This is a genomic window from Mycetocola sp. 2940 (assembly GCF_040548835.1).
Taxonomy (GTDB): Bacteria; Actinomycetota; Actinomycetes; order Actinomycetales; family Microbacteriaceae; genus Mycetocola_A.
This window is the reverse complement of sequence record NZ_JBEPSK010000001.1, coordinates 401123-456841: the sequence shown is the minus strand read 5'-3', so window position 1 is coordinate 456841 and position 55719 is coordinate 401123. Positions and strand designations below refer to the sequence as shown.

Here is a 55719-nt window from a genome sequence, read left to right as displayed (position 1 = left end):
GCTGAAGAGTTCGGCTATTTCCGCGGTCGAATGGGTGGGGGCGTTATGCACTTCCATGAGGTGCTTCTGTTGCGGACTGGAGAGCTTGGGTTGCTTTCCTCGGAGCCGCCCCTTCGCCCTCGCAACCTACATTCCTTCGGGGTGCGCGCTCGAATGAGGTCCGATTCGAACTCGGCGACCATCGCGAGAACGTCGAACAGCAACCGTCCGACAGGGTCGTTCGGGTCGTGGACCGATCCACCGATGCTGAGTTTGACACCTTTGCAGTGAGCTCATCGATGATGTCTTTCGCGTCCCGGAGGGAACGAACCAGCTGATCGAGCTTGGCGACGACCAGCGTGTCGCCGCTGCGGCAAGCAACCAAAACTTGCTGTAAGCCGGGTCGCGCCCGATTGGTGCGGGTCGGGCCGTGGTCGGTGTAAATCAACGCCGGCCTCACGCCCAGGTGCTCCAGAGCGTTCGTTGGGCGGTCAGATCCTGTTCACAAGTGGATACTCGTGCGTAACAGTAATTCGCCCATGAGGCGCAGACTGATTTGCGGTTCCTCGTGGTCAAGACCCTTGAGTAGTACGCTATTCAGTACCACTTACGAGGGGAGATGCATGACTGCCGTGACCGCGACCGACGCGCGCAAAGGCCTGTTCGGCATCATCCAGCAGGTAAATGAGGACCACACCGCAATCGAGGTGGTCTCCAAGCACGGTAACGCGGTCATCATCTCGAAGGATGACTATGACGCGATGATCGAGACCGCTCACCTGCTGCGCAACCCAGCCAACGCAGAACGGTTGCTCGAAGCGATCGAGCGAGCTCGGCGTGGCGAGTTCGAGCAGCACAACCTCCTCGACGCGTGAGGCGGTCACTAGCGTTTGACGCGCACGGGTGGGAAGACTACACGTACTGGCAAACCCTGGATCGCAAGACGCTGAAGCGAATCAACCAGCTCATTGCGGACGTGCTGCGCGACCCCTTCGACGGAATCGGCAAACCCGAACCGCTCAAGCACATCCTTGCTGGCGCCTGGTCACGCCGCATCGACGACGTGAACCGACTCGTGTACTACGTCACCGACGAGCACAACGTGATCCTTCAGGCGCGCGAACACTATTAGTTCGCCCGGGATGTTGGCGAGGCGGGAATGCGTTACCGGACTTGGGCCGTGCGGGGCTCGTCGTCCACTGACGACACAACGATGGCGAACGGATGCTCCTCCACCGTGGCCGTACCACTGAAGCTTGTCCAGCTGCGAGGGCGATTTGACCGTTGAAGTTGAGGTGAAGAGCAGGGGCGGCCGACGCCGACCGGGAGGATAGCTCGCGAAGATACTGCCGTGCCTCATCGTCACCGCAAGACGTCTGTGAACCGGTCCGAGCAGAAGGGAACCGATTCAGGAGGTCACAATGACGTGGCGGCGAGCGTTTGGTGAGGGGCGATCAATGACGCGAATTGCGGGGAGCACGCGCAGAGCTTAAGGTGCCAGCGGGTCGCTGCAGGTCGAGAACGCCTTCTGCTCCAGTGCTCGGCGTGTTGCTCCGTATGCGATGGTTCGAGCAATGATCTCTTTGTGGTGGAAGTGCCGGGCGAAGATGGCGTACACAGTGAGCGCGGCGATCAGGGCCACGGGAAGCGTCATGCGGGAGATCACGGGCGCCTACTCAACTTCGCTGAGTACGCGCAGCACGGCGTCCGCCGCTATCGGTGGTTGGTCCAGATGGACATAGTGGCCGGCATCCCGAACCTCGGAGACCCTTCCCGCGGGTGCCAGCCGGGCGAAGTGATCCTGGCCCGCGATCCAGGCGGCCTCAACTTCGGCGTCCCACATCTGCTGCTCACGGTAGACGTCACTGTCGTGTCGGAGGATTTCGAACGGAATGTCGGGCCAGACCGTGATCCTGTTGACCTCGCGTGAGCTGACGGCTCCGTCCCAGCTGGGCTGGAACTGGGTGACGTCGTATCGATGGGCGAAGGACGAGACGGTCGGATCGAAAAGAACCACTCCGGCGACGTCGTTCGGGTGCTGGCCGACGAAGAGGCGCACGGTGAGTCCGGCGATGCTGTGCCCGACAAGGACGACCGGCTCGTCCACTCCGGCCGCGTCGAGGGTTGCGTTGAGGGATGCTGCGGCCACGCCCGCTGTCATGGGTGCGGTCCCAGTCGATTCACCGACACCCGGGTAGTCCCATGCGCAGGTTCTGACGTCCGGCCCGAGGGTGTCCCTGAACGGAGCCCAGACAGTGGAGTCGTCGCCCATGCCTGCCATGAGGACCACCGTCGTGGTGCCGTCACCTTGACAGTCCAGATGTGCCTGGCCTCCCATGACGGGGTACATGGTGGTGTTGGTCGCGCACCCGGCGAGGGTCAGCACGAGAACTGCGGAGGTGAGAAGTGCGCCCTTCATGAGCTTGCCCGTCGTGTACCAGCGCGGACCACGACGGCCGCAACAGCAACGACCAGCGCGACCAGCACCATGGTTGCTTCCGTCGGTAGGAGGGCCACGTACTCCAGCCGTTCAGGCCAGGCGAGGAAGGCGACGAGACCCAAGATCGCCAGCGAGGTGACAAGACCACGGATCAGAAGACCTCGTGATGCCGTCGACCCGTCCAGCCGCAGCCATCGTCTCCTCCCGCGGGATGCCTGAACAGCGGTAATCACGAACACGACGATTCCGCCGAGAAAGATCACGGCGGCGATCACGATCAGTTGAGTGCTCGCCTCGTCCAAAGCGGCATGCGAAACTTCGGTTGTCAACGTGTCCGAGACTTCCAGCCACTCGGTCCAGGATCGGAGCGTCAGCCCGGTGGTCTCGGTATCGCTGTTGGTGAGGATGACGATGCCCTCGCCCAATTCGGGAATGATCACCATGTTAGTGATCCACCCGATGTTGTGACCGTTGTTTCCCGTCGTGGTCAGACCGGAATCTAGGTGCCCGTGCAGGTGGCCGAAGCTCACCATCGATCCGTCCGGCACCTCCTCGGGGGCCATCATCGTGTGGACCGACTTGCTTGTGAGAACCCCGCGTCCTACTGGCTGCCCGTCGGGGCCGGGCATGCTGGCGGCCGCGAACAGAGCCAGGTCGTTGGCTGTCGAGTAGAGACCGCCTGCTGCCTGCTCGGTCAATCGGTAATGGGGGAGAGGGTCACCACTGGAGTAATAGCCGGTCGCCTGATCGGCGACAATCTCGGGGTCGAACGTGCTGTTCGTCATCCCGAGCGGGTCGAGAATGACCTCCTGCATGAAGTCGGAGAAGCGCTGCCCGGTGACCTCCTCGATCATCAGTTGCAGCAGCGTGTAACCGGCGTTGGAATAGTTGAATTGCTGGCCGGGCTCCAGGGCAATGCGAAGGCTCTGGCCCCCGCCGTTGTTTCCGTCGAGGGATTCCTCAATGGTGGGCAGCGGCTGATCAAGGGGCAGGAAGTAGCCGTCGACCCGGTTAAGTCCGGCGGTGTGGTTGAGCACTCGGGCGACCGTCACACCGCCCGCATCGTATTCAGACGGCGGAAACGCCCACCTCGTGAGATACGACTCGATCGGCTCGTCCAATGACACTTGTCCGGTTTCCACCAGGTGCATCACCCCCCACGCCGTCAGCGACTTTGAAATGGATGCCACCTGAAAGACCGTGTCTGCGGTCATTTCGGTGCGGTCCGCGACCGACGCCACACCATAGCCGCTGGACCACACCCGCTCACCGCCCCGGACGACAGCTACCGCGACGCCGGGTATCTCATAGGCGGCCATGAACAAGGGCTGGTCGCGATCGAGTCGTTCCGTCAACGATGCAAGCGCGGGCCGCGACCCTGGCAGGGCTTGAAGCGGCATAAAGCCGGCGAAGACGCTCGTCGACAGAAGCGCGACAGCAACAACCCCGACGAGTCGTCCTGCGGTGGAACTGGTGAATAACACGAGGGCCTCATTCCGTCAAAGGGTATATATTCACCGTAGGGTTCGACATTCGGACTCCCTAGGACACGTCGTTGACGATCTCGGCCACCCGCGCCCCAGAAGCCCTGCCAAGGGGGCACCGTGATCGAGCCACACATCGTGATCGTCGCCTTTCCATCCGGCCAGATCCTCGACGTCAGCGGCCCGATGGAGGTCTTCTCTACCGCCTCTCGGTTTCTCCCTATTCCCCTTTACCGCACACAGGTGGTGAGTGCGAGAGGCGGAGCAGTGCTCTCCACCAGCGGCATGGAGTTCATGACCACGGCCATTGCCGATATCGTCGGTCCAATTGACACGCTCGTGGTCGCTGGCGGACGGGACATCCACGAGGCAAGCCAGGATGAACACCTCGTCAACCACATCGGTCGGCTCGCAGCCAACTCGCGCAGGGTGACCTCGGTATGTTCAGGTGCGTTCCTCCTCGCCGCGGCCGGGCTGCTTGACGGCAGGCGTGCCACAACGCACTGGGCCGACTGCGAGTTGCTTGCCAGTGACTATCCGCTCGTGGCCGTCGAACCCGACGCAATATACGTTCACGACGCTCACGTGTGGACCTCGGCCGGCGTCACGGCCGGAATCGACCTCGCACTCGCCCTGGTCGCCGACGACCATGGTCGACGGGCTGCCGTGGACGTGGCGCGCCAATTGGTTGTCTACCTCCGGCGATCGGGAGGGCAGGCCCAATTCTCCGCGGTGCTCGCCGCCCAATCCAGCGACCACGAACCCGTGCGGGACGTGCTCACCTGGCTCACCGACAACCTGACCGCAGACCTCTCGATCCCGGCACTCGCAATGCGGGCCAATCTGTCCGACCGCCAGTTCAGCCGCGTGTTCAAAGCCGAGGTCGGTATCACACCGGCGGAACACGTCGAAGCAGTGCGGTTGGAGGCCGCTTGCCGGCTCCTGGAAACGACGTCGAAGTCGATGGAGCAAATCGCCACAGTGTGCGGATTCGGTGTCCCGGAGACGATGAACCGGGCCTTCAGGAGACGACTGAACACCACCCCGAGTGAGCATCGTCAGCACTTCGGCGAGGCGTAGAGAGGCATCGGACGACCAGCGTTCCCGTTCTGAGTACGGACGAACGTCCCGCCCGGCTGCAGTAGCAGCCGTCAGGGCCGGCCGCGTGGCCATTCCCGAGGCGGGAACGATGGCAGCGACCGCCTCATCCTCGGACAGCGAAGGATGGGCGGCTTCAGGGCTGGTTTAGAACCTCGCGGAGTTTGGCGGCGAAGGCCTCTGGCTGGCCGGCGTAGCCGAACTCGCCACCCATGAAGCCGCCGTGGTGGCTGGGGAAGACAGTCGCCTGTTGGCCGAACAGCTCGGCCAACGCGATCGCGCACCGACCGGTATATACATGCATGGACTCCTCCCCGACCGCGATCACGATCCGGGTCGGCGCCGCCTTCAGGGCCTCAAAATCTGGCTGGTAGAGGGGCACCGCCCAGGAGCGGTCTGACAGCAGCGGGTCCTCGCGTGTGCCGTCGTCCTCGGTTGGCATCCCGAACGCGTCCGGTTCGGGCGCGGGCTGGGCGAGGTGCTTATCCGTGACCTCGCCCTCCCACGATGTCATCGCGATGAATGCGGCCATTCCGGCTCCCCAACCCTTGTCTTGGTAAACCTGGGTGTATGCCGCCCGGGCCCGCTGGACAGCTTCCGCATCTGGCAACACGCAGTCGATTGGGGGCTCGTGTGCGACCAGGGTCGACACATCGTCCGGGTACGCCGTGACCAACGCGAGCGCGCTCACCGCACCGCCGCTGCTGGCGAGCATGTCCACCGGACCGGCGCCCAGCGCCTGGATAATCGCGTGGATGTCCTCGGCCTGGGTCTGCGGCTCGTTCGTGACCCCGCCGTCCTTCCGCTTGCTCCGGCCCAAGCCGCGCGGGTCGTACGTCACGACCGTGCGGTCCTCGAACAGCTTCACTTGGGCCTGGAACCCGCTCGCGTCCATCGGCTGGCCGATCATCACCAGCGGAGGGCGGCCATCCGTGGTCGGCAGTGGCCCGTGGACGTCGTAGACCAGGTCGACCTCTGGTAGTCCGAGGGTGTGTTGCGGCACGGGCGGCCTCCTCCATCGTAAGAATCTCACCGCATATTACGTCGCGGAATCACAGGGCGCTACCGAAACCACTCCTGAACGCATATTTTATGCCGCTTAAGGTTGCGACGGACTCAAGCGGTCGCGGCAGGTTGTGAGCGGCGCATCGGTCCTCTCGGAAGCGGTTTCAGATAGCACCGCAACGCAGCACCGGGAGCCAGACGCGGCCTAGACCTCCCCAGCGCCCCAGCGTCCGAGCGCGATGATCGCCTCGCGCAAGGCGAGCCCGCGATCGGTCAGCGCGTAAGCCCGGGTGTTGTGCCGGAGGGGCAGTCGTGACAGCACGCCGGCCGCTTCTAGCTCGCGTAGGCGGGTCGCGAGTATGTTCGTCGGCACTCCGAGGTCGCGCTGCAGGTCGCCGTAGCGCTGCGGCCCTTCAAGGAGCCGCTCCACGATGAGCAGGCCCCACCGGGCTCCGATGATGTCGAGAGCTGCGGCCAGGTCGCTCACGCGACCGGATCGGCTGCCGGCTTCATCCAGAACGGTGAGTAGTGGTAGCCGTCGGGGTCGTCGAACTGGCGTTGGTACATGAAGGGGTAGTCGTCGGTGTCGCCGATCCGACCGCCGGCCGCGCCGGCACGCTCGACGAGCTCGTCGACCGCCTCGCGGGTACCGAGGTCGAACGATACCGTGACCTTTGACGGGGTGTTGGGTTCGCCGATGAGCTCCTCGACGCCGCCGACGCTTGCGTACATCTCGCGGCTGCCGAGCATCACGAACTGCTCGGGCGCGATCGCAAAGCACGACACGTTGTGATCGGACATTTCGGCATTAAGGGTCCACCCGAGGGCGGTGTAGAAGGCTGTCGCTCGGTCGACGCTTTCGACCGGGCAGGTGATGAAAAGGCTCATGCGGACAATGCTTGCAAAATGCAAGTGCGCCGTCAAGCCCCGTCGCTTGAGAAAATGCGTCCGCCGGGGTTCCCTATCGGAAACCTAGGTCGTGTCACCGAGCTGATTCGCCAGCCGGTCGAGATCCGCTGCGACCATCTCGAGATCTCGTGCGAACTCCTCGTCAGTGACATCGATTTGCCGCACAGTGAAGACAACCTCGGCGCCGTTCGGATGCGACAGCACACGAACCGGATTCGTGACCACCTTCCCGGACGGCAGCGTCACGTCGTGGTCGAGCACGCCGAAGGCGTTCTGCTCAACGAAACGGACCCGCACCCATCCCATCGGCGATTCGACGATCAGTTCATCGCCATCGCGAACGACCTCTGCCACTGCGAGGCCGGCGGCCCATCGTGGCAGGTTGTCGACGTTCGACGCGAACTCGTAGACGGCCTCGGGCGTAGCCGCGATCACACGACTGACGTGATGACTTCTCATTGCGCCAGTCTGCCACCACGGGCGCGCTGCTCTTCGCCGTACTGGGTCCGGGCGTTCGGACCCTGAGCGAACGTCGACGGTTGGGGCGTCGCGTCATCGACCACGATGACTGGTACTTCGGAGCAGTTGCGTTGTGCCCCTGCCGCTCTTGGGAACATTGCCCTCAGTCGTGCATCAACTCGAGGGTCGCACATACCAACCGCATTTCGGCATCCGCTGTTCCACCAGTGCAAGGAGCGCCGCAGTGCCTGAACAATCGGTCCCTGTGGGGGAGTGGACCAACCCTGCGCGTCCGCTACTCGAGACGAAACTCTACCTGCGGCGGCGACAGCGTCGAATGGTGCCGCGTCCGCGGCTGATGGGCGGGAGCACAACATTGCTGAGCGCTGTCGCGTTCGGCGCCGCGGTCGTCTGCGGATCACGAGCTCGGCCACCGCAAGATTAATCACCCAGCCGGCGCCATTCAGCAGGGCCACACTGAGCTCGGTCTTGCCGACGATAGCCTCTCCGAACCCCAGCGTGAATACCTGGGTGCCCGCGCCCAAGCCAAGTGCGACAGCACGGATCATCCATGCCCGGTGCCGCTTGATGTCCCGGCTGCCGATGGCGGCGAAACCGAGGACGATGCTGAGTGCCATTCCGAGTCCGGCGAGCAGCCGGAAGAGGAAGAGCAACTCACTCGAATCCCCCGAAAATGAGCGGAGAACGGTTAGCCAGAGCCCGGACAGGGAAGTAAGCAGTCCCACCGCAAGGAGGAACCGACCGGCTCTGCGGTGCCAGGCGCGTTTGCGTAGACGGGCCGAGAACTGGAACGCGCCGAAGATCACGAAGACCGTGGCGCCCACGATGTGGAGGAGCACCGGCAGGGCCAGAGGGGGAGCAGCCTCCACGGCTACGCCCGCGGATCCCGTGGCCAATGCCACGCGTCGAACTGCATTCGCGAGAATCGGAATAAGACCGAGCGCGATGATCGCGGTGGGAACAAGCCACGCGCGTTCGCGCGGTCCCGACTTCGCCGCTGGTACTCCGCTCGCCCCGGCGAGCTTTGACGTTGTGCTGCCCATAGCCTCGCTCCATTTCCCTGACCCCCAGCAGTTACTGGGAATGGCCCGAGGTTATGAAGCGTTGTGGTGACCCGGCATCACCACATGTGGTGAACGAGGTGGGGATCGTGTCTCGTTGTGGGCGGTAAGCAGCGACAACTCGGTGGCCGTGGGGCGACGGCTCTGTCTCCGCGCGACGCGGCGGCTACCTGTTGACGAAGTCCGTGCCGCAGGCGGCGAGTGCGGCGGGGGAGCCGAGCACATAAAGGGCCTGCTGCTCTCCTGCGTTACCCAGGTGCACGAGCACATGCAGGGGGTGCATGCGCCCAGCAGTCTGGGGGGCGTCGACGTTTGGATTCTGCTCGAACACGGCCGCGGGCAGAACGACCGACTCTTCGCCTGCGCCTTCGGCGATCACGACACAGCGCCCGTTCCCGGTCTCCTTGACATGGGTGTGATCAGCCGCTGCCGGACCCGCCGTAGCGAGGACGACGACCGCGGATGCGACAGCGACGAGTCCCGCCGCGCCGACGAATTTCTTTGTGCTCATTTTGGAACGACCCTTCCATTGCAGGGAACGACAGAGGTGACGCCGACGGCGGCCCGAACGGCCGCCGACACCGCAAGCTAGCATCGCGTTTGAAACACCGTCAATCCCCGCTTGGACTCGGGGGACGCCGGCGAAGGCCGGACACGTTCCAACAGCGCCCTTTCGGTCGACCGAGGGCCCTACAGAATAAACCCGGTACGTGGCATTCTGGTCGCGTGCGAGGTCCAACTCGGCTTCCGTTTGTCGGGAGGTCTGCAGAGTTCAATGCCCTTCGCGGGGCGATCGACTCATGCGCCGGCGCCGGCGGTGGCGGTGGCGGTGGGCTGGCCCTTGTCGAGGGCGAAGCGGGCATCGGTAAGTCACGACTATGTGCGGAGGTCCTGGCTGACGCACAAAGTCAGGGCGTGGTCGTGGTCCGGGCACAGTGCCGACCGGCGACCCGGGAGGTCAGGCACGCTGCCGTGTCAGCGCTGCTGCGATCGGCACTCGACCAGATCAGTTCTTCGGATCGGGCCGCGATTCCCTCCGGGCTCGAGGCTCTTGACGCAGTGTTGCCGCTGAGAAGTGGATTCTCCGTTCTGCCGGAGCCGGCAGAGGTCTTGCTCGCGGATGCCGTGAGTGAGTTTTTCCGGCGCCTGTCCGCCCACCATCGTGTGGTGTTGTTCGTCGACTCGATCGAATCCGTGGATGCTCCCAGCGCCCGCATCCTCGCCGTGCTCGCCGACCGGATGGCCGGCAGACAAACCCTGATCCTGCTGAGCGGGCGGGACGTCGCGGCGACGGCCGATGTGAGGCGTTTACGAGCACAATTCGCTCGATCGGGCGCGGTGATTGTGCGTCTCGCCCGGCTTGATACTGCTGCCGCGGCGAAACTTGTCGCTCGTGCGGCTCCCCTGGGAGAAAGGCGTAACGCGGCCCAACTCCTGAAGGAAGCACACGGCCTGCCCGTCTACCTGGCTGGCGCGCTCTCCAGCCCTGGCACGCCAGGCCCCCCTGAGGTGCCGCGTGAAATGCGGTCGCTCGTGGATGAGTTGGCGACGGAACTCGACGAGTCATCACAGGAACTCGTCGAACTACTCGCTCTCTCTCCAGACAGGGGCGTCGTCCCGGAATCGTTGATGGAGGCGGTCAGGGACGGAGGACGGCGCGGTCACCGGGACGGGGATCAGGATCTCCGACGGCTGGTAGATGTCGGACTGGCTGAACTGCGTCCCGGACCTCCTGAGCGGCTGGCGCTTCGACACCCCGCCTTTGCACAGGTTCTTCTGGAACCTGTTTCCGCGCAGGAGCAGCGTGCGATGAGGCGCAGGCTCATGGCCGTGATCCGAGCGCAGAAGCGGGACCCGGTGGTCCTGGCCGCGCAGTGCCTGGCCATGAGAGACGAGATGGAACCCTTTGAGGTCGCGGAGATTCTCGGGGCGGCTGCTGACTGCCACACCGCAGGGAGCGATGACGTGGCCCTCTTCCTCACCGAACTTCTGGCCATTCCCGCTCTCACAGCAGAACCGTCAGAGCTGCAGCTGCGGTACGAGCAGTTGGCGGCGGCCCAGCAAGAGTTAGGTGACCTCGAGGGCGCGGATGCCAGTCTGAGCCGGGCGCTCGAGCTGGAAGCCGCGGAGCGAACTCCACGAGGCGCCCTCGCCTCCGCACGGACCCAGATCGGCCTTACGTCGTGGGAGACAGGAAAGTACGCTCCAGCGACATCCGAACCTATCCCGGGATCACCCCCGGTGGACATCCCTCCGTTTCATCATCCTTCGTACAGGGTCCTGAACAAACTGATCTGGTGCACGAGGCACGGCACCAACCGGGAAGCCCGCGCCGCCGCACGGGAGGCCATGGGCTGCGCGCGGCTCGGCAAGGAGGGGGAGGCTGTCGCTGCGCTCGGCCGTTGCGCCGATGCCGCTCTGGACGGGGAACACCGGCGGGCCGCTGCCCATGCTGGTGCGGCGCGGGATGCTGCCTGGGATGTGGGACTGGTGGATGTCCGCACGCTCGCCTCCGTCATGCTCCTGCGATTCGCCCCGCTGTGCGGAGACATGGACCGAGCCGCAGAGGCAGGCGGGGAGATGCTCAGGGATGCGCATGCGATGGATCTGCCAGCACCCGAGTTCGCCACCCAGACCTGGCTCACCCTGCTCAGCCACGCGCAAGGGGACCTCATCGCAGCGGAACATCACCGGCAGGTGGCCGCCCTGTCGTCCGTGTCGGCGGCATCCTCACGTACGCAGGCCAAGACCGCCCTGGTCACCGCACTGCTGCGAGCCGAGCGAGGTGACGCGTCAGGTACGCGCGCCTCCCTCGCCGACGCACAGCGATCGTATGCCGCGGGCATCGAGGAGGACGCGGGACTCAACTCACTTGCCCGTTACGCGCGGGCCGTCATCTCGGTCCAACTCGGCACCGCGACCTCCTCGGCCCTGTCAGGAGCCATCCAGCTCTGGGGAACCTATCCTCAGACAATCGCCATGCTCCCCTTCTTCTCCGGCCTCGCTGCGTTGAAGCACGGAGACGCAAAGCTCACTGCCCGGCGGCAGGACGAGTTAGCCGCTCAACCTGTGGAATCTCCGGCATTGGCAGCCCTCGGTGTCCGCCTGCGTGGGTTGACGCTGCTGCAGCAAGGCGGCATACAGGAAGCTGGGGAACTGCTGCTGCGGGCGGCGGACACCCTCGACACGCTCGGGCTGCGCCTGTACGCCGCGCAGACACGGCTGGAGTGGGCGGAAACCCTGCTGGACGCACGGTCCGCCGCCGATCCCGTTCGCCAGCTTCTGGTGTACTTCCGTTCACAACAGGTCCAATGGTGGCTGCAGCGAACGCGCAGTCTTGCACGACACCACCGGATCCCGGAGGACAGGCCCAGTCGGGGCGATTCGGTTCTCACCCCGCGCCAGGTGGACGTCGTGAGGTTGGCCGCTGAGGGGCTGTCCAACGCGCAGATCGCATCCCAGCTGTTCCTGAGCGAACGAACTGTCGAGACCCACCTCCACGTGGCGTACCAGCGGCTCGGCGTCAGCGCGCGTTCCGGGCTTTCGACCTGGGCTTCCGAGAACATCCCTGAATTCAGTACTGGTACTGATACCCGGCTTCGGCCCGGACCCTGACGATAGTGGACATGAAAACCATCGCAGCACTCCAGGACCTTCAGCCCGCCGACCCCGCTCTCTGGGGGAGGAAGGCAGCCACCCTCGCCCGCCTTGCGAAAAAGGGCAAATTCACGATCCCAGCCGGGGTTGTCCTCTCCGCCGACGGGGCGGACTTCACGGAGGAAGAACTCGATCTTGCTGATCGTTCTGTCCGCGAGGTCCTCGGGGATGTCGACCTCGCCGTCCGCTCCTCCTCCAGCGACGAAGACACCGACGAGGAATCGTTTGCCGGGAAGTTCACGACAGTTCTCGGTGTGCGTGGCAGGATGGCGCTGGCCGCAGCCATCCGGGATGTTCTGGACTCCGCTGACGGCTCGGCGATGGGAGTCCTCATCCAGGAACTCGTCCACGCTGACGCCGCAGGAGTGGCATTCAGCGCGAACCCCGTCAGCGGAGCTCGGGACGAGGCGATCGTGAATGCGCTCCCCGGACTCGGTGACCGGCTCGTTTCCGGCGAACTCACCCCAGAATCGTGGACCGTTCACGCCGACGGCTCCGCATTCACCGACGAAGCCGCCGACGCGATCAGCCAGGACGATGCCCGGCGCATCGCTCAGCTTGCGCGGGACGTCGAAGCCGCCGAAGGCGCTCCCCAGGACATCGAATGGGCCCTCGCCGGGGACCGGCTATATCTCCTCCAGGCGCGACCCATCACCACCCTGGTGGAACCGGTGCCCGTGCCGGTCATCGTGCCGCACGGGTACTGGGAACGCGAATCCACCCACGCGCCGGCTCCGCTGACGCCGATGACCGCCTCCGTCCTGGACGTCCAACCCGGCATGACCCACATGGCCAAGAGGTTCGGCCTCATCGCGCAGTTCTCGGTCCGCGAAATCGGCGGCTGGACGTACATCGGAATGCTTCCGCTCGGAATGGAGCCCAAGAGCGACAAAGCCCCGCCGCTGCCGGGCTGGGCGCTGGGCCTGATGCTGCGCCTGATCCCTGAGGGACGCCGCCGTATCCGGTCCGCCCGGCAGCAGCGCGAGGACGACCTCACCGCTCGCGTCGTGGACGAGTGGAACAACCGCCACGTGCACAGGCTCCGCGCCAGGATTGAGAGCCTCAGGGACACGGATCTCGGCGCACTAACCGACGGAGAGCTGGCCTCCCACCTGGCCGCGACACGCGAATTCCTGGTCGAGACGATACCCCTGCACTTCCTTACGTCAATGCCTCAGTTCCTCGAGACCACTCGGTTGGAGCTTTTCTGCGAAGAGCATCTCGGGTGGAACTACCCGCAGGTGCTGAACCTCCTGGCTGGGACCTCCGAGATGTCGTCCGAGCCGGCACGGGAACTTCGCCGCATTGCCGATCGGGGACTGGATCCTGCCGCGAAGCTGGGTGCACTGGAAGAGTACCGGCGCGTCTACGGCGCGCGAGCCCTCTCCACCGAACTTGCCGAACCCACGTTCGGGGAAAGCCCGGGGCTCATCGCCGCGCAACTGGACGCAATGGCAGACTCCGGCAGGGGTGACCCGTCGAAGGAGCATCAACGCCTCCGTGAGGAAACAGCAGCCCGGGCGCGGGACCAACTGAAAGGTGCGGACCTGGAAACGTTCGACACGCTGCTCGAACGTGCCCTTCGTGCCTACCCGCTCAGGGAACACAACGTCTTCTACACCGTGGACTCCCAGCTGGCGCTCGTCCGGTACGCGGTCCTCGAGGCCGGCCGCAGGATGAAACGAGCCGGCGCCATTACTGCAGTCGATGACGCCTTCTACTGCACTCTCGATGAAGTCACGGAATGGCTGAACGGTACCTGCGGAGACATGCACAAGACCGTCCTCCGCAGGCGCGGCGAACGAGCCTGGATTCTGACGCATCCCGGGCCGCCAAGCTACGGGCCGCCCCCGCCACCCCCACCGTCCACCAGATGGTTGCCGCCAGAAGTACGGGACCTCACCAGGATCATGATGCGCGCCGGCCAGCGACTCGTCGCGCCGGAGGGGAGCTCCCAGAATCAGACTGCGGACAACGGGCACTTGACGGGTACGCCGGCATCTGCGGGGACGTACACCGGGCCGGCGCGCATTGTTGCCAATGAGCGGGAATTCTCCCGGATCCAGCCAGGCGACGTGCTCGTCTGCCCGACGACCCGCTCCTCCTGGTCGACGGTCTTCGCCCTTGTCGGCGCGGTTATCACCGACGCGGGCGGAGCCCTGTCTCACCCGGCCATCATCGCCCGGGAACAGCGGATCCCCGCAGTGGTCGCCACCGGAAACGCGACCAGGATCATCGACGATGGAACAATCGTCACGGTCAACGGATTGACGGGGGACATCACTCTCCACGACTGACTACCGATCTGCTGCCTGTAACCCATTCCCATATACTGCGAGTATGCCAATCTCGCGAGGCCGCCACGCCCAGCCGTCCGCCCTCGAGCAGCACGGGAGTGATCTGTGAGCGGCGGTCTCGTCGCTCTGCTGGACGATGTCGCCGCCCTGGCCCGCATCGCAGCCGCGTCGGTAGACGACGTCGCTGCCGGTGCCGCCAAGGCGGGGGTGAAGGCCGCCGGAGTGGTGATCGACGATGCCGCGGTCACGCCGCAATATGTGTCCGGCGCGGACCCGTCCCGCGAACTGCCGATGATCAAGCGGATCTTCTGGGGCTCGCTCCGGAACAAACTGTTGATCATCCTGCCCGCACTGCTGCTCATCAGCGCTTTCATACCGTGGGTCATCCCATTCATCCTCATGCTGGGCGGCACGTATCTCTGCTACGAGGGTGCCGAAAAGGTCTGGCACAAACTCCGCGGCCACGCCGCCGAGGAAAAGACGCCGGCGTTCGAACGGGGACCCGAAGCGGAGGCCAAGGTAACCAAGGGCGCCATCACCACTGACTTCATCTTGTCCTGCGAGATCATGGTGATCTCGATGAACGAGGTGGCCGATGAGTCGTTATGGGCCCGGGCAATCATCCTGGTCGTGGTCGCACTCGCCATCACGGTCATCGTGTACGGCGCCGTCGCACTCATCGTCAAGATGGACGACATCGGCCTGCATCTGACCACCAGGGACTCTGCTGGCTCCCAGCGTCTGGGCGAGCTGCTGGTCAAGGGAATGCCGGCCGTGCTGGCCGCGATCACTTTCATCGGGACGATCGCCATGCTCTGGGTGGGTGGTCACATCATGCTGCAGGGAGCATATGACCTCGGCTGGCACCTGCCGTATGACCTGGTCCATCTCCTCGAGAGCCCCTTCGCCCATGTCCCGGTGGTGGGCGGGTTCCTGGCGTGGCTCGTGAACACTCTGTGCTCGGCCGTCCTCGGACTCGTCTGGGGCATCGTCGTCATGTCCGTCCTGCACCCGCTGCTCAAGGTGCTGCCCTTCGGCAGAGACAAGGGCAAGCACGAGGAAGGCGACGTGCGGGCCGCAATGGCCGGCTACCGACCGACCCAGCACTAATCCGGCCCGGCTCGTCTCCACCGAAATGGACGGAAAAGGTCGACTAATCGGCCAAACGGGAGGACGATTAACGGACTTCCAATCCTAAGGAGGCTGGTGATGTGCTACTCGTGGCATGAAGATGTCGAGAAGTCTGTACAGAACGATATCGCCCGGGAAGAGCCCCGAAAGACTGTGCCTGAAGGGTTCTCGGCGACCCAGGTCCGGCCAGAAAGGTCCAGATTCTGGACTTTCTCGATCGGTCGACGTGGACGCACGACCGAGGAGGCGAAGGCTGACCGTACTCTGGAAAAGGTATAGCGTCAGCAGGCAGGGAAGGCCTCGCTCATGGCGGGACCTTCCCGCTTTAATATCGCCCCGATTCACCGTCCTGGGAGGCGCACGCCCGAGTTCTTCAGCTCGAGATGAGCGAGCGCACGCATGACGGCCTCGTCACCTCGCCGCCAGGCGCCGACCGCGTCCGGATCAATCTTCGAAAGCGTCGAAACCTCCTGGGTGGCGAGGGCGCGCAGGGCGAAAAGGTCAATTCCTGCGCCGGACTTCACCGCCGCCCTGACCTGACCGGCCTTTCGAGCGAACCGGATACGCGGCACGAGCCACAGCACGAGGATCATCACTATCGGCAGGGCGGCGATTCCGACGCCCAGGCCCGTGGCGAGCTGGTTGATGGCGATCTGCTGGCTTTGCCCTGCGGCCTCGAGCGCCCCACCAGCACCGCTCGCATCGTCGAATGGCGCTCTGATCCCGCCTCCGATGAGCGGGATGCCGCCGAGAGCGCTGCCGACCTCCGTCATGGTTTGCTCGAAGCCCGCGCCCGCCTCTTCCATCTGCTCCCCGAACCCGGCGAGATTCTCGACGAGTTCGTACACGGTGAGGCCCAGCCACACCCACGCGCCAATCAGGGAGAGGGCGAGCACATCACCGGAGATCTGACGGGCCCTGCGCGGGCCGAAGTCGGAGTACAAAGTCATAGCCTCATGATGTCAGCCATTATCGTGGTGGCCGGTTATCGTAAAGCTTCACTGGGCGCGGGATTCGCCGATCCGGTCGTCAGCTCTTCTTCAACTCCTCCGCGAGCATCACGATGATGCCGCTGGGGCCGCGGACGTACGTGAGCTTGTAGACATCCTGGTACGTCGCCACTCCGCGAAGCGGATGACAGCCGTGCTTCGCGGCGATCTCCAGTGCTGTGTCGATGTCGTCGACGGAGAAGGCGACGCGGTGCATGCCGATCTCGTTCGGGCGAGTGGGGTCAGTTTCGATCGCATCGGGGTGGATGTATTCGAAGAGTTCGAGGCGACCGTGGCCGTCCGGCGTTTGGAGCATCGCGATCCTGGCGTGGTTGCCGTCAAGGCCGACGGCAGTGTCGGTCCACTCGCCACTGACGGTGTCACGGCCGATGAGCGTGAGTCCGAGGTCGGTGAAGAAGGCGATTGCTTCTTCGAGGTTGCGAACGGCGATGCCCACATTCTCCAGTTTGATGGCCATGCGTTGCACGCTACCAAGCCCGCGCCGATTGGTTCCAGTGGGTCGGGAGCATCAGCCATCCGGACGAGCGGCGCGAACGATCGCCGGCGCCGGCTCAACTGGCCGGGAGAAAGCCAGGAGACACCAGAAAGCGGTCGATCTCGATCCGGAGAGCGACCCGCGAGGGGTTCGGTCGAGGTTCGCGATATCGCGCGGAGTAGCAGGACACGGCGCGCGCGATCGAGACGTCGTCGGTCACGATGCGTGCTGTGCCCTCGATCGTCGACCAGTGCCGCCCATTCACCTGGCATGCGGCCACCTTGTCGTCGGCAGCCAGATGCCTGACCTTTCGTGAGCTTTCGTTGGTGATAACCCAGGCACATTGCTCGTCGAGGTCCAAAGCGACACCGACCGGAACAAGGTGGGGCCTGCCGTCAGGCCGAACGGACGCAAGAGTGCACAGGTGCCGTTCCGTCCAGAAGTTCAGGAGGAGCGAGGGGAAGAGTGTCCAATCGGGTGTCCACGAAGTCATCCGTTCATTCTCGCAGGCGCCCCGTCACTCAGGTCCCATGCCGGGAAGGACGGCGGTCAATGTGACGAGAGCGAAGGAGACCACGGCCAGCGGCGTGCGGATGGTCTGGCCGAGGTGCCACTGGTCGCGGAGCGCCTCCCAGTTCGCCGGTGGCGACTCCTGGCTCCACTCAGTCGCGAGGGCATTGACCGGCGCATTCAAGACCAGGGTCGCCACCACCGCACCGATCCAGCACAGGGCGGCCAGACTCGCCAGCGTCAACCGTACTGGACCCGTGGACCACACCGTCATGACGAGCAGGAGCAGCGACGCACCAGCCGCGATCGTGAGAGCGGGCATCATACGGCCGAGCGCTTCCTCGAAGCTGCGCTTGACCAGGACGAAGTCACGGGCATCCAGGCGGCTTTGCACGCGCACCTGTCCGAGCTGGGTGGCCAGGAAGCTTCCGGCTGTCAGCCCGACCAGCAGCAGGCTCACGAAGAGCACGCCAGGGGTGGCACGCTCCAGAACCGCTGGGAGTCCGTTGTTCACGATTGCAACTACTGGGGTCTCACTTGTGGTGTTCGCTATGGTCTTCGACGTCTGGCTCCGCACGCAGGACGTCAGCGATATCTTCCTCCGGACGCGGCGCGACGGTCTCGTCGATCTCGAGTTCCGGGATGGTCGGCTCGTCGGGGCCGGAGGTGTGCTCTGGAGAGGAGCGGTGTTTGTGGTGAGACACGGCGAGTCCTTCGGTAGATAACATCCACAGCGTATACCTGCCGGCGGTTGCGCAACCAGCTACCCGCACAGCCTTGGTCGCCTCTCTGGCCAAGACCCTCCCCACCGATCCGGAGAACGCGTTCGAGGACACCGATCGTGGAATCAATCTGATTCGCTCGCAGTCAGTGGGTGGACGTGATCACATAAGCGCTGGGCGGGTACGGTTAGTCATTCCCCTCGCATGCGGTCTGTCGACAAGTTGGTTTTCAACTCGATGCGCCGGTCACCGGAAGGTTCAAGTGGGATACGCACGGCCCCACCCTGTGCGCTATCGGCCTAATCACAGGGATGGGAGTAGCGGTCGCGGTGTTCGAGGTTCTGGGATTCGAAACGGCTGTGGCCTCCATCCTGATCACCTCGAGCATGGACACCGACGCTGCCGTCACACTGGCTGGGGAACTGTACGGCTCGCCGGCATTCCTCATCCCGCTGCTCGTCGGCCTCGGAGGCATCATCCTTAGGCTGTCGATGCTCGCCTCACCCTCTGGCGAAGTCGACTGGTAGCGATCGTTGTTCCGTCGTTGTTCGTTCTGTCTCAACTGGTGATCTTCGTTCCCCTTCCTGCAGGAGCGTCCCCCCATCCCGAGCTTTCTCCTTCTCGTCGTGCCTCTGGATGGCTGTTCAGTTGATTCGCCGCGTGCCCGGGGAACAGGTCTCTATCCCGACTGAGTCACCGTTGACGCAGAGAGATACGGTCGATTCGTAAGGTGTCTCATCCTTGGCTGTCGTGTACGCACCTAAGGCACGGCTGGCCACTGACGCCACGCGGGGAACATGTCATTCGCCTTGCTGTCGGTCAAATTGGTTGTCGCGAGGGTAGACAGATCGATTACAAGGATCTCGCCAACGTTCTCGCTGCCGTCCGCAGTGATCGCCAGCTTCGCGCTGTCGGGCGACCACGCAGGGGGCCAATGATCGTTCCCCGGAAGCCTTGTGATCCGTCGACCGGGGCCTCCATCAGCCGCCATCACGAAGATGTCGTCGTTCCATTCCACTGGATCGGAGGCGTTGGGGTCACCGGTTGTGGCGACATACGCGATGGATTTTCCGTCCGGAGACCAGGCAGGTTCGGCCAACCCGCTCTCGCCGTCTGCCAGGAGAGCTTCGCCGCTGCCATCCCGGTTCACAGTCCAGAGGCTTTCTTGAGACCCGCCGCGACTCGTGCTGAAAACAATGCGCTGGCCGTCGGGCGACCAGCTCGGCCAGGTGCCGTCAGAAGTGAGCAGGTGACGCTCGCCGCCATCACTATTCATCACATGGATCTGGGCGGCATCACCCTGCAACGTCCCATACACGATCTGCGCACCGTCCGGTGACCACGACGGCGTGATTTCGTTTACGTCTGCCGTGTCGGTCAGGTTGCGTAGCCCCGTCCCGTCGGCGTTGATAACGCAAATGTCGGCCCTGCTGATTTCAAGGTCGACCGCGGACATGAAGATTAGGCGCTCCCCGTCCGGAGACCATGAAGGTGTGGCCTCCGCCTCATCACTATTGGTCAGCTGGATAACATCCGAGCCGTCGGTCCCCATGAGCCAGAGATCGAAGCTGCCCGAGCGATCGGACGTGAACGCGATGGGACGTGCCGCGGGGTCGACCGTCGGAGATGTCACCGCTTTGCTGCACAGGTCTGTATCGGTCGAGTCGGCATCGGTCTCAACAGAGCCGGGCGAATCTGCTTCGGTCTGGAGCGTGCAGCCGCTGGCACAGAGAAGGGTCGCCATAGCTACTACCACCAGGCGTCTACATCTTGCACGATGCATATCCGCCTCCGACGCCATGTTGCGATCGTCGACCGAAGCGTCGACCGGCCGCGTGTGAGCCTGAACGTCTCATGAATACCCTGTGAAATCGAGGCACGCAAGGGGTGAGCTCGGTCACGCACGTGTCTCAACATAGGGGCGGCAGGGTGGACACCTTCTTCCCCTTGACGATCGCAAATCAACGTGCCTAGTTTCCCCTATCAGGCCTTAATGCCTGCATGTCGTCGGCTTACCCGTTAGGACAACAATCATGAGCGCGACATCGGCCCACGCTGGTCCTCGAACATCGAACTCTGAAGACAAGCCGTCGCAGAAATCACGACCGTCCCGTCGACGACGCGTGGTCGGTGCCATTGGCATCGCCGTCCTTGTCGTACTGGCTCTACTCCTCGTCTCGACCATCACCAACGCCGCACTCGATCAGGTCGAGCGCTCGAACGTCGTCGCCTACGGCGAACGCGTCGACGTGGCGGGCGGCGCCCTGAACGTCTACCGACACGGCGACAGCGGACCAACCATCGTCATGCTCGGTGGTTACAGCACTGCTTCCCCCGCGCTCGATTACGCTCCACTGATCCGCGAGCTCGACGGTTACCGAACCGTCGTCGTCGAAGGTTTCGGTTACGGTTACAGCGACCACACCGCACCGCCCCGCACCGTCGAAAACATCACCGCCGAACTGCATCAGGCCCTGGAGCAGGTCGGGGTCGACGAGCCCTACATCCTGCTGGGCCATTCCATCGCCGGGATTTACAACCTCTACTACGCCAACCGGTATCGCGACGAAGTCTCCGCTGTCATCGGCATCGACTCCTCCGTCCCCGGCCAGATCAACGGCCTTGCCGGGCAAGGCAGCCCCCTGAACCGGCTGTTGGCGGCCACCGGGCTGCTTCGGGTGGCCTCGGCCGTGGCGCCGTCCTTGATTGATCCCGATGGGGACGCATACACCGCACGGGAGCGGGAGCAAATGCGGTCGATGAAGAACTGGAACTTCGGGAACGCCGCCGTGCTGGACGAGGCGAACCATGGCGCGCAGAACTTCGAAGCGGTCCGCGACATGACTTACCCGGCCGACCTGCCGGTGCTTTTCTTCATCAAGAAGGAGGGCAATCAGCCGCGATGGAGGGAACTCCACGAGGCTCAGTTGGCGAACCTTGAGCGCGGAGAATTGATCGAACTTGACGGTGGTCACTATCTCCATTGGACTCAGTCCGAAGTTCTTGCCGAGCACATCGACGAGTTCCTCAGTTTCGCTGCGGCAGGCCGGTGAAAGCTCGAACAGTGCGTTCGTCCGGGGCGGGACGGGCCGTATTTTTCGGGTGCTCCTCGACAAATGCAAGGGGCTACCCGGTCTTCGTGCGGCCTGCTTACAGTTCTGGATGGGCGCGCGCTCGCGCACCACCACCACCTATAGAAGGAGACGCAATGAGCACGAAGGTTGAAAAAAGCATCCTCGTTAATGTCCCGCTCAGCATCGCGTACAACCAGTGGACTCAGTTTGAAGAGTTCCCTCACTTCATGAGCGGCATCAAGTCCGTCACGCAGCTCGATGACGAGCACCTGACCTGGGTCGCGGAAATCGCCGGTGTGCGTCGGCAGTGGGACGCAAAGATACTGGAGCAGGTGCCCGACAAGAAGGTGTCGTGGGCTGCCACGGAGGGAGCGACCAACGCGGGGTCGGTGACGTTTGAGGATGTCGGGGGAGGACAGACCCAGGTGCATCTCGTCCTCGAGTACGAGCCCGAGGGGCTGGTCGAGAAGATCGGCGACAAGTTGAACGTCGTCGAGAACCAGGCGGAAGGCGACCTGGACCGGTTCAAAACGTTCATCGAATCCGAAGGCTATGCCACAGGAGCGTGGCGCGGGTCTGTGGGAACCGGAACCGCTAGCGATGAGCCAGGGATTGAGACAGCTTCCAGTTCACGCGGTGACAGTGGCAAGGCGGGAATTTCGGGCAAGGTCGCGGCGGGCGTCGGTCTCGCCGCCGCTGCAGCTGCTGCAGCTGGTGTCGCAGCCAGCAAGAAGAATCGCGACGACACAGCAGACGTGGAAACCGACGTCACGCTGACCCCCGCCGACGAGGCGCTGCCAGACCCAACGCTCCCCGGGGTAGACAGCGCCGAGGCGGGCGTCACCCTGGAGGAAGATCCGGTGCTCAGGAAGAACCGCGCCGAAGGCGGCTCTCTAGCCCCATGACCCCGCCGTAGCAACGTCGAGCCCCAGCCGCCAGCCACCTGGTCCCGCCACGGGACGGGTGGCTGGCGACGTGTGAACGACGAACGGATGTCACCGCGTCGGCAACCGCGTCGGCAACCACGTCGACGGGCGCAACCCCCTCGCGCAGGGATGATCGCGGGAATATGGTGCATCCGTGACTGCAGCGCATGAAAAGGCTCCGGTTCGGGAGCCAGACTCGACCGATCGTCCCTTCCCGATCGAGGATTATGCGCTGATTGGAGATTTGCACACCGCGGCGCTCATCTCGCGAAAGGGGACGCTGGACTGGCTGTGCATGCCACGCTTCGACTCGCCCTCCATGTTCGCGGCTCTCGTAGGTCCGGAAGACGCCGGTCACTGGACGCTCGCCCCTCGTGGTCGCGTGACACACACGGAACGTGCATATCTTCCTGGCACCTTCGTGCTGCGCACCCTGTGGCGCACCGAAGAGGGCGAGGCCGAGGTGATCGAATTCATGCCGCTTCACGACGAGCGCGCCAACCTCGTCCGGCGGGTGAGAGGGCTGCGCGGCCGGGTTTCCTTCCGCCAGATCCTGCGTGTTCGATTCGACTACAGCGCCGCGGTGCCCTGGATCCGGCAGCTCCCGTATGACGGCGGAACAGCGCTGCTGGCGACGGCGGGTCCGGATGCCGTGCTGATCACCGGCCCACGGTTGAGCGCTGACGGTCTCCGCCACATCGCCGATTTCGACGTAGCGGAAGACGAGATCGTCGACCTCGTGTTGACCTGGTACGCGTCGTATCTGGAGCCTCCGGAGCCGACCGACGTCGATGGGGCGCTCCGTCGAACCTTAGCCTGGTGGCAGGACTGGGCTCGTCGGAGCAATCCGCCAGCGCCGTTCGACGAACAGGTGCAGCGGTCCCTTCTCGTTCTGCGCGCCCTCACCCACGAAAAGACCGGTGGCATCGTTGCGGCCGCAACCATGAGCCTCCCTGAGGAGCACCGCGGTGTGCGCAACTGGGATTACCGCTACGTCTGGCTGCGCGATGCAGCCCTGACGATCGAGGTGCTCATGACGCACGGATACCGGGCGGAAGCTGAGGAGTGGCGGCAGTGGCTATTGCGCGCGATCGCCGGCGACCCCGCGGATGTGCAGATCATGTACTCACTCGACGGGCAGCGCAGGCTACCTGAGTTCGAGGTCCCGGAGCTGTCCGGGTACGGAGGCGCGGTTCCTGTGCGAGTCGGGAATGCGGCGTATCTGCAGCGTCAGTGGGACATTTTCGGTGAAGTGATGGTGGCGCTGCACGGCGCACGCACCGCAGGCCTCGAGGAGACGGAAGCGTCATGGCCGCTGCAGTTGGCCTTGCTGGGGTTCCTGGAGAAGAACTGGCAGAAGCCCGACCGGGGAATCTGGGAGATCCGCGGCGATGAGCGGCATTTCACCCATTCCCGCGCGATGGTGTGGGCGGCCTTCGACCGTGGGGCCCGCGGCATCACCGAGTTCGGCCTGCCCGGCAACGCGGAGCGGTGGGGGTCACTGCGGGATCAGGTGCGCGATGAGATCATGGCACGCGGATACGACGAGCAGCGCAACACGTTCGTCCAGCACTACGGCGCGGATGCGGTCGATGCTTCGTTGTTGCAACTCCCGCAGATCGGATTCCTCCCCGCAAACGACCCCCGGATGCTCGGGACGGTCGCCGCCATCGAGGACGAACTGATGGTGGACGGCCTTCTCCTGCGCTATCGCCCGGAGACGGGAGTAGACGGGCTGGCCGGGACGGAGCATCCGTTTCTGGCCTGCTCGTTCTGGCTGGTCGAACAGTACGCCGCATCGGGGCGCGTGTCGGACGCGAGGGAGTTGATGGGTCGACTCACGTCGCTGGTCAACGACCTGGGACTGCTCAGCGAAGAATATGACCCTGGTCGGCGCCGACAGGTGGGAAATCTGCCGCAGGCGCTTTCGCATCTCAGTCTGGTGAGAGCCGCCGATGCCATCGCCGCTGCAGAGAAGGGCGAGGAGGAGCAGTTGCCCCTCGTGCGCGGCGAATCCGAGGGCGAGCAGGCGGCTGAGGCGAACCGGTCCGGCGACGATGAGCTTGCGTCCGCAACGGGTGAAACCGGGAAGGGAAGGTGACGGCGGTTTCAGTCGTGCTTGCCCAGGCGGCGCACGAGCGGTGCCTTCCCGAGCGCGGTGCGCTCGACGGCTGCGACCACTTCTACGTCAACACCGGTTCCGACCACTCGGGCTGATGCCAGTGCCGCCAGGACGTCGGCACGTACCTGTTCCGCCGATGCGCCCGGCGCCAGGCCGGCCAGGAGGATTCGGAGGGATGCCGGCTCCTGAATGACCTGCCATCCCGCGACGGTTGCCTGGTCCAGCACGTCGTGGAAAACGTTCGGGTGGACGCTCACCGCGCCTGGCACTCCGGGCAGGAAAAGCACGTCCTCCGCTCGTCCTTCGATGCCGGTGAGAAGCGCAAAGGAACGACCGCACGGGCAATTCCGGCCGCCGATTCGGACGCTGTCGGACATCTCATAGCGGATCAACGGCAGGGTGCGTGAGAACAAGACAGTGACCAGAATCTTCGAACCGATTGTGCCGATCGGGACCGGCAATCCGGCCTGGTCGACGGGTTCGAGGATTACCTGGTCTTCATAGATGTGTCTGTTGTGGAACACGCACGGCGAGGCGATGCCTGCCGTTTCGGTTGCGGCGTAGATGTCGAACGGTTCCGATCCCCAGGCCGTCCGCATCTCTTCGGCAGCAGTGTCGCTCAGCACCTCCGAAACGGACATCACCGACTGCGGAGAGATCCGCAACCGCCCCGCGCTCTGCTCGGCGGCCAACGGTCTGAGGCCAGAGGCATAGCCGACAAGGAGACGGGGCTGGAAAGCATTGAGCTCGGCGACCGTCTCGGCCACGGGGCTCGTCACGTCCAGCCGGAGTGCCGGCAGCACCCGGGACTGGAGTGCGGCTCCGACCCCGGCCGACTGGTGCGTCGGTGTGCGCGAGCCCACGAGCGCGACGCGAAGTGGATGAGTCAATCCGGCCGGCACTCCGGCCCAGTCATTGGCCCTGGCGTAAGAGGCGAGCGCTGTCGCCCATTCGTGCCGATTCCAGAGGAAGATGCCCCGCCGCCCTGTCGTTCCTGCCGTCGCCGATACCCACCACCGACCTCTCCACGGGCGGCCGGGGTCCGCGCCGGATGTCACCAGGGTTCGCAGGTATCGCTCCACGTCTGCTAGCCGGAGACCGGAAGCGGTCACGGTCTGATCGAAGTGAGCCATCAGGTCCGCCTTCGTAACGGGAGGCAGTTGAGCCAGCGGCGCATCGAGCAGGCCAGCGTGGTGCTGCCGGTAGAACTCCGAACCCGCGTAGGCAGCGCGCCGCAGATCTCGCAGGGCTCTCGCCTGATGCGCTTCGATCTGGTCGGGGCTCCACCGGTCCCGGCTCTTCCAGCGCGAGCGGAGAAAGAGAAGCTCTGACAGAACGCGAGTGTCCATGCGACGTCTGTGCTGCGAGGTCAGCTCAGCCAGCGCCACCAGCGTGACGGTTCGGGCGGCTCCGGTGCCGGTCCCTCGCCCAGGGCCCGAGCGGCCTCGACGATGTCGTCGGTGGTGAGTGTCATGACATCGTCTCGATCGAGTGCGTCGAGACTCCGGCCCTCGTCACGTGACAGCCTCAATGCCTGTCGATTGAGCGCCTGCTCAAAGAGCGTGCGGGCGAAGCGCGCGTTTCCGGAGTCTTCGCCCGCGTGAAGGCCGGAGAGGATGCGGCGCAACATCTGGTCGGCGCCCGGCTCCAGCGTATATTCGTGCTGGATCAACATCCGATTGAAGATCGCCTCGAGGGCCTCGATCGAGTAGTCCGGGAAGGTGATTTCTCGCGCGAAGCGGGAACGCAGACCGGGGTTCGACAGAAGGAACGACTCCATCAGCCGCGGATAGCCGGCCACAATGACTACGAGGCGGTGGCGGTGATCCTCCATCCGCTTGAGCAGGACCTCGATCGCCTCCGGGCCGAAATCCATCCGGCCGTCCTCAGGGGCGAGGGCGTAGGCCTCGTCGATGAACAGTACGCCGTCCAGCGCCCGCCTGATCACCCGGTCCGTCTTGATGGCCGTCGCGCCGACATACTGCCCGACCAGACCCGATCGGTCGACCTCGACCAGGTGCCCTTTCTGCAGCAAGCCGACCGCGCGGTACATCTCCGCCAGCAGCCGGGCGACAGTTGTCTTGCCTGTCCCCGGATTTCCAAGGAACACCAGATGCTGCGAAGTAGCGACTTCCGGCAGGCCATGCGCCTTACGGCGTGCTTGCACCTGAAGCAGCGCGACGAGGGCACGCACCTGTTCCTTTACGGTTTCCAGCCCGATGAGTGCGTCAAGTTCGGCCTGCACCTCTGAGAGAGGTCGCGCCGGCCCGGGGCGCCCGCCGAAGAGGTCACCGACCAGGTCATCAACCCGTTCTGAACCCGGCAGCTTGAGCTGCTCCGCCAGATGGCCGAGCGTTTCGCGCAGGTCATCGATCGGATTGCGTTTGGCAGCCATACGTTTCTCCCGTGGCGGTTGGGTAGACCGCGAGAAAAGATTCGCGGTGGATCAGTCTAGTTCTGCTCCTTCAGTGTGAGAGCCTGCCGTTGCCATCGGTGCACGTCCGGCAGCCAGTCCAACGTGGCTGATGGGCCGACCCTCTGGTCGTCGATGACACCGCCGTCCCGCAGGTCCTCCACGTACGCCCGATCCTGTTCGATGCGTGCTCGCACGTGCTCGCCTGTACCGATGGAGCCATGGCCGGGGATTACAACATCGACGTCGTTGGCCGCGCGCTCGAACAGGCGCAGCGCCGAGAGGTAGTCGTCAATCGGATCGGCGGCCTCCAGGTCGAGGAACGGCATCAGGATGTCAGAAAGCATGTCGCCGGCGACAAGGACGCGACGATCCTCGATCAGCAGTGCTGCATGACCCGGGGCATGCGCGCGGTGCTCGATGATGCGGACCGTGGGGCCATCCCAGGGAATTTGCCGAGTTTCCGCGGGCAGACCGGTGATAAGACCGAGCTGGTCCATCGGAATGTCCTCGGCGTACTCCGGCGGGAGCCCCTCGGCGATGCGGTCCTCCCAGTCCGGTCCCGACAACAGATCTCGAATGGAAGCCGCGCAGCGGGCTGTGCCGTAACGGGGCGCGTCGCCGAAGTCCGGATGCCAGAGCAGGTGATCCCAATCAGGATGCGTGGAGAAGCCTGCGACGACGGGCAGACCCAACGCGCCGATGTCGCGCGCGATATCCGCCATCTCGGCACTCGTTATTCCTGGGTCTATGAGCAACACACCGTCCCGGCCCTTCACCACGATGGAATTACTCTGGATGAACTCGCTCTCGTGGATGAGAACGCCCTCGGTGACTTGCTTCAGCATGAGACATCTTCCACTTGTGGTTTGCGCCTGCCTTCGCCATCACGTCGGCAGCACCTCGGCGAGGTAATCGCAGATGTCGGGAAAGGTCGCGTGCGGGCCTGAGACGCGAACCAAATCTTCGGAGAGGGTGATCCCACCAGGGGTCGAGTCATTCTCACTGTCGAAGACGTACCTGGTGGCGATCGATCCGCTCTCCCGAAGAATTGCATTCCCTTCGGAATCGCGGAAGATGAAGTGCCCCGCGTCATTCGCGACGTATTCGAAGACGCCGTCGCCCAGTGCGCGTGGCTGGATCTCAACGAGGACGCCTTTGCCCTCGACCGTGATCAGGTCTCCAGTCGCCGGGTTGCTATACGTTTCGGTGAAGTTGTAGCGGACAGAGAACTTGAAGAACTGGCCATCCGTGGAAGGTGTGGCGTCGCGAACCGTGACTCGGTCGCGGAACTCGGTGGTCACGACGTATGCGCCGCCGCATTGCTCCGAACTGAACGTGCCTTCGTAGGTCTCCTGCTCGACCGGCGCCGCCGCATGTGCCGGCGTAGCAGCGGCCACTCCGGCGGCGACGAGCGCGAGACCAATGACGGTCGCTTGACACTTCATGGACGTCTCCTTCGATCGATTCTGAGGGTCGCCCGGGGACTGCGACCCGAGAGATTAGGGCGAAACGGGTCCAGCTTTGACCCGCCCAGGGGCGCTGTCAAGGGACCCAATCGAATGGGTACGCGGTCACGGTCGGAAAGGAGCACCGAACATTGCTTCGCCGAAGACCAAAGGATGAACGAAGGGCGGCATGCCTCGCCAGGTGGCGCTCTCGGCCGCGGTGATTGTGAACTGTGACGCGATCGTCGTGAGCGTGTCGCGGTTGCATCGGCAACCATCCGCGATCACGGCCCATGCATCCGCGCAGCGGTCCTGCCAGCCCGCCAGCCGCAGTGAGCCGGAACGAACGTGTTCGCAAAACAAGAGCCGGCCGTCCGGGCGAAGCACTCTCCGCACCTCAGCCAGCGCGCGCTCAGGGTCGGTCACGGTGCACAACACCAGGGTCGAAACCACCGTGTCGAAGGATCCGTCCTCGAACGGGAGCGCTTCTGCAGGTGCCGCAACGATGTGAGCCGAACGGCCCAGCTGCGACCTCCGCCTCCTCAGCCGGTCTGCCATCGGCTCGGCTGGTTCCGCCAGGATCAGATCATCGATGGCATCCGGATAGAGGTCAAGGTTGAGCCCGGTTCCGGCCCCGATCTCGAGAACCCGCCCGCGGGCGGCGCGAAGGAGACGGCGACGTCTGGACTGCATGCCGAGTCGCTCCCCGAACCACAGGAACGGGTCGTAGATGCTGGCAGTGAAACGGCTTCCGACTTTCTCGGTCATGGGGTCTCCGATCCTGGCTCGTGGGGGTGGTCAAGCGAGTCGGCCGACGAGTCGCACCAGCCACTGGTGGCGAAGTTCGACCCACACTGCGCGAGCAGACGCGACCACGTCACCCCGCCCGTCCAGCAGCGCGCTGGCTGTCTGGGTCGATCGACCGTGGCGTTGCACTGTCCACCCGACCGCAACCAGTCGTTCACCGAGGAGAACGTCCCGGTTCCGATGTGCTGTCAGGGTGCCGAGAAGGCCGAGCCGGCGGTCGAGCAAGGCCTGGGCCGGGTAGCTGGGGCAGTCGAGGGCACCCCAGACGGCTCCGGGGTGGACGACGCCGTCGGTGGTGTCCCGGTCGACCGGAACAAACGGCGCCGCGAGCACGTCGCTCCGATTCTCCAACGGGCCGGGGGTGACCGCCAGTCCGTCCCGGCGCTCGCTCCCGCACACCACGCACTTCGACAACAGGTGACGTGCCCCCTGGAGCGGACTTGAGGCGCGCGCCACCTCCGCGTCGGCAAAACTCGGCTGAACGGGAGGGATCATCGTGAACGGATCGACTCGCTGCACCTTGGCGACGAGTTGGTGGTTGAAATCGGTCACCGTGGCGAATCCCGCGTCGGCATCCATCCCCACCTCCAGCGGCCTCTCGAGGGGTATTCGCCGGATGAGCCGGACACTCGCCGTTCCACCGAGGGTTTCGGCGATCATGCCTGACGCGAATCCGCCGTTGGCACTGCCCAGCGGGCCGTTGAGCCGAGCGTCGAGCTGAATCGTTCTGGTTGCTGTTTTCATACCGCCAAGCAAACCGCGGCGGGTCCGTCTGCCTCATCGCCAGAACCGGCCAGACTCACCTGGCCGGATCCGGCCAGATGAAAGGCCCGCGCGGCGCAGGTGAGGGAAGGGGTGGGCGATCCGGCGGCGCTTGACATCGAGCATCCGCTCTCTAGAATCCGGATATGACGGCGGAATCCCAGGTCGTACGGCACACCCAGGTCGGTGCGCGTACCCTGGCATGGTCTTCCGTCGGTTCCGGAACGCCACTGGTGATTGGCGGGTGGTGGGCAAGCCACCTTGCGCTGAACTGGGAGGATGTCGCGTTCCGGGGCTTCGTTCATGCCCTTGCTCGCCGGCACACCGTCATCCGCTACGACCGCCCCGGGACCGGCCTGTCCGATCGCGCCGGGCCACCTCCCGCCAGCGTCGACGAAGAGCTGACCGCCCTGACCGGCCTGCTCGAGAACATCGGCCCTCCCAGCCTGGCGCTGCTGGGCGCGTCGTCCGGATCCGCAGTCGCCGCCGCCTACGCCGCCGAGTGGCCGGATCGGGTGGAGCGACTGGTGCTCTACGGCAGCTTTCCTCGCGGTGCTGACATCGCCTCTCCGTCCGCGCGCGAATTGCTGGTGTCGATCGTCGAAGGTCAGTGGGGACTCGGTGCGCGCATGCTGGCCGACGTTTTCCTCCCGAACGCCACAGCCCATGACCGTGAGGAATTCGTCCGGTTCCAGCGACGGTCGGCCTCACGCGAGGCAGCGGCGAACGCTCTGCGCGCCGTGTACGAGACGGACTCAACCGCCTACCTTTCGCGGGTGCGCGTTCCCACCCTGGTGCTGCACCGGCGAGACGACCGCGCCATCCCGTTTGCCCTCGGCCGCGAGGTAGCCGACACCGTGCCGGGGGCGACGTTCGTGGAGTTGGAGGGCGACGACCACTTCCCGTGGCTGGGTGACAGTCCCGCCGTGGTGGATGCCATCGAACGCTTCCTCGACGGCCGGCCACAGCGCGCACCGGCCGATCAGCACCGCTCAGTTGCCCTCACCGTTCGTGAGCGCGAAGTGCTCACACTGGTCGCCCAGGGCCTGACGGACGCCCAGATCGCCGACCGGTTGGTTCTCAGCTCACACACGGTCCATCGGCACGTCGCCAACGCGCGCACCAAACTCGGCGTCCCCTCGCGCGCCGCTGCAGCGGCCTGGGTTCTGACCCATCCGCGTTGACGACCTGCTGACATCGCGGCGCGAGCGACGGGCGATCATCCGGTGGGCGGCTGGAACACGAATCGGGTCGCGTCTTTCGGGAAATCGCTCCAGGCGAGGACGCGGAGCGCAGGGACGTGCCAGACGCCGTCTGCGTACGCTTCGACAGGTGGCGCATACCCATACTTCTTCCTCGACAGCTCGGCCAGCGCGAGCGCGTGCGCTCGCTTGGGAACGACGGTCGTCGCCACTCCTTCCACGATGACCGGCGCCGATCCATCTTCGATGTGGAGGACCACCTGTGGATTGGAGGAGAGGTTCAGCTGGTGCACGGCGGTAGCGCTTCCTCCGAACCAAAGAGCGCCGTCCATCCACAGTCCGTCCACCGGGACGGCATGTGGGCGGCCGTCGGGCCGGACGGTGCATAACCAGTAACGCGGTGCGGTCTCCAGGCGGCTCACGACATTCAACCAGGGGAGCGGTTCGCTTGCGGTTCCGTACTCCACCGGCAGGTCGAGAGGTTCACCGATCGGATCAGCGCGTCTGGGCACGGGAGGCTGCCGTCCTGCAAATCCTCACGGGCTGCACCGGGGCTTCAGCCGCCGAAGCCTGAACCCGATCCCCAGAGGGGGTGGGACGCCACCACGAGTACAACGAGCACGAGGGATGCGGCGACAAGCGCGGTTTCCCTCAGGGAAACCGGCCGCCGGGAAAGCCCGCGCTGTACGAGCAGAACGGCGGATCCTCCACCGAGCATGGCGGACCATGCGAGGAGCACCCAGCCCAGCAGCCAGGTGGCGATGAACAGGTCTTCCGCGGCATCACTGAGGAATCCGACGACATCGCCGATGCCGAAGGACGCGGCTGCGCCAACGGCCAACGCGAGCGCAGCACCTGGGATGGCCAGCCCAGCGCGCTCCTCAAGTTGCTCCATGCGGCGAATCTAGTCCCAACAGAGAGGTAAAACAACGAGGGCGGCATCCGGTTCGCGTGTCGAGGACATCCTGTCACGCTCGCCACGGCGAAAGGCGCGGCCACCACCCCGGGACGTTCCGTCTGTACTCGAGATACTGCTCGCCGTAGGTGCGGGTGAGGGTCGGCTCCTCGTAGCCTTTCACGAAGGCAACGACCGCGGAGAGCACGATCACGGCGTAGAGGACGAGCCACCAACTGCCGAAGAGCAAGGCCTGGCCAAGAATGATCGTGAGCACCGCGAGATACATCGGATTACGCACGAAACGGTAGGCCCCGGTCACGACGAGTGTTTCTGTCGGAGCGACAGGCGCGGGCGTTCCGCTGTGCAAGGCGAACAGCGCGAAGGCGTGGAGAAGGACGGATGCTCCGATCCCGATCGCGATCCAGGCGATCGGCACGACCCAGGCGGTGCTCTCCCAGTCGTATCTCCGCCAGCCTGTGATGAGCCACGGGATGAACCCGGCGACGACACCGGGCGCGAGAAAGAGGAAGAGGATCGTCCCGATCCATGCGCGTGCGTGTGCGGCTGCCTGGGGCATGCGCGTCAGGCTAACCCGATTCGTTCGACCGCGCGACGGGGTCCAGTTTCAGGCGTGCCGAGCTTCCAGCCCCGCTCCGGCGTGGAGGTCAAGGCCGCGGGCGGGCGGCGACGACCTCGGTGGTGGTTATGCTGCGTTGGGTAATCGCTTCCGCCACCCGGCGAAGAGTCGTGTCATTCGCGCGGGCGTACTGCCGGAGGGCGTTGAACGCCTCCGTCATCGTGAGTTTTTCTGAGTGGGCGAGCACACCCTTGGCCTGCTCGACGAGGATTCGGGTGTCGAGGGCAAGGTGCATCTGTTCGGTGATCGCGAACGGGCTCCGGAAGTTCCGTTCGTGGAGAACGCCCAGCACCGCGAGGTCGGCCAGTGCCTGGGCGATGAGTCCGTCTTCCTCTGAAATGTGCCCGGGTTGCGAGTGCAGGAGGTTCATCACGCCGACAACCTCATTGCGGAGTCGCATGGGCACCGCGAAAGTGGAACGGAAACCTTGCTCAAGGGCTGTCCGATAGAACTTGGGCCACTTCGTTGCGACGTCTTCGATTTCGGCGACGCTGACGGGTGCCGCCGTGTTGTAGCAGTCGATGCACGGCCCCTCGCCGGCGGCGATGATGATGGTTTCGACCACCCGCGCTTCTTCGCTGGTCGATGCGACCAGTTCGAGATCTCCGCCCGCGTCGACCAACAGGATGCCGCCGGCATCCAACCCGAGGACGTCGGTGCTGACGTTCAACAGGGTCGAGAGGAGATCGACGATGTCGTATTCCTTCATCAGCGCGTCAGCCATGGTTACGAAGGCCCCGTTGATCTTCGCTTCTCGCGATTTCTCGCCCACAATGTGTTCAGTACTCATCTGAAATCAATCCCTCGATGTCGAAAAGTCGAGTTGGCGAGTCACCACTGCACGAGCGACCTCGCGGAGGTTGACGCCATGAGAAAAAGCGTACGCCCGCATCAGCGCCAACGCGTCGGAAGCTGTGGTGTCCATCTGGCTGAGCACCATCCCGGTGGCCTGATGCACTTCACGCCGCATTTCTATCGGCGACGCTTCGTCCGGATCCTCGCCCTCGGCGAGCTGAAGCGCCCGCCGGAGGGCCTGGCCGGCGATGGCCCGGCCGAGGGCAGAGCCGACGTCACTTGCTTCACTGTCAAGAGGGCCGGCGGTACTCCGGTAACAGAGCGCCGCGCCGACACACGCGGCGCCGAGAGTCAGAGGAAAGAGGAAGACCGCGGCAACGCCCATACCGCGCGCGTGAGAGATGAACAGGGGCCAGCGTTCCGTCGCCGCTACGTCTGGAACCGAGATGGGCTGAGCCGACTTGAAGCAGTCGAAGAGTGGCCCCTCGCCGAGGTTGAGGTGGGTCTCCTCGAGCTCCGCGGCGGTGTCATCGCTGGCATGGATGATCAGCGCCCTCTGGTCCCTGCTGAAAACGGAGATGGCGACCCCGGTGATGGGCAGGAGGTCAAGGAACGGTGCCGCGAGTTTTGGGCCTACATCAGCGACCGCTTGAGCCGCGTTCACGCCGCGCCTGTCGCAACGCGAGTACTGAGGTCCGCCCACGCGCAGACGAATGTCATGTCCTCAGTGTAGGTCGAACGTCGTCCCGGCGGCATTAATTCTCAGCACGGTGACCGCGTCGTCGAGGCCCCGCATCTTCGCCCGGGAGGGTGTCGTGGAGTCGAGCGTAGCGGCGGCCGAGGGGCCCAGCCGACATGCCGTGAGCCGCCACGCTCAGCAAGACGGTGACGGCAACCACGGAGATCGCCTGGCCCACGACCTCGGTCGCGACGAGCTCCTCCACTGCCAGAAGCGCGAACACCACCGATGCGAGTCCGCGCGGCCCGAACCACCCGAGGAACAGGACGGTTCCCCTGTCAAAACCTGAACCGATCAGCGCAAGAGACACGGGAAGCATCCGGATGACCGTCAGGCTGAGGACGGCATAGACGAGCGTCGAGGGGGAGACGTAGTTGAGCGCGACAGGCAGGAGCGCTGCGCCGAAGAGGAACCACACGCCCAGCGCGAGAACCTCCCCGAGCAGCTCCGGTAGCTCACCGACCTCGTCCACATCGGCGACGTCGCGGGGGAATGCGGCGCCGAACGCGATACCCGCAAGGAAAGCTGCGATGAAGCCGTTTCCGCCAAGGGTCTGGGCGAGCGAAAAGCTTCCGACAGCGGTGGCGAGAGTACCCAGGCGGCGACCGCCGTGAAGGATCCAGCGGCGGCGGGATGCGAACCCGATGAGCCATGCGCTGCCGAACCCGAGCATCAGTCCGACGGCGATGCCGATCACAAGCTCGAGAATCACCCGGACGCTCTCAGCGACTTCACCGCTTCCACCGGGCCGGATCGACGCGACGGCGAGAGCGAACACCACCACCGGTGTGACGATGCCGTCGTTGAGGCCGCTCTCGACGTTCAGGGCGCGGCGCACGCGCGCGGGGAGACGTCTGTCGTCGATGACCTGCACGCTGAGCGCAGCGTCGGTGGGCGCCAGGGCCGCCCCGACAAACAGTGCCAGGGCCCAGGTGAAGTCGCTGAAGAGCAACCCCGCCACAAGGGTGCCGAGAACAGCCGACAGCGGGAGGCCGATGCCCAACAGCCGAGCGGGCAGCCCCACGTCATGGCGGAGGGTGACGGTGTTCACCCTCGACGCGTCCGAGAAGAGGAGGAGCGCGAGCGTGAGTTCGGCGAGGACGTGAACCGTCGGAGCCTCGACTTCGACGGCCAGGATCCCCCAGGCGGGGTTCCCAAGCACGAAGCCCGCCACCGTGAAGACAAGGGGGCCTGTGATGTTCCAGAGAGCGAGGCGATTGGATACCACAGCCCACCCGAGCACGATGAGACTGAGTGCCGCGAGTACCGACTCCATCTGACGGCTCGTTTCTCGAGATCCTGACCGCGACGATAGACCGGCACCACCGCCCCACGCATCACCCGGAAAGTAGTAGTAGAGAGATCCCTTTTGTCCGCGGGTCGTGGGCATTGCTGCCAAAATGAGTGGTGGAAAGGGCGACCAGATGGCATCCGAACAGGACACGAACATTCTCGAGGCGGAGCTGCTGATTCCCGACCTGCCGCGGCTTGCACGGCGGTATCCGGCGTCGCTACCCACACCGAAACTTCATGCCAGGTGGATCGAGGACGAAGGCGTGTCTCTCGCGTTCATCGAGATCGGCGACATTGCCATGCACGTCGAGACCACCGACGACGACGTCGCCTGGCATCTCCACGTGGGCGGGCACGACGGCCCACCGCTGGATGGCACACCGTGGAATCGCCAGACGACCGAGGCATTGCTGCTGTGGATGGAGGAGTTCGCCGGCAAGGTTCACGCCTGCCTGGAGATGATCGACGAGGACATCTTCGACGCGATCGACCTTTTCGAGGCCGGTGCCACCTTTGCACCGTTGTCGTCGTCCGGCTTCGACCCCGACGAGTGGGCGACGTTCACCGGGAAGGACTTCCTGGTGTTCCGGGTGGCCGCTCCCGGTCAAGCCGAACCGCAGATCTGGACCGGCACAGGCGACGCGTGGCATCTTCATGACGAGGAGCGGGACGGCGACGCCGAACTGCTGTGGACCCCTCCCGGCTCCGAAGACCCCATCCACCTCGGGGCGGTCATCCTCTCACCCGAGACGGGGCTGCCCGCGACCTTCGCGAACCCCGGCATCGATTGGAACGACGTCGGAATGACCGAGGATGACGCGATGGACTGGCTCCTGCGCGAACACCGGAACTGCGTCTGGGCGTCCACCATCCACGATGCCCTTACCGAGGCAGTACTGAACATGCTGGCGGGTTTCAGCGCCCCGGTCGTCTCACCTCACCGGTGAAAAGCATCCTCTGATTCAGGCCGCTTCGCAGGTGCGTTTGAGGTCGACCAGATCCTGATGCAGTGCCTTTTTGGCCGCACCCACGAATAGCGCGCCGACGAGCCCGGCAACCCGTGCGCCGAAGGTGAGCGGGGCTCCGTCGAAGGTCAAGTCGACGCGGGTGCCGTTGCCTACCGGGGTGAAGCGGTACTCGGTGCGGTAATGGGTTCCGCGCGACTCAGCCTCGGCGACGTACGAAACGTCCTGCTCATATCCGGTGACCCACATTTCTTCGGTCGCCTCTTTGCCGAACATCGTGCGCGTCTCCCGCCATTTGGTGCCCACGTTGAGCTGGGCGGGGCCTTCGAGCACCTCGAGCCTGGTGATGGCGCTGATGTTGGCGGCGGCATTCTCCAGGTCGCGGAACACCCCGAACACCTGTTTCCGGTCAGCGTTGATGCTGATTCTGTCCTGGATTCTCATGGCTTCTCCTCATACTCGACCGCCGGTTCCGGCGCGCAATCCTGTGCTCACCGTAGCGGCAAGCACGGGTCGCCAACCGAAGCAGGTGGCGGTTCCTGACGGCGGTTCATCGGTCCCGGGTGCCCCTAACGGCGCCACGCGGGGAAGGCGTCGTGTGCCTTGCTGTCGGTCAGATTCACCGTATCGAGGGTGGTCAGATCGACCACGACGATCTCGCCGACGTTCTCCTCACCGTCGGCCGTGAACGCAAGCTGTCCGCCGTCCGGTGACCACGCGGGAGGCCAATAATCGTTCCCCGGAAGGCTTGCACGGCAACGCCCTGTGGAGGGACGTCGTCTGGCAGTGGCAAGGACAGTCACGGTGGCGAGAGAGATTTCGTAGCGCGCTGCCCCATGCATGCCAGCCTCCGTCGCGTTGTGCGAGCGTGGACTCACGGGCAGGAGTCGAGCCGCGCGCGGTCCCGAATGTCTCATGATTCTCCTGCGGGACGGCCACGCGCAAGGGCCCCGGAAGACGCGTCGCGACCCTTCGTCCAGAGCCTGACAAAGCGATACACGCCCGGCAGGCGCACACAGCTGGCACCCTAGAAGCGGAGCGCTGAGGAGGGTAGCCTAGCCGGTGAAACGTGGTGCACAGCGGCATCACTCTCACCCGGAGGTCATCGTGAACGAACTAGGCTGGCTCCTTCTCGCCTTCGCCTCCACAGTGCTCGCAACCAACGTTGCCCTGGTCGTCGTCGTGCGGTCGTTCTACAAACGGATCCGGCGAAACCTCGCCCTCAACGCAACAGGTCTTCGTGTTCGCGCCCGACTTGCCTCGGGCGCCAGGCGCGACGTGCTGAAGCTGCAGCTTCGTCTGAAAGACACCCTCGACAGTGGACAGGCGGCGATGGACCTTGCCGTGCGCAGCAACGGTCCGCGCGGCGAACTCCCTCAGCTCTTCCGTCGCCTCCGAAGCGAAGGCGAGGTCCTGGAATCTCAGTTGCGTATGCTGGAGAGCGAGAACGACCTTGCCGTTCTGGCCGAGGCTCTGCCGACCGCCCGTTCCCGCGTCGATCAGGTGACGCAGCTCGTGCGCCAGCTGCGTTCGACCGTAGGATCCGGCCTTGGTGAGTTCTCAGACGAGAGTCTCACAGCGCTGCGTTCTGACATCGACCGGGAGGTGATGGCGGTGCGAGCGGGCATGCAGGAACTGCATGAACTCAACGGACGAAGCATGTCCTCCGAGTCGGGTCGGCAACCGTCAACGGCCCCTTCGCCACGGATTGAACCAGGGAGCCAGCGGTGAGCAACACGTCACGAATCCGAAACATCCTGCGGAGCAAGACGTCCCGGGGCCTCGACAAGGTGGAGGATCCGCGTGAGTTACTCGACAACAGCTATGACCAGATGGTGAGACTGCTGCAGCAGGTGAGGCAGGGACTCGCCGAGGTAGCGACCGCGAAGAAGAGGATCGAGCTGCAGGGTCAGGAAATGGGTGCCCGCTACACGCGGCTGGGCAGCCAGGCCCAGGAGGCAATGGATCAAGGTCGAGAAGATCTCGCGCGCACAGCGTTGGAACGACGTGTACTCCTCGAGCACCAGGTGTCGACTCTGCGCACCCAGTTCGATGCGCTGCAGAGACAGACAGCCGGATTGCAAGACAAGGAACGCCATCTCGCCGAACGCGTCTCAGCGTTCCGGATCGAGAAGGAGACGATCAAGGCCACGTATTCGGCGTCGCAGGCGCAGGTCAGAGCGAATGAGGCGCTGGGGGGCATCGGTTCGCAGATGAACGATGTCAGCGACAGCATCGACAGGGCGCGGGACAGGGTCGCGCAGATGCGGGCTCGCGCCGCTGCCACCGACGAGCTGCTCACCAGCGGAGCGCTGCGGGACCTCACCGAATCTCCCGACGCCGATCTCGAACGACAACTGGCCGCGCTGGCTACCGATGCGGATGTCGAAAGCCAGCTGCGTGCGATGAAGAACGCCCGCGTGTCGAGCCCCCGTCAAGGCTCCATCTCGCCCGGCGAAGAGCCGGACGCCTGGCTGAGCATCGGACAGACACCGGGCACTCCCTGAGCCGTAATACCTGGCTGCCTGCGAACGCCGCACAACCGCGCCGAGTGAGGTCACCCGATGGGAATGATGCCTCCGTGGGCAGGCGATTCTAGGCTCCGCTGGAGCAACGATTTACGAACGGCGCCTGACAAAATGCCGTTCCTGACGAGTGGGAGTACACCATGGCTGATGAGACCTACGTCGCGCTGGCGGCGCAATACGCAAGCGAAGAAGACGCGGTGACCGACTTCGAGGAGTTGCAGTCGCACTACAAAGACGACAAGCACCAGCACGGACCACTCGACGTCGCGGTGATTACGCGTGGTCTCGACGGCGAGCTGGCGATCGTGAAGCGCGATGAAGGACCGAAGGGTCATAAAACGAGGAAGGGCTTGTCCATCGGGCTCGCGAGCGGGCTCGCAGTGGCCCTGTTCCCGGCGGTGGCCCTCGGCGGAGCGCTTCTTGTGGCGGGTGGATCAGGAGCCGGCATCGGCGCCATTGCGAACCACATCTCCAGAAAGACACCCTCGAAGGACCTCGAGGCGATCAGCGCAACCCTCGACGCCGGAAGTGCGGGAATCGTTCTCGTCGTCGATCCAGCGGACGCAGACGAGGTCGAGAAACTCCTGGCAAAGGCCACGAAGGTCACGAAGAGAGACGTCGCCGTCGACAAAGAAAAGTTGGACGACGAGGTCGAAGGCGACTACGAGTAGCCCGGCGTCTTCCTCAGCCGTCGAGCGCGGCCTGCTGGCTGCGCCACAGCGCGTATTGTGCCCACGGGTCGTCGATGCCTGCTCGCAGAGTCTCGATGTGGGCGAGGATGTCCTCGTGCGCTGAGAACCATTCGGATCCGTCCAGGCGGTGCGCAGCGAATTGAGCGTGCCGCTTCTGCTCGGTCAGCCTGTTCCCGCGCTCGAAGGCGAGGACTTCGTCGTGACGGATGCCGGCGAAACGCTGGCGAGGATTAACGCTCGTCCCGATTTTGATCCGGTCCCGGAATCGGAGGTAGTACACGACGTCGACGCGCGGGGCGACGGTCTCACCGTCGGGAATATCGCCCAGTTTCCACTCGCAGACCGCGCAGAGCCACCCCGACGGGTACCGCACCCCCAACCGGGACCCGCAAGCCAGGCACGGCGTCGGCAGAACATCGGTCACTCCGCTGTCGCGATCTACCCAGTCGTGCGCGACTTGCAGGTGGCGGACGCACAGGTTGAGCGGGGAGCCTGCGTCGACAGCGCCGGAACACGGCTCTCCACCGTCCCCGAGAACGGCGCACGTCTCTGCGCGCGGTGATCTGTTGACCATGCTTCAAGGCTACGTCTATCTGCCATGCATGCATTCGGCCATTGGGGAAGGGGTGTTTTAACGGCGACAGTCGCTCTAGCCTTCGAAGGAACCGGCCGATTCGGGCGACGGTTGCCACAGAGGGGTGGATCCATGAGTTACGCCACGTCGATCCTGCGCGCCGACCCGCGCGGACGGAACCTCGGCGACCGGCTGGCGCTGGCCGAATGCATCGAAGCCTGCCTTGAATGTTCGCAGGCCTGTACTGCCTGCGCTGAGGCGTGCCTGAGTGAGTCGTCCGTCTCGGACCTTCGGGATTGCATCCGGGTCGCGCTCGACTGTGCCGATGTCAGCGGAGCGACCGCGAAAGTGGTGTCTCGGCACTCGCGTTACGACGCGAACCTTCGCCGGGCGCTGCTCGCCGCGTGCCGGGCAGCATGCGCCCTTGCCGCCGAGTCCTGCGAGGCACACGCCGAACGTTACGCGCATTGCCGGGTCTGTGCCGACGCCTGCCGCCGGTGTGAGGCGGCCTGCACCCGCCTTCTCGAAAGCCTGTAGCCCCGCGATCACTCGACCCGCACGTCAGTCGGTGCCTTGTCGGGCCGCCAGCCACGCCAGGATGAGTGGCGGAGCGAACCGGCGCTCGTCCACTCCATGAACGTGACTTCACCGACGAGCTCCGGTTCGATCCATCGGGCGTGGAGCAGCTCATCTCGGGGAACGTCGTGCACAGGAGGCGACTCCCGCCCCATCGTGCGGAATCGTTTGACCATGGCCCGCCGATCGGCATCAGAGAATCCCGTGCCCACCCGTCCTGCATAGCGGATGCCGTCGGCATCCGGGATACCGAGAACGAGCGCCCCGATGCCGCCGGCAGCGCTGCCGGCGCCGGGACGCCAGCCGACCACGACGACCTCCTGGGTTCGCTGGTGCTTGAGTTTGATCCACGCCCGGGACCGGCGACCCTCCACGTACGTGCTGTCGCGTTCCTTCGCGACCACGCCTTCGAGGCCGAACGATGTGCTCGACGCGAGTGCGGCCTCGATGTCGCCGTCGAACTCCTCCGGCACCTGCACGGGCCCCGTCGGCGTCACGCTCGCCGACAGGGCGGCACGTCGGACGTCGTAGTCGTCGGCCGTGATGTCGTGGCCGTCGAGTTCGATCATGTCGAAGAGCATGAGTTCGATCGTCGCGGATCGGGCCGCGGACTCCTCTTCGCTCAGACCGGCGCGGGATTGCAGGAAGCCGAAATTGGGCCGGCCCTTGCGGTCCAACGCGACGATCTCACCGTCGAGGACGGCCGCGACCGGTTTCACCGCCTCTCTCAGCGGCCTCACCAGTTCGGAGAAGGTCGCCGTCAGGTCCTTGCCGTTCCGGCTCATCAGCCACACGTCGTCGCCGTTCAGGTAGGCGATCGTGCGGTATCCGTCCCATTTCATCTCGAAGGCCCAGTCCGCGTCAGGGTCTAGGTCGGCGGCCGTGCCGTTGCTCGCGAGCATGGGGGACCGGAGCGGTCGGGAGATCGGCGCGGCTGCGTTAGCGAGAAGGGCCGGCAGCGACGTCGGTTCGGAGTGCACCCTTCGCGACGCTCGCTTCGTCTTCGTGCCGTCCATCAGGTGGATCAGCCAGTTGTTCTCCGCACCCGGGCGGCTCGTATGGATGAGTGCGTACTTGCGAGGGACCCCTCCGAGGCCTCCACCCTGCTGACCCGTGAGCGTGGCGATGACTTCCTTGCCCTCCCGCCACTTCTCCAGCTCGAACGTGCCGGAGTCCCAGATCGTGACCTCACCCGCCCCGTACTCACCCTTCGGAATCGTCCCCTCGAAGGTTCCGTACTCGAGCGGGTGGTCTTCCGTCTGGACGGCGAGGTGGTTCTCTGCGCCGTCCAGTGGCGGGCCCTTGGGAACAGCCCAGGAGACGAGCACACCCTCGTGCTCCAGGCGGAAGTCGTAGTGGAGCCTCCTGGCATGGTGCTCCTGGATGACGAAGGCGTTGCCGTTCGTGAGCGCGGCGGCGGCATCCGGAACCGGCTCCGGCGTCTTCGACCCGTCGCGCATGCTCCGGTATTTGGCGAGGCGGTCTCGCGACTCCGGCGTGGCCTCGAAGCTTTCGAGGTGACTGGGTGTCGGCTCAAGCCCCGCATCACGCGACACCAGCAACGGGGCAAGAAGGTCACCCCGCCGGGACACGCGGCTGAGAACCTCCTCGAAGTCGAGTTGCTTGAGTGACGGGGACTCGAGTTCCTGCCAGGTGCGCGGAGCCGCCACCATCGGCGTCAACCTGCCACGCAGGGAGTACGGGGCGATCGTCGTCTTCGCCTGGTTGTTCTGGCTCCAGTCGACGAGAACCTTGCCGGTGCGCAGCGTCTTCTTCATGTCGCTGACGATCAGATCGGGGTGATCTGCTTCCAGCGCCCTGGCAAGTTCGTGTGCCACGGACGACACCTGGTCAGAACTCCACCGTCCGTCGAGTGGGGCATAGAGATGGATGCCCTTGCTTCCGCTCGTCACCGGGAGCGGCTCGAGCCCCATATCGGTGAGGATGTCACGGGCGAGGCGGGCGACCTCGGCGCACTCCTGCAGCCCGGCGCCACCGCCGGGGTCGAGGTCGAGAACGAGCCGGTCGGGTTTGCGACGCCCACCGGTGCGCTCGAACTGCCACTGTGGCACGTGGATCTCGAGCGCCGACATCTGGGCCAGCCAGACCAGGGTCGCCCGGTCATTCACGAGCGGGTATTCGTTCGGGCCGCCGCTGTGCTCGATCGACCGTCTGGCGACCCAGCCCGGCGCGGACTCGTCGAGGTTCTTCTGGTAGAAGACATCGCCAGGATGCTCCGCCGTACCGACACCGTGGACCCACCGTTTGCGGGTGGCAGGCCGGTTCGCGGTGTAGGGCACCATCACGGCGGCGATCTCGGCGTAATACCGGAGTACGTCAGCCTTCGTTGTGCCTGTTTCCGGGTACATCACCTTGTCGAGGTTGGTGACGGTGATCCTCCTGCCGTCAACGGTGACGGCCTGTCTGGCCCCTCCGCGAGCAGCCACGGCCTAGGCCGTTTCCTCGAGCGGCGGATAGGTCAGGGTGAGCCCGTCCACCCTGGCGAAACCCGTCAGTTTTTGCGGCTTCACCGACGTCGCACTGTAGATGTCGTCCACATCGATCCCGCGCACGAGCAGCGCATCGCCGACCAGGGACCGGTGACAGCGCCACGGCACGGCTTCGGCGCACATGATCGTGACGACGTCTGCGTCCAGGAGGGCAATGAGCGCGTCGAGCGCGCTGGCGAACTCGGCGGTCTGCATGTAGTCGGCGTACCCGCGGAACGTCGGATTTTTCCAGCCGGTGTTGATCGACTCGGGGCTCGTGCGCCGGAGCCCGCCGAGGGCGGCGAGACGCGAATAGGCGATGCCGTTCTCGGTCAGGCTCGCCCGGAGGGCGGCCTCGTCGAACTGCGGGTTGTGGCGCGACCGGGGGACCGTCCGGATATCTGCAACGAGTGTGACGCTGTGGGCTCGCAGGATGGCGACGAACTCCTCGATCGGATGCGTCGAGTGCCCGATGGTGAACAGGTGGCCCATGCCGGGCAGCGTATCGGGCTTGCCGGGCTCGCTCAAGGGCTCGCCGGCTGTGCCGATTGAGGTCGTCGGCCCCGCTGAGGGCGGATGCCGCGCAGCGGCAGGGCGGGATCGGTGACGGCGAAAGCTGCGCGCGTATCGCCCAGCCACGCCAGCGCCGCGTGTGCCCAGTGCCGTGAGGCGGAGGCCGTGAGGGCAGGACGGAGGGCGAGGGTGTCGTCGGATGGTCCGGCGAGAAGGGCATGCCAGACCAGCTCGTGCCTCTCGAGAAGGGTGGACCAGTCGGCGCCGGGGAGGCTCGAACCGATGAAGACCTGGTCCAGCAGATCCGCCCAGGAGCGCGGGTCCGGTGCGACGGGGGAGTCGAGCCAGTGGGCGACGGCCAGAGATCCCTCGCCGGTCAGGGTGTACAGCGGGAGGTTGTCTTCCGTGGTCGTCCCCGTCGCGATGAGACCGGCACGACCAAGACGGTCGAGCGTGCTGTAGACCTGCCCGACGTTGAGTTCGGCACGGTGCGGTGCCCGCGCGACGAGCTCGTCACGCAGGGCAAGACCGTAGCCGGGGCCGAGAGAGAGAATGGCGAGGATGCCGTCCTTGACCGCCATACGCCTCCATTGCTCGTGTCCGTTGAATTCTACCGGGTATAGGTCAGCGACAGTGATCCCCTCATCCCTCGGCTGGCAGCCGCGCCGTGTGATGTGGTGGGCGGCAGTGGTGCAGCTCGCCGGTACGCTGTTTTTCAATCGGAGCACCGCCGACGCGCTGCTCAGGAACCTGTCGGTCGCCGAGGTTAACAGGCTAGTCTGGGCACCCGACGTGTTCGGCTCGATTGCCTTCCTCGTCGCGAGCCACCTCGCCTGGCTGGCCGTGCGCGGCCGCCCGTGGCGGGTGCGCCGGGACGACGCCGACTGGTGGGTGGCAATTCTCAACTATGTGGGCTCGGTCTTCTTCATGCTCTCGGCAATCGCCTCGGTGACGCTGCCGACGACGGGGGAGATCCTCAACCTCACCCTCGTCAACGCGGGCACGTTCCTCGGTGCTGCCTGCTTCTTCGCCGGGGCATACTTCCTGCTGCCGCCGGCTGCGCTCCGCACGCGGACGTGGGGGCCTGAACGCCGCGCACGCTGACGGCACGTCGAATGACATCGTTGTGATTTGGCGCCTGTGTAGGGCATAATGACTGCAACGGCCTTGTGCCGACAATTTCATAATGATGCTGCAGCTCCAGAGCATTTCCGCGGTCGTTGGGGAAGACGAACCACAGGAAATGGAGGAGAACATGGTGGCATCAGTCGCACGAGGGGTGATTTTGGTTCACTCCTCTCCGCGCGCGCTCTGCCCGCACGTTGAATGGGCAGCAGGGCGCGCTCTCGGTCGTGCCGTGAACTTCTCGTGGGAGGAGCAGCCGGTCCTCAAAGGAGCGCAGCGGGCCGAGTTTTACTGGGAGGGCTACCAGGGAATGGGAGCCGCCCTCGCTTCAGCTCTGCGGGGCTGGGAACACCTCCGTTTCGAAGTAACGGAGGACCCGACGCCCGGTTCGGATGGCGGCCGCTGGCTGCACACCCCGGACCTCGGGATCTTCTTCGCTCAGACCGACACGGCGGGGAATGTCGTCGTCCCCGAGGATCGCGTTCGTTACGCGATGGAGGTTGCCGGCACGAACGCCGATGAACTGCATCGAGAACTCCGGATCGCGCTTGGACAGGCCTGGGACGACGAACTCGAACCGTTCCGCCACGCCTCAGACGACTCGTCCGTGGTCTGGCTCCACAAGGTCGGCTGACACCGGCACAACAGACTGCAGCACACGCACATGTGGCTCCTGGCGCTCCGGTTGGTGATTACCCGGTCGGTTCGCCGCTGAAACAGTGTGGTCCTGCGTACAGAAGAACCCCCGACGGATGCTCCGCCGGGGGTTCTGTGCTGTGGATCAGTAGCTGCGGAACGCGACGACAGCGTTGTGCCCGCCGAACCCGAACGAGTTGCTGAGCGCGAGCAGGTCCTGTGAACCGAGGTCCCGGGGAGACGTGACGACATCGAGCGGAATCGCCGCGTCCTGCTCGTGAAGGTTGATCGTCGGGGGAGCGGTGCGTTCGTGGAGCGCGAGGATCGTGAAGATCGCTTCGAGTGCTCCGGTCCCGCCGAGGAGGTGACCCGTGGCAGCCTTGGTCGCCGAGACGGCGATGTTGGGCAGGTGGTCGCCGAAGACCCGCAGGAGCGCGTTGTATTCGGCGATGTCGCCCACCGGGGTGCTGGTCGCGTGGGCGTTGACATGCCGCACATCGCTCAGGCTCGCGCCCGCTCGCTCAATCGCCCCGAGCATGGCCCGGGCGGCCGCTGAGCCTTCCGGGTCGGGCGCCGTGATGTGGTACGAGTCGCTGGTGACCGAGCCGCCGGCCAGCTCGGCGTAGATGCGAGCGCCGCGCGCCAGGGCGTGCTCTTCTGTCTCCAGGACGATCGATGCGGCGCCTTCGCCGAGCACGAATCCGTCACGGGACACGTCATACGGGCGGGATGCCGTCTCCGGCGAATCGTTCCGGCGGGAGAGCGCCTGCATGGCAGAGAACGCTGCGATCGGCAGGGGGTGAACGACGGACTCGGTTCCGCCGGCTATGACGACGTCGGCGAGACCGGCCTGCAGGTGTTCGTACGCGTTCGCGATCGCCTCGGTGCTGGAGGCACAGGCTGAAACGTCGGTGCGGGAGTATGCGCGTGACGGGATGGACATGCTGATTGCCGCGGAGGCCGCGTTTGGCATGAGCATCGGGATCGTCATCGGGAGGACGCGGCGAGGGCCCTTCTCCTTGAGGGTGTCCCACGCGTCGAGCAGCGTCCAGAGGCCGCCGATACCGGTGGAGTAATCAACACCGACCCGCAGCGGGTCGGTGTCGGGAGAACCGGCATCTGCCCACGCTTCACGGGCGGAGACGAGGGCGAACTGGCTGGACGGGTCGAGGCGTTTGACCTCCTGGCGTTCCAGAACCTCGGACGGGCGCACCTTCGCCTCACCGGCGAAGGTCACGGGAAGGTTGTGTTCAGCGACCCAGTCGTACTCGAGGGTCCGGATGCCGGATTCCCCAGCAAGCAGTGCCTTCCAGGAGTCGGCGGCGGTCCCGCCCAGGGGCGAGCTGGCGCCGATGCCGGTGACGACGATTTTCTTGGTCATGCGTGGAACTCTCCTGGTGCGGGTCACGATACAACGGGGAATGGCACGTCCGCGTGAGCGGGGAGACTGGACCGGGCTGTGCTCGCTCCGGTCTCCCCGCGCAACGCTGAAACGGGTTAGGCCTGCGCCTTGACGATGAAGTCGACTGCGTCGCCGACCGTCTTGAGGTTCTTGACCTCTTCGTCGGGGATCTTGACGTCGAACTTCTCTTCGGCGTTGACGACGATGGTCATCATCGAGATCGAGTCGATGTCGAGGTCATCTGTGAAGGACTTGTCGAGCTCAACGGTGTCGGCTGCGATGCCGGTCTCGTCGTTGACGAGTTCGGCCAGACCGGCGAGTACTTCTTCGGTGGACAGTGCCATGGTGTTTTCTCCTTGAGTATCAATTGACCGTGAAACAGTCTAGATGGGCGGGCAGCACGAGGATCGCGCGCCGTGCGGGTGGTTCAGGGCAGGACGACGACCTGGGCGGCGAAGACGAGTCCGGCGCCGAAGCCGATCTGGAGCGCGAGGCCGCCGCTCAGTTCAGGGTTCTCCTGCAGCAGCCGGTGCGCAGCCAGCGGGATCGAGGCCGCTGATGTGTTGCCTGTCGTCTCGATATCCCGGGCGATGACGACGCTTTCGGGAAGTTTCAGCTGCTTTGCGAACTCGTCGATGATGCGCATGTTGGCCTGGTGGGGGATGAATGCGGCCAGCTGGTCAGGCGTGACGCCTGCGGCTTCGAGTGCCTCCTTGGCGACCTTCGCCATGTCCCACACTGCCCAGCGGAAGACCGTCTGTCCTTCCTGGCGCAGCGTCGGCCATTCTGCTTCACCGCGGCGGTATTGCTGCAGGGTCGCGTTCATGGCGACCGCGCCTGCCTTCGAGCCGTCGGAACCCCAGACGGTGGGGGAGATGCCCGGGTATTCGCTCGGGCCGACGACAGCTGCGCCGGCGCCGTCACCGAGGAGGAAGGAGATCGACCGGTCGGACGGGTCCACGACGTCGGAAAGCTTCTCCGCGCCGATGACGAGAGCGTAGGTGGCTGCGCCAGACCGGATCAGCGCGTCAGCCTGGGCGATTGCGTACGGATACCCGGCGCAGGCGGCATTGACGTCGTAGGCGGCGGCCGGGTTCGAGCCCACCCGGTCGGCTACGACGGCAGCCATTGACGGTGTCTGCTGGATGTTGCTGATCGTCGCGATGATGACCGCGTCGATCAGGGCCGGGTCGACGCCGGAGACGGCGATGGCCTCCCTGGCGGCATCGGTCGCCAGGTCAACAGCGAGGACGTCCTGGCTGGCACGCGTGCGCGTGACGATGCCCGTCCGCTGCCGGATCCACTCGTCGGACGAGTCGATCGGGCCGACGAGGTCGTCGTTGGGAACGGAGATGTCGCCGCGCGCTGCTCCGAATCCGAGGATGCGGGTGAATGCCGGCCCCTGGGACTGCCGCAGAATGGGTGTAGTCAATGCGTCTCTCTCGTTTGCGTGAAAAGGGGGCGAAAATGGGTGGACGGTCAGGCCGCGAGCATCTCGAGCGCAGCCGCAAGGTCGTCAGGGGTTTTGATCCCGACAGCGGGCACACCCTTCAGTCCGCGGCGCGCGAGACCAGTCAGCGCCCCGGCGGGCGCGAGCTCGATGATCCCGGTGACACCGGCTGACTGCATTCCCGCCATCGTCAGGTCCCAGCGCACGGGCGACGCGACCTGCCCGACAAGAAGTTCGACGAAACGGGAGCCAGACTCGACGACGGAACCGTCGGCGTTGGTCCACAGTGTGCGAACGGGGTCGGATGCCTGCACCGAGTCCGCGGTTGCGGCCAGGACATCGCGCGCTGATTCCATGTACCGGGTGTGGAAGGCGCCGGCGACCTGCAGCGGGATGACCCGGGTTCCCGAGAGGGGGGCCGCGCTGAGCTCGGCGAGTGCGTCGAGTTTTCCGGCGACGACGATCTGGCCGCCGCCGTTGAAGTTGGCGGGCTGAAGGCCGAGTTCGTCCAGCCGGCCGAGGAGCGAGTCCTCGTCGCCGCCGAGGACGGCACTCATTCCTGTCGGCACGACCGCCGCGGCTGCCGCCATCGCTGTGGCACGGGCGGCCACGAATCGCATGGCCGTGAGCTCGTCGAAGACCCCGGCTCCGGCTCCGGCGGTGATCTCACCGACCGAGTGTCCGGCGAAGGAGGCGGAGTCGGGCAGGTCGTCCTGCGCCGTCAGGGCACGAAGGGTCAGAAGCCCGGCGGCAACGATGAGCGGCTGGGCAACCCGCGTGTCGCGGATGGTGTCGGCATCCGACGTTGTGCCGTGAGCCACGAGATCGAGGCCGGCAGCGTCGGAGAACTGCTCAAGCAGGGTCCGGTTCGCGGGGTCGTCGAGCCACGGGGCGAGGAAGCCGGGCGTCTGCGAGCCCTGACCTGGGCATACGAGAACAATCACGGTACCAGTCTGCCAATCACTCTGGCCGCGCGTGTGTCGAACATCTCACAAGAATGGCAGGATCGCTTGTGCATGTCACACATTTTCTGGCGCGGAGGCCGGTCAGCGACGCCGCTTGACGGCATCCGGTTCGGCGATGGAGCCGAGGATCAAGGCGGACTGGAGGATGAGCGCTTCACGAGCGCCTGTGGCGTCCCACCCGATGACGTCGGACACGCGCTTCAGACGGTAGCGGACCGTGTTCGGGTGCACGAAAAGCTCACGTGCTGTCGCCTCGAGGGAGCGTCCATTGTCGAGGTAACACCACAGGGTGGTCACGAGTTCGGTTGAGTGCGCCTGCAGCGGCCGGTAGATCCGCTCGATGAGGGTCGTGCGGGCGAGCGCGTCGCCGGCAAGGGCTCGTTCGGGCAGCAGGTCGTCGGCCTGGACCGGGCGGGGCGCGTGACGCCAGGCGCGCGCGACAGCGAAACCCGCGAGTGCCGCACGGGCGCTCTTCGACGCTTCGACGAGGGTCGGAACAGCGTGCCCGAGAACGAGGTAACCCGGGCCGAAGCCCGGTTCCAGCTGGGTGGCGATCTCGACGAAGCTCAATGAGGCCGCCGTCCCGATTTCTTCATCGTCGACGCCGTGCGACGTTTCCGCCCGGCCGATGACGAGCACAAGGCGCCCGCCCTGCACTCCGATGAGCACGTCGGCAGCCATGTGCCGCGCCGTCCGGCGCAACTGGTCGACGTCCAGTTGAGGGGGAGTGGTACCGACGAGCACGGCGACCTCGCCGTGGCCATGCCAGCCGAGGGCGGCGATCCGGCTCGGAAGTTCATCGTCGGCTTCGCCGGAGAGGATCGAGTCGACGACGAGCGCCTCAAGCCGGGCATCCCACAGACCGCGGGCTTCGGCGGCGCGGGCGTAGACGTCGGCTGCCGCGAAGGCGATCTCACGGGAGTACAGCAGGATGCCCTCGCGCAGGTCCTCGGCGCCGCCATCCTTCAGCCGCGCTTCGACGACCTCGACGGTGACCCGGATGAGTTGCAAGGTCTGCTGCAGGCTCACCGAACGCAACAGTTCCCGCGGGGCCGCACCGAAGACATCCGCGGCGATCCACGGGGTCGACTTCGGGTCGTCGAACCAGGCGATGAACGATGAGATGCCCGCCTGCGCGACCAGGCCGACGGCGGACCGCCGCCCCGGCGGCATTTCTGCGTACCAGGGCAGCGTGTCCTCGAGCTTCTTCAGCGTCGTCGTCGCGAGTTCGCCCGACAGCCGGCGCAGCCAGGCAAGGGTCTCACTCTTCGAACGCGGCACGAGCGGCGAGCTGATGTTCTAGCTCTCACCACCGGCGTTGCCGGTGGTTCCCGCGTTGACATCGTGCAGCTTGTACTTCTCGATCGCCTGGGCCGGTACGGAACTGTCGATCTCACCGCGGTCGGCGAGCAGTTCAAGGGCACGAACCACCATCGACGGGCCGTCGATCTTGAAGAACCGGCGTGCAGCGGCACGGGTGTCCGAGAACCCGAAGCCGTCGGCCCCGAGCGATGCGAAGTCCCCGGGCACGAACTGCCTGATCTGGTCGGGCACGGCGTGCATGAAGTCCGAAACGGCGATGAACGGTCCGTTCGCCCCCTGCAGCTTCGACGTGACGTATGGGACCTGTTTCTCGGCATCCGGGTGAAGGAAGTTGTGCTCTTCAGCACGGATGCCGTCGCGGCGCAGCTCGGTCCAGGAGGTGACCGACCAGACGTCGGCGGACACACCCCAGTCCTCGCCGAGGAGCTTCTGGGCTTCGATCGCCCACGGAACGGCGACGCCTGACGCCAGCAGCTGGGCCTTCGGGCCGGGAGAGGAGGACTCGTTGAGCCTGTAGATGCCGCGGACGAGGCCGTCGACGTCGAGGTTCTCGGGTTCGGCCGGCTGCACGATCGGCTCGTTGTACACGGTGATGTAGTACATCACGTTCGGGTCGTCGTGCTCCCCGCCGTACATCCGCTCGAGGCCGGTGCGCATGATGTGCCCGATCTCGTAGCCGTAGGCCGGGTCGTAGGTGACCGTCGCCGGGTTCGTCGACGCGAGCAGAACCGAGTGCCCGTCGGCGTGCTGCAGGCCTTCACCGGTGAGGGTGGTACGGCCGGCAGTTGCGCCGATGATGAACCCGCGCGTCATCTGGTCGCCGGCCGCCCAGAAGGCGTCACCGGTGCGCTGGTACCCGAACATCGAGTAGAAGACGTAGATCGGGATGAGTGCTTCACCCTGGGTCGAGTACGACGTGCCGACGTTCGTGAACGCCGCCGCACCGCCGGCCTCGTTGATGCCGACGTGCAGGATCTGGCCCTGCGGGCTCTCCTTGTAGGCGAGCAGCAGTTCCCGGTCGACCGAGGTGTAGTGCTGGCCGTTCGGGTTGTAGATCTTCGCGGTCGGGAAGAACGCGTCGATGCCGAACGTGCGTGCCTCGTCGGGGATGATCGGAACGATCCTGTTGCCGAAGTCCTTGGAACGGATGAGGTCCTTGAGCAGCCGGACGAAAGCCATCGTTGTGGCGATCTCCTGCGTGCCTGAACCCTTCTTCGCGATTGCGTAGGTGGACTCGTCCGGGAGGTTCAGCTGGGTGTACTTCGAGCGGCGCTCGGGCACATAGCCGCCGAGCGCCCGGCGACGCTCGTGGAGGTACTGGATCGCCTCGTCCTGCTCACCCGGGTGGTAGTACGGGGGAAGGTACGGGTTCTCTTCGAGCTGGGCGTCGGTGAAGGGGATCCGCATCTCGTCGCGGAACGTCTTCAGGTTGTCCAGCGTCATCTTCTTCATCTGGTGCGTCGCGTTGCGACCCTCGAACGACGGGCCGAGGCCGTAGCCCTTCACCGTCTTCGCGAGGATGACGGTCGGCTGGCCTTTGTGCTCGGATGCCGCCTTGAACGCCGCGTAGACCTTGCGGTAGTCGTGCCCACCACGCTTGAGGTTCCAGATCTGCTCGTCCGTGTAGTTCTCGACGAGCTTCAGGGTGCGCTCATCGCGGCCGAAGAAATGCTCGCGCACGAAGGCGCCGCTCTCCGCTTTGTAGGTCTGGTAGTCGCCGTCCGGTGTGACGTTCATGAGGTTGAGAAGCGCACCGCTGTCGTCCCTGGCGAGCAGGTCGTCCCACTCGCGGCCCCAGACGACCTTGATGACGTTCCAGCCGGCGCCGCGGAAGAAGCTCTCCAGTTCCTGGATGATCTTGCCGTTTCCGCGCACGGGACCGTCGAGCCGCTGCAGGTTGCAGTTGATGATGAAGTTGAGGTTGTCGAGGCCTTCGTTCGCCGCGACCTGCAGCTGGCCGCGGCTCTCGACCTCGTCCATCTCGCCGTCGCCGAGGAACGCCCAGACCTGCTGGTCGCTGGCATCCTTGATGCCGCGGTTGGTCAGATAGCGGTTAAGCTGCGCCTGGTAGATGGCGTTGATCGGCCCGAGCCCCATCGACACCGTCGGGAACTGCCAGAAATCAGGCATGAGACGGGGATGCGGGTACGACGAAATGCCGTTGGATCCGTGGGACTTCTCCTGGCGGAACCCGTCGAGCTGGTCGGTCGACAACCGCCCTTCGAGAAACGCGCGGGCGTACGTGCCGGGGGAGGCGTGGCCCTGGATGAAGATCTGGTCGCCGCCGCCGGAATGGTCCTGCCCCCGGAAGAAGTGGTTGAAGCCGACTTCGTAGAGTGCTGCCGAGGAGGCGTAGGTGGAGATGTGCCCGCCGACACCGATTCCGGGACGCTGGCCCCGGTGCACAGTGATCGCGGCGTTCCAGCGGATCCAGGCGCGGTAGCGGCGTTCGATGTCTTCGTCGCCGGGGAATTCGGGTTCGTTCTCCGGCGCGATGGTGTTGATGTAGTCGGTGGTCGGGACCATCGGCACCCCGAGGTGCAGTTCACGCGAGCGCTTGAGGAGGCTCAGCATGATCTCGCGGGCGCGGCCGTGACCGTGTGCTGCGACGAGCTGATCGAGTGACTCCTGCCACTCGGCGGTTTCTTCGGGGTCTGCGTCGAAGTTGTTCACCGAGTAGGGGTCCTGGTCGTTTACAGTCACCGTCGACCTTTCTGTATGGGCAGATCGTGCCTGATTTTTCCGGTGCAAATTGTCAGTGGAGGTCGGGTACAGACCGCGCTGGCACCAGTGATCAGCCTAGCGACTTGCACGAGTGATAGGCGACATCCAGCGGGCTCGCCTTGGATCGTGCAGGTCGGAGGTCTAGCATGTGGATTTGCCCGCTGCGCCGAACCCGGCGCGGCACGATGCAGGCGACCTGCCTGAAAGGACGTTTCCTATGGCCCTCGAGAACGACACTCGGGCTCCCGACTTCGCGCTCACCAACCAGTTCGGCGAACTCGTCCAGCTGGGCAGCTTCCGCGGCAAACGCGCCGTTGCGCTGGTCTTCTTTCCTCTCGCTTTCTCCGGACGCTGCACGAGCGAACTGTGCGAACTCCGCGACAATCTCGCACTGTTCTCGGATGCCGACGTGGAACTCATCGGCATTTCGGTCGATTCCAAGTTCACCCTCCGCGCCTGGGCCGAGGAGGAAGGCTACGACTTCACTCTTCTCGCCGACTTCTGGCCCCACGGCCAGGTCAGCAAGGAGTACGGCGTCTTCCTCCCGGAAACCGGGTTCGCGAACCGGGCAACGTTCCTCATCGACACCGACGGCATCATCCGGGCCAGCTTCATCACGGCACCCGGTGAGGTGCGCCCCCTCGCCGCATACCGGGCCGCGCTGGACGCGTTGCAGCACCAGCCGGCCTAAACGCGGCGCACGTTCCCGGCCCCGCCGGAACGTGTAACATGAACTCGCTGCCATCGGCAGTGAGGGCCTTTAGCTCAGCTGGTAGAGCGCCACGTTTACACCGTGGATGTCATCGGTTCGATCCCGGTAGGGCCCACCGTCGAAATCCGTCACCCTGATCAGCGTGCAAGACCAGGTGGGCCGCCTCATCGACGCCGTCGGGCCCGCGCCGCATCGAGCCGCTCGTCGAGGGTGATTGCGGCGTCGATCATGGCCAGGTGGGTGAACGCCTGCGGGAAGTTACCGATCTGCTCGCCGGTCAGCGCGATCTCTTCCGAATACAGGCCAAGGTGGTTGGCATAGGTCAGCATCTTCTCGAAGATGATGCGGGCTTCGTCGAGCCGGTCCGAGCGTGCGAGCGCGTCCACGTACAGGAACGTGCAGAGCGAGAAAGTGCCTTCCGAGCCGCGGAGCCCGTCGGGCGAGGCGCTCGGGTCGTACCGGTAGACCAGACTGTCCGACACGAGTTCGGATTCGATCGCCGCCAGGGTGTCCTCCCACATCGGGTCGTGTGGCGCCACGAAACCGACCTGTGCCATTTTCAGCAGGGAGGCGTCGAGCACGGACTCGCCGTACTGCTGAACGAATGCGCGGCGTTCGGGGCTCCAGCCCTTCTCCATGATCTGGTTGTAGATCGCATCGCGCTCCGTGATCCAGCGTTCCAGCGGCGCCGGCCGGCCATACGAGGTGGCCAGTCGGATGGCCCGGTCGAATGCCACCCAGCACATCAGGCGCCCGTAGGTGAAATCCTTCCGCCCGCCCCGGGTTTCCCAGATTCCCTCCTCCGGCTGGTCCCAATTGTCGACCAGCCAGTCGAGGAGGCCGCAGATGGCCAGCCAGCCCGGCTGGCCGATCTTGACGCCGCTGTTGTCGGCGTGCCAGACGGCATCCATCGCCTCCCCGTAGATGTCGAGTTGAAGTTGTCCGGCGGCCCCGTTACCGATCCTCGCCGGATACGAACCGCGGTACCCCTCCCAGTCCTCCAGGATCTCCTCCGACAGCTCCGGGTTGCCGTCGACCCGGTACATGATATTCAGCGGCCCGGTGTCGCTCCCGGTCTGTTCCGCCACCCGGTCGCGCAGCCAGCGTCCGAACGCCGCAGCCTCGTCGAAAAATCCCATTCGAACCAGTGTGTGAACCGAGAAGGAGGCATCCCGGACCCACGTGTAGCGGTAGTCCCAGTTGCGCTCGCCCCCGATCTGCTCGGGAAGGCCTGCCGTCGGCGCTGCGACGAGACCTCCAGACGGTGCGTGGGTCAACAGTTTGAGGGTGATCGCTGAGCGCTGGAGTTCCTCGCGCCAGCGGCCGGTATAAGTCGACTGGCTGACCCAGTCCTGCCAGAACTGCACGGTGTCGTCGAAGAGTTGCTGAGCTTCGGTGACGGTGACGGTCTGTGCCGGCGACGTGCTGCCGGTTTCGAGGACGACTCCGCGCATCTGTCCTTCGACGAGGTGGAGCGAGGTCCGGATGTCATTCTCGTCAGGGTTCTCCCACCGCCCCAGCCGTTCATCGTCGGCATCCCGGATGGGGCTGAGAGTGAGCGTGGTGTCGCCTGAGGTGTACGTCGCGCCGGCCTCGGTCACCGTCAATGTGTGCGCTTGCCGACCGTAATCGAACCGCGGCGCGAACTCGATGTCGAAGTCGACCACCCCT

58 protein-coding genes, 1 tRNA gene and 1 pseudogene (2 of these 60 only partly in view) are annotated in these 55719 nt (G+C 65.0%); 20 read left to right on the top strand and 40 right to left on the bottom strand.

Going from position 1 to position 55719, the window contains the following annotated elements; all coding sequences use genetic code 11:
- A pseudogene (locus ABIE24_RS02195) lies at nt 1–555 on the bottom strand (recombinase family protein) (it extends 57 nt beyond the left edge of the window).
- A gap of 47 nt (nt 556–602) precedes the next feature.
- Here ABIE24_RS02195 and ABIE24_RS02190 point away from each other — a divergent pair.
- On the top strand, nt 603–854 hold the full coding sequence (locus ABIE24_RS02190) for a type II toxin-antitoxin system Phd/YefM family antitoxin (protein WP_354496350.1): 252 nt from the start codon (nt 603–605) through the stop codon (nt 852–854).
- A complete protein-coding gene (locus ABIE24_RS02185) occupies nt 851–1111 on the top strand; it encodes a Txe/YoeB family addiction module toxin (protein ID WP_354496348.1) in 261 nt (86 codons plus the stop codon). The genes ABIE24_RS02190 and ABIE24_RS02185 overlap by 4 nt, the downstream gene beginning before the upstream one ends.
- Nucleotides 1112–1468: 357 nt before the next feature.
- On the opposite strand, the gene ABIE24_RS02180 is transcribed toward ABIE24_RS02185, so the two are convergent.
- The 3 genes from ABIE24_RS02180 to ABIE24_RS02170 are packed head-to-tail and all read right to left on the bottom strand — an operon-like array spanning nt 1469 to nt 3903.
- Nucleotides 1469–1633: a hypothetical protein gene (locus tag ABIE24_RS02180; protein WP_354496346.1), complete on the bottom strand. Its 165-nt coding sequence runs from the start codon at nt 1631–1633 to the stop codon at nt 1469–1471.
- Between the two features lie 18 nt (nt 1634–1651).
- A complete protein-coding gene (locus ABIE24_RS02175; protein WP_354496344.1) occupies nt 1652–2398 on the bottom strand; it encodes an alpha/beta fold hydrolase in 747 nt (248 codons plus the stop codon).
- The gene (locus ABIE24_RS02170; protein ID WP_354496342.1) at nt 2395–3903 is read right to left on the bottom strand and encodes a serine hydrolase domain-containing protein; all 1509 of its coding nucleotides are present in this window, start codon (nt 3901–3903) and stop codon (nt 2395–2397) included. The genes ABIE24_RS02175 and ABIE24_RS02170 overlap by 4 nt, the downstream gene beginning before the upstream one ends.
- Before the next feature lie 120 nt (nt 3904–4023).
- On the opposite strand from ABIE24_RS02170, the gene ABIE24_RS02165 reads away from it, so the two are divergent.
- Entirely contained in the window at nt 4024–4983 is a 960-nt protein-coding gene (locus ABIE24_RS02165; RefSeq protein ID WP_354496340.1) for a GlxA family transcriptional regulator, read from the top strand.
- 154 nt (nt 4984–5137) lie between these two features.
- Here the strand turns inward: ABIE24_RS02165 and ABIE24_RS02160 are convergent, their stop codons facing one another.
- The 6 genes from ABIE24_RS02160 to ABIE24_RS02135 form a co-directional block, all read right to left on the bottom strand.
- On the bottom strand, nt 5138–6004 hold the full coding sequence (locus ABIE24_RS02160) for an alpha/beta fold hydrolase (protein ID WP_354496338.1): 867 nt from the start codon (nt 6002–6004) through the stop codon (nt 5138–5140).
- 207 nt (nt 6005–6211) lie between these two features.
- A complete protein-coding gene (locus ABIE24_RS02155; RefSeq protein ID WP_354496336.1) occupies nt 6212–6493 on the bottom strand; it encodes a winged helix-turn-helix transcriptional regulator in 282 nt (93 codons plus the stop codon).
- A complete protein-coding gene (locus ABIE24_RS02150; protein ID WP_354496334.1) occupies nt 6490–6894 on the bottom strand; it encodes a VOC family protein in 405 nt (134 codons plus the stop codon). Before ABIE24_RS02150 ends, ABIE24_RS02155 begins: the two co-directional genes overlap by 4 nt.
- Before the next feature lie 84 nt (nt 6895–6978).
- Nucleotides 6979–7374 carry an SRPBCC family protein gene (locus tag ABIE24_RS02145; RefSeq protein WP_354496333.1) on the bottom strand — a complete coding sequence of 132 codons (396 nt, stop codon included), beginning with the start codon at nt 7372–7374 and terminating at the stop codon, nt 6979–6981.
- A complete protein-coding gene (locus ABIE24_RS02140; RefSeq protein ID WP_354496331.1) occupies nt 7371–8438 on the bottom strand; it encodes a DUF2306 domain-containing protein in 1068 nt (355 codons plus the stop codon). Before ABIE24_RS02140 ends, ABIE24_RS02145 begins: the two co-directional genes overlap by 4 nt.
- 184 nt (nt 8439–8622) lie before the next feature.
- Nucleotides 8623–8967, bottom strand: coding sequence for a hypothetical protein (locus tag ABIE24_RS02135; RefSeq protein WP_354496329.1), 345 nt, complete (start codon nt 8965–8967; stop codon nt 8623–8625).
- Between ABIE24_RS02135 and ABIE24_RS02130 the strand changes: the two genes are divergently transcribed.
- The 3 genes from ABIE24_RS02130 (at nt 8919) to ABIE24_RS02120 (ending at nt 15520) form a co-directional block, all read left to right on the top strand.
- A complete protein-coding gene (locus ABIE24_RS02130) occupies nt 8919–12071 on the top strand; it encodes an AAA family ATPase (protein ID WP_354496327.1) in 3153 nt (1050 codons plus the stop codon). The two genes, ABIE24_RS02135 and ABIE24_RS02130, sit on opposite strands and share 49 nt — an antisense overlap.
- A gap of 11 nt (nt 12072–12082) precedes the next feature.
- Nucleotides 12083–14410 carry a PEP/pyruvate-binding domain-containing protein gene (locus ABIE24_RS02125; RefSeq protein ID WP_354496325.1) on the top strand — a complete coding sequence of 776 codons (2328 nt, stop codon included), beginning with the start codon at nt 12083–12085 and terminating at the stop codon, nt 14408–14410.
- Nucleotides 14411–14515: 105 nt separating this feature from the next.
- Nucleotides 14516–15520, top strand: a complete 1005-nt coding sequence (locus ABIE24_RS02120; RefSeq protein ID WP_354496323.1) for a DUF808 domain-containing protein — start codon at nt 14516–14518, stop codon at nt 15518–15520.
- A gap of 362 nt (nt 15521–15882) precedes the next feature.
- On the opposite strand, the gene ABIE24_RS02115 is transcribed toward ABIE24_RS02120, so the two are convergent.
- The 5 genes from ABIE24_RS02115 to ABIE24_RS02095 form a co-directional block, all read right to left on the bottom strand.
- Nucleotides 15883–16491 carry a hypothetical protein gene (locus tag ABIE24_RS02115; protein ID WP_354496321.1) on the bottom strand — a complete coding sequence of 203 codons (609 nt, stop codon included), beginning with the start codon at nt 16489–16491 and terminating at the stop codon, nt 15883–15885.
- Nucleotides 16492–16570: 79 nt separating this feature from the next.
- Nucleotides 16571–17008, bottom strand: a complete 438-nt coding sequence (locus tag ABIE24_RS02110; protein WP_354496319.1) for a VOC family protein — start codon at nt 17006–17008, stop codon at nt 16571–16573.
- 94 nt (nt 17009–17102) lie between these two features.
- On the bottom strand, nt 17103–17519 hold the full coding sequence (locus ABIE24_RS02105; protein WP_354496318.1) for a pyridoxamine 5'-phosphate oxidase family protein: 417 nt from the start codon (nt 17517–17519) through the stop codon (nt 17103–17105).
- Nucleotides 17520–17543: 24 nt separating this feature from the next.
- Nucleotides 17544–18050: an anthrone oxygenase family protein gene (locus ABIE24_RS02100; RefSeq protein ID WP_354496316.1), complete on the bottom strand. Its 507-nt coding sequence runs from the start codon at nt 18048–18050 to the stop codon at nt 17544–17546.
- A 19-nt stretch (nt 18051–18069) separates the two neighbouring features.
- Nucleotides 18070–18264, bottom strand: coding sequence for a hypothetical protein (locus ABIE24_RS02095; RefSeq protein WP_354496314.1), 195 nt, complete (start codon nt 18262–18264; stop codon nt 18070–18072).
- A gap of 305 nt (nt 18265–18569) precedes the next feature.
- Here ABIE24_RS02095 and ABIE24_RS02090 point away from each other — a divergent pair, with 305 nt between their 5' ends.
- Nucleotides 18570–18785, top strand: a complete 216-nt coding sequence (locus ABIE24_RS02090) for a hypothetical protein (protein ID WP_354496312.1) — start codon at nt 18570–18572, stop codon at nt 18783–18785.
- Nucleotides 18786–19018: 233 nt separating this feature from the next.
- On the opposite strand, the gene ABIE24_RS02085 is transcribed toward ABIE24_RS02090, so the two are convergent.
- Complete coding sequence (locus ABIE24_RS02085; protein WP_354496310.1) at nt 19019–20002, bottom strand: TolB family protein; 984 nt, start codon at nt 20000–20002, stop codon at nt 19019–19021.
- Nucleotides 20003–20291: 289 nt separating this feature from the next.
- Here ABIE24_RS02085 and ABIE24_RS02080 point away from each other — a divergent pair, with 289 nt between their 5' ends.
- The 3 genes from ABIE24_RS02080 (at nt 20292) to ABIE24_RS02070 (ending at nt 24359) form a co-directional block, all read left to right on the top strand.
- Complete coding sequence (locus ABIE24_RS02080) at nt 20292–21311, top strand: alpha/beta fold hydrolase (protein WP_354496308.1); 1020 nt, start codon at nt 20292–20294, stop codon at nt 21309–21311.
- Nucleotides 21312–21466: 155 nt separating this feature from the next.
- On the top strand, nt 21467–22237 hold the full coding sequence (locus tag ABIE24_RS02075) for an SRPBCC family protein (protein WP_354496306.1): 771 nt from the start codon (nt 21467–21469) through the stop codon (nt 22235–22237).
- A gap of 238 nt (nt 22238–22475) precedes the next feature.
- Nucleotides 22476–24359, top strand: coding sequence for a glycoside hydrolase family 15 protein (locus ABIE24_RS02070; RefSeq protein WP_354496437.1), 1884 nt, complete (start codon nt 22476–22478; stop codon nt 24357–24359).
- A gap of 8 nt (nt 24360–24367) precedes the next feature.
- On the opposite strand, the gene ABIE24_RS02065 is transcribed toward ABIE24_RS02070, so the two are convergent.
- The 6 genes from ABIE24_RS02065 to ABIE24_RS02040 all read right to left on the bottom strand — a co-directional run bounded on the left by ABIE24_RS02065 (nt 24368) and on the right by ABIE24_RS02040 (nt 29792).
- Nucleotides 24368–25729, bottom strand: coding sequence for a phenylacetate--CoA ligase family protein (locus tag ABIE24_RS02065; protein ID WP_354496305.1), 1362 nt, complete (start codon nt 25727–25729; stop codon nt 24368–24370).
- 20 nt (nt 25730–25749) lie between these two features.
- Nucleotides 25750–26775, bottom strand: a complete 1026-nt coding sequence (locus tag ABIE24_RS02060; RefSeq protein ID WP_354496303.1) for an AAA family ATPase — start codon at nt 26773–26775, stop codon at nt 25750–25752.
- 56 nt (nt 26776–26831) lie between these two features.
- Nucleotides 26832–27641, bottom strand: coding sequence for an MBL fold metallo-hydrolase (locus ABIE24_RS02055; RefSeq protein WP_354496301.1), 810 nt, complete (start codon nt 27639–27641; stop codon nt 26832–26834).
- Nucleotides 27642–27680: 39 nt separating this feature from the next.
- Nucleotides 27681–28241: a hypothetical protein gene (locus ABIE24_RS02050; protein WP_354496299.1), complete on the bottom strand. Its 561-nt coding sequence runs from the start codon at nt 28239–28241 to the stop codon at nt 27681–27683.
- Nucleotides 28242–28367: 126 nt separating this feature from the next.
- Nucleotides 28368–29009 carry a class I SAM-dependent methyltransferase gene (locus ABIE24_RS02045; protein ID WP_354496297.1) on the bottom strand — a complete coding sequence of 214 codons (642 nt, stop codon included), beginning with the start codon at nt 29007–29009 and terminating at the stop codon, nt 28368–28370.
- 30 nt (nt 29010–29039) lie between these two features.
- Nucleotides 29040–29792, bottom strand: a complete 753-nt coding sequence (locus ABIE24_RS02040) for a hotdog fold domain-containing protein (protein ID WP_354496295.1) — start codon at nt 29790–29792, stop codon at nt 29040–29042.
- A 164-nt stretch (nt 29793–29956) separates the two neighbouring features.
- On the opposite strand from ABIE24_RS02040, the gene ABIE24_RS02035 reads away from it, so the two are divergent.
- On the top strand, nt 29957–30994 hold the full coding sequence (locus ABIE24_RS02035; protein ID WP_354496293.1) for an alpha/beta fold hydrolase: 1038 nt from the start codon (nt 29957–29959) through the stop codon (nt 30992–30994).
- A 35-nt stretch (nt 30995–31029) separates the two neighbouring features.
- Here ABIE24_RS02035 and ABIE24_RS02030 read toward each other — a convergent pair whose 3' ends face one another.
- The 6 genes from ABIE24_RS02030 to ABIE24_RS02005 all read right to left on the bottom strand — a co-directional run bounded on the left by ABIE24_RS02030 (nt 31030) and on the right by ABIE24_RS02005 (nt 35357).
- The gene (locus ABIE24_RS02030) at nt 31030–31524 is read right to left on the bottom strand and encodes a pyridoxamine 5'-phosphate oxidase family protein (protein WP_354496291.1); all 495 of its coding nucleotides are present in this window, start codon (nt 31522–31524) and stop codon (nt 31030–31032) included.
- A gap of 44 nt (nt 31525–31568) precedes the next feature.
- Entirely contained in the window at nt 31569–31907 is a 339-nt protein-coding gene (locus ABIE24_RS02025) for a hypothetical protein (protein WP_354496289.1), read from the bottom strand.
- A 73-nt stretch (nt 31908–31980) separates the two neighbouring features.
- The gene (locus tag ABIE24_RS02020; RefSeq protein ID WP_354496288.1) at nt 31981–32487 is read right to left on the bottom strand and encodes a methyltransferase family protein; all 507 of its coding nucleotides are present in this window, start codon (nt 32485–32487) and stop codon (nt 31981–31983) included.
- A gap of 88 nt (nt 32488–32575) precedes the next feature.
- Nucleotides 32576–33337 carry a GAF domain-containing protein gene (locus ABIE24_RS02015; protein WP_354496286.1) on the bottom strand — a complete coding sequence of 254 codons (762 nt, stop codon included), beginning with the start codon at nt 33335–33337 and terminating at the stop codon, nt 32576–32578.
- Nucleotides 33338–33343: 6 nt separating this feature from the next.
- Entirely contained in the window at nt 33344–34006 is a 663-nt protein-coding gene (locus ABIE24_RS02010) for a GAF and ANTAR domain-containing protein (protein WP_354496284.1), read from the bottom strand.
- 91 nt (nt 34007–34097) lie between these two features.
- Nucleotides 34098–35357, bottom strand: a complete 1260-nt coding sequence (locus tag ABIE24_RS02005; RefSeq protein ID WP_354496282.1) for a cation:proton antiporter — start codon at nt 35355–35357, stop codon at nt 34098–34100.
- Between the two features lie 124 nt (nt 35358–35481).
- Here ABIE24_RS02005 and ABIE24_RS02000 point away from each other — a divergent pair, with 124 nt between their 5' ends.
- Entirely contained in the window at nt 35482–36321 is an 840-nt protein-coding gene (locus tag ABIE24_RS02000; protein ID WP_354496280.1) for a hypothetical protein, read from the top strand.
- 15 nt (nt 36322–36336) lie between these two features.
- Here ABIE24_RS02000 and ABIE24_RS01995 read toward each other — a convergent pair whose 3' ends face one another.
- Nucleotides 36337–36783 carry an SRPBCC family protein gene (locus ABIE24_RS01995; RefSeq protein WP_354496278.1) on the bottom strand — a complete coding sequence of 149 codons (447 nt, stop codon included), beginning with the start codon at nt 36781–36783 and terminating at the stop codon, nt 36337–36339.
- A gap of 663 nt (nt 36784–37446) precedes the next feature.
- On the opposite strand from ABIE24_RS01995, the gene ABIE24_RS01990 reads away from it, so the two are divergent.
- The 3 genes from ABIE24_RS01990 to ABIE24_RS01980 all read left to right on the top strand — a co-directional run bounded on the left by ABIE24_RS01990 (nt 37447) and on the right by ABIE24_RS01980 (nt 39538).
- Nucleotides 37447–38070: a hypothetical protein gene (locus tag ABIE24_RS01990; RefSeq protein ID WP_354496276.1), complete on the top strand. Its 624-nt coding sequence runs from the start codon at nt 37447–37449 to the stop codon at nt 38068–38070.
- The gene (locus ABIE24_RS01985) at nt 38067–38846 is read left to right on the top strand and encodes a PspA/IM30 family protein (RefSeq protein ID WP_354496274.1); all 780 of its coding nucleotides are present in this window, start codon (nt 38067–38069) and stop codon (nt 38844–38846) included. Before ABIE24_RS01990 ends, ABIE24_RS01985 begins: the two co-directional genes overlap by 4 nt.
- 161 nt (nt 38847–39007) lie before the next feature.
- Nucleotides 39008–39538, top strand: a complete 531-nt coding sequence (locus ABIE24_RS01980) for a hypothetical protein (protein WP_354496272.1) — start codon at nt 39008–39010, stop codon at nt 39536–39538.
- A 13-nt stretch (nt 39539–39551) separates the two neighbouring features.
- On the opposite strand, the gene ABIE24_RS01975 is transcribed toward ABIE24_RS01980, so the two are convergent.
- Nucleotides 39552–40133, bottom strand: coding sequence for a GIY-YIG nuclease family protein (locus ABIE24_RS01975; protein ID WP_354496270.1), 582 nt, complete (start codon nt 40131–40133; stop codon nt 39552–39554).
- Between the two features lie 132 nt (nt 40134–40265).
- Here ABIE24_RS01975 and ABIE24_RS01970 point away from each other — a divergent pair, with 132 nt between their 5' ends.
- Nucleotides 40266–40670, top strand: coding sequence for a four-helix bundle copper-binding protein (locus ABIE24_RS01970; RefSeq protein ID WP_354496268.1), 405 nt, complete (start codon nt 40266–40268; stop codon nt 40668–40670).
- An 8-nt stretch (nt 40671–40678) separates the two neighbouring features.
- Here ABIE24_RS01970 and ABIE24_RS01965 read toward each other — a convergent pair whose 3' ends face one another.
- Genes ABIE24_RS01965 through ABIE24_RS01955 form a run of 3 tightly spaced genes read right to left on the bottom strand, consistent with a single transcriptional unit; the run spans nt 40679 to nt 44292 of the window.
- Nucleotides 40679–43156: an ATP-dependent DNA ligase gene (locus ABIE24_RS01965; protein WP_354496266.1), complete on the bottom strand. Its 2478-nt coding sequence runs from the start codon at nt 43154–43156 to the stop codon at nt 40679–40681.
- Between the two features lie 3 nt (nt 43157–43159).
- Nucleotides 43160–43690, bottom strand: a complete 531-nt coding sequence (locus tag ABIE24_RS01960; RefSeq protein WP_354496264.1) for a DUF488 domain-containing protein — start codon at nt 43688–43690, stop codon at nt 43160–43162.
- Nucleotides 43691–43722: 32 nt separating this feature from the next.
- Nucleotides 43723–44292 (bottom strand): PadR family transcriptional regulator, encoded by a 570-nt coding sequence (locus tag ABIE24_RS01955; RefSeq protein ID WP_354496262.1) that lies wholly within the window; start codon nt 44290–44292, stop codon nt 43723–43725.
- A gap of 52 nt (nt 44293–44344) precedes the next feature.
- Here ABIE24_RS01955 and ABIE24_RS01950 point away from each other — a divergent pair, with 52 nt between their 5' ends.
- On the top strand, nt 44345–44815 hold the full coding sequence (locus tag ABIE24_RS01950; protein WP_354496260.1) for a hypothetical protein: 471 nt from the start codon (nt 44345–44347) through the stop codon (nt 44813–44815).
- 151 nt (nt 44816–44966) lie between these two features.
- Nucleotides 44967–45470 (top strand): DUF3145 domain-containing protein, encoded by a 504-nt coding sequence (locus tag ABIE24_RS01945; protein WP_354496435.1) that lies wholly within the window; start codon nt 44967–44969, stop codon nt 45468–45470.
- Nucleotides 45471–45617: 147 nt separating this feature from the next.
- Here the strand turns inward: ABIE24_RS01945 and ABIE24_RS01940 are convergent, their stop codons facing one another.
- The 6 genes from ABIE24_RS01940 to aceE all read right to left on the bottom strand — a co-directional run bounded on the left by ABIE24_RS01940 (nt 45618) and on the right by aceE (nt 53315).
- Nucleotides 45618–46853, bottom strand: a complete 1236-nt coding sequence (locus ABIE24_RS01940; protein ID WP_354496258.1) for a beta-ketoacyl-[acyl-carrier-protein] synthase family protein — start codon at nt 46851–46853, stop codon at nt 45618–45620.
- A 116-nt stretch (nt 46854–46969) separates the two neighbouring features.
- Nucleotides 46970–47218, bottom strand: coding sequence for an acyl carrier protein (locus tag ABIE24_RS01935; RefSeq protein ID WP_090711896.1), 249 nt, complete (start codon nt 47216–47218; stop codon nt 46970–46972).
- An 83-nt stretch (nt 47219–47301) separates the two neighbouring features.
- Nucleotides 47302–48306: a beta-ketoacyl-ACP synthase III gene (locus tag ABIE24_RS01930; protein ID WP_354496256.1), complete on the bottom strand. Its 1005-nt coding sequence runs from the start codon at nt 48304–48306 to the stop codon at nt 47302–47304.
- 47 nt (nt 48307–48353) lie between these two features.
- Complete coding sequence (locus ABIE24_RS01925; protein WP_354496254.1) at nt 48354–49268, bottom strand: ACP S-malonyltransferase; 915 nt, start codon at nt 49266–49268, stop codon at nt 48354–48356.
- Nucleotides 49269–49370: 102 nt separating this feature from the next.
- Nucleotides 49371–50570, bottom strand: a complete 1200-nt coding sequence (locus ABIE24_RS01920) for a PucR family transcriptional regulator (protein ID WP_354496252.1) — start codon at nt 50568–50570, stop codon at nt 49371–49373.
- Nucleotides 50571–50588: 18 nt separating this feature from the next.
- A complete protein-coding gene (aceE, locus tag ABIE24_RS01915) occupies nt 50589–53315 on the bottom strand; it encodes a pyruvate dehydrogenase (acetyl-transferring), homodimeric type (protein WP_354496250.1) in 2727 nt (908 codons plus the stop codon).
- Nucleotides 53316–53553: 238 nt separating this feature from the next.
- Between aceE and ABIE24_RS01910 the strand changes: the two genes are divergently transcribed.
- Together ABIE24_RS01910 and ABIE24_RS01905 are read left to right on the top strand one after the other, a co-directional pair.
- Complete coding sequence (locus ABIE24_RS01910; RefSeq protein WP_354496248.1) at nt 53554–54027, top strand: peroxiredoxin; 474 nt, start codon at nt 53554–53556, stop codon at nt 54025–54027.
- 63 nt (nt 54028–54090) lie between these two features.
- Nucleotides 54091–54163, top strand: a tRNA-Val gene (locus ABIE24_RS01905).
- Between the two features lie 49 nt (nt 54164–54212).
- On the opposite strand, the gene ABIE24_RS01900 is transcribed toward ABIE24_RS01905, so the two are convergent.
- A protein-coding gene (locus ABIE24_RS01900; protein ID WP_354496246.1) for a glycoside hydrolase family 15 protein crosses the window boundary here: on the bottom strand, nt 54213–55719 show its 3' portion. 344 nt of this gene lie beyond the right edge of the window; 1507 of the gene's 1851 nt are visible here — the last part of the coding sequence; its start codon lies off the right edge, out of view — the gene reads right to left on this strand; it ends in the stop codon at nt 54213–54215.

Coding starts and splice junctions, on each gene's coding strand:
- ABIE24_RS02080 (WP_354496308.1), top strand. CDS start 20,292: ATGAGCGCGACATCGGCCCACGCTGGTCCTCGAACATCGAACTCTGAA.
- ABIE24_RS02040 (WP_354496295.1), bottom strand. CDS start 29,792: ATGAAAACAGCAACCAGAACGATTCAGCTCGACGCTCGGCTCAACGGC.
- ABIE24_RS02135 (WP_354496329.1), bottom strand. CDS start 8,967: ATGAGCACAAAGAAATTCGTCGGCGCGGCGGGACTCGTCGCTGTCGCA.
- ABIE24_RS01955 (WP_354496262.1), bottom strand. CDS start 44,292: ATGGCGGTCAAGGACGGCATCCTCGCCATTCTCTCTCTCGGCCCCGGC.
- ABIE24_RS02110 (WP_354496319.1), bottom strand. CDS start 17,008: ATGGCCATCAAACTGGAGAATGTGGGCATCGCCGTTCGCAACCTCGAA.
- ABIE24_RS02055 (WP_354496301.1), bottom strand. CDS start 27,641: ATGCTGAAGCAAGTCACCGAGGGCGTTCTCATCCACGAGAGCGAGTTC.
- ABIE24_RS01960 (WP_354496264.1), bottom strand. CDS start 43,690: ATGGGCCACCTGTTCACCATCGGGCACTCGACGCATCCGATCGAGGAG.
- ABIE24_RS01980 (WP_354496272.1), top strand. CDS start 39,008: ATGGCTGATGAGACCTACGTCGCGCTGGCGGCGCAATACGCAAGCGAA.
- ABIE24_RS01910 (WP_354496248.1), top strand. CDS start 53,554: ATGGCCCTCGAGAACGACACTCGGGCTCCCGACTTCGCGCTCACCAAC.
- ABIE24_RS02150 (WP_354496334.1), bottom strand. CDS start 6,894: ATGAGCCTTTTCATCACCTGCCCGGTCGAAAGCGTCGACCGAGCGACA.
- ABIE24_RS02050 (WP_354496299.1), bottom strand. CDS start 28,241: ATGAAGTGTCAAGCGACCGTCATTGGTCTCGCGCTCGTCGCCGCCGGA.
- ABIE24_RS02025 (WP_354496289.1), bottom strand. CDS start 31,907: ATGGAGCAACTTGAGGAGCGCGCTGGGCTGGCCATCCCAGGTGCTGCG.
- ABIE24_RS02180 (WP_354496346.1), bottom strand. CDS start 1,633: ATGACGCTTCCCGTGGCCCTGATCGCCGCGCTCACTGTGTACGCCATC.
- ABIE24_RS02140 (WP_354496331.1), bottom strand. CDS start 8,438: ATGGGCAGCACAACGTCAAAGCTCGCCGGGGCGAGCGGAGTACCAGCG.
- ABIE24_RS01945 (WP_354496435.1), top strand. CDS start 44,967: ATGGTGGCATCAGTCGCACGAGGGGTGATTTTGGTTCACTCCTCTCCG.
- ABIE24_RS02020 (WP_354496288.1), bottom strand. CDS start 32,487: ATGCCCCAGGCAGCCGCACACGCACGCGCATGGATCGGGACGATCCTC.
- ABIE24_RS01995 (WP_354496278.1), bottom strand. CDS start 36,783: ATGAGAATCCAGGACAGAATCAGCATCAACGCTGACCGGAAACAGGTG.
- ABIE24_RS02060 (WP_354496303.1), bottom strand. CDS start 26,775: ATGGCTGCCAAACGCAATCCGATCGATGACCTGCGCGAAACGCTCGGC.
- ABIE24_RS02105 (WP_354496318.1), bottom strand. CDS start 17,519: ATGACTTCGTGGACACCCGATTGGACACTCTTCCCCTCGCTCCTCCTG.
- ABIE24_RS02000 (WP_354496280.1), top strand. CDS start 35,482: ATGAGTGGTGGAAAGGGCGACCAGATGGCATCCGAACAGGACACGAAC.
- ABIE24_RS02095 (WP_354496314.1), bottom strand. CDS start 18,264: ATGTTATCTACCGAAGGACTCGCCGTGTCTCACCACAAACACCGCTCC.
- ABIE24_RS02090 (WP_354496312.1), top strand. CDS start 18,570: ATGGGAGTAGCGGTCGCGGTGTTCGAGGTTCTGGGATTCGAAACGGCT.
- ABIE24_RS02035 (WP_354496293.1), top strand. CDS start 29,957: ATGACGGCGGAATCCCAGGTCGTACGGCACACCCAGGTCGGTGCGCGT.
- ABIE24_RS01975 (WP_354496270.1), bottom strand. CDS start 40,133: ATGGTCAACAGATCACCGCGCGCAGAGACGTGCGCCGTTCTCGGGGAC.
- ABIE24_RS02015 (WP_354496286.1), bottom strand. CDS start 33,337: ATGAGTACTGAACACATTGTGGGCGAGAAATCGCGAGAAGCGAAGATC.
- ABIE24_RS02145 (WP_354496333.1), bottom strand. CDS start 7,374: ATGAGAAGTCATCACGTCAGTCGTGTGATCGCGGCTACGCCCGAGGCC.
- ABIE24_RS02115 (WP_354496321.1), bottom strand. CDS start 16,491: ATGACTTTGTACTCCGACTTCGGCCCGCGCAGGGCCCGTCAGATCTCC.
- ABIE24_RS02005 (WP_354496282.1), bottom strand. CDS start 35,357: ATGGAGTCGGTACTCGCGGCACTCAGTCTCATCGTGCTCGGGTGGGCT.
- ABIE24_RS01940 (WP_354496258.1), bottom strand. CDS start 46,853: ATGACCAAGAAAATCGTCGTCACCGGCATCGGCGCCAGCTCGCCCCTG.
- ABIE24_RS01935 (WP_090711896.1), bottom strand. CDS start 47,218: ATGGCACTGTCCACCGAAGAAGTACTCGCCGGTCTGGCCGAACTCGTC.
- ABIE24_RS02190 (WP_354496350.1), top strand. CDS start 603: ATGACTGCCGTGACCGCGACCGACGCGCGCAAAGGCCTGTTCGGCATC.
- ABIE24_RS02125 (WP_354496325.1), top strand. CDS start 12,083: ATGAAAACCATCGCAGCACTCCAGGACCTTCAGCCCGCCGACCCCGCT.
- ABIE24_RS02085 (WP_354496310.1), bottom strand. CDS start 20,002: ATGGCGACCCTTCTCTGTGCCAGCGGCTGCACGCTCCAGACCGAAGCA.
- ABIE24_RS02045 (WP_354496297.1), bottom strand. CDS start 29,009: ATGACCGAGAAAGTCGGAAGCCGTTTCACTGCCAGCATCTACGACCCG.
- ABIE24_RS01970 (WP_354496268.1), top strand. CDS start 40,266: ATGAGTTACGCCACGTCGATCCTGCGCGCCGACCCGCGCGGACGGAAC.
- ABIE24_RS02130 (WP_354496327.1), top strand. CDS start 8,919: ATGCGACAGCGACGAGTCCCGCCGCGCCGACGAATTTCTTTGTGCTCA.
- ABIE24_RS02175 (WP_354496344.1), bottom strand. CDS start 2,398: ATGAAGGGCGCACTTCTCACCTCCGCAGTTCTCGTGCTGACCCTCGCC.
- ABIE24_RS02075 (WP_354496306.1), top strand. CDS start 21,467: ATGAGCACGAAGGTTGAAAAAAGCATCCTCGTTAATGTCCCGCTCAGC.
- ABIE24_RS02065 (WP_354496305.1), bottom strand. CDS start 25,729: ATGGACACTCGCGTTCTGTCAGAGCTTCTCTTTCTCCGCTCGCGCTGG.